Source organism: Dinoroseobacter sp. S124A, from assembly GCF_049801015.1.
Lineage (GTDB): Bacteria > Pseudomonadota > Alphaproteobacteria > Rhodobacterales > Rhodobacteraceae > Dinoroseobacter.
Map to the genome: position 1 here is coordinate 1 of NZ_JBNAGD010000012.1, position 57671 is coordinate 57671.

Sequence of the window (57671 nt, forward strand, 5' to 3'; positions counted from 1 at the left end):
GATGCCCGAGACCTGCTCGCCGGCCTGCCCGATCAGCGCGGTGAAATCCTGCCGGTGGGGGCTGAGGGTTCGCCCGAGATAGGCCTGCATCAGCCCGGCCAGTTCGGCCTGCTGAGCGCCGTCATAGCGGGTCACCACCGCGCGGACCGCATCCCATTCAAAGGCCAGCTCCTCGCGCCCCAGCGCCCGGGCGGCCATGTTCTCCCCCTCCTCGATGGAGTGAAAGGTCGAGTGCAGCATGTCAAAGAACCGCCCCGTGCTGTCAAACTCCAAAAAGGAGGCCCCCATGGGCACAAGCAGGATGTCCGAGGCCGCGAGCCCGTTGATCGTGAGATAGCCGAGCGCTGGGGGCGTATCGATGAAGACGAGGTCATAGGCGTCGAGGATCCCGTCCGCCTCAAGGCTTTCGGTGAGCGCATCCCAGAGCTTCCAGGAGCGCGCCTGCATCCGCCAGACGGGGATCTGGAACTCGGCCCAATAGAGGTTCAGCTGCGCGCCGATCAGGTCGATATTGGGCCAATGGGTGGGCTGGATCAGGCTCTGCGCCGTGACGTCCAGCGCGTCCCCGAGGGTCTCATCCAGCGGAATGGGCGCTTCGTTGCGGTCTAGCCGGCGCTGGTTCTCGGTCCGCAGATGCCGCGCATAATGGCGGGCGAGGAGGGGAAAGACCGTGGCCCATTCATCGGCCACCTGCCCGCCGAAGATCGATGTCATGGAGCCCTGGCTATCCAGATCGAGCACCAGCACCTTGTAGCCGTCCAGGGCGGCGGACATGGCCAGATGGGCACAGGTGGAGGTCTTGCCGACCCCGCCCTTGAAATTCGCCACCGCCACGAGTTTCGCAGGCAGGCCTTCGGGGCGGTAGGGGCGGTACTCCTTGGCCTTCGATCCCCCCTCGGCAAAGAACGCCCGCAGGCGCAGCACCTCATCGAGGGTGAACCATTTCGCGCCACCGGCCGTTTCGCTGCGCCCTTGGGGCAGGTCCGGGTTCTGTTTCAACACGCGCCGGAAATGGGCCTGGGCCACGGGGATCAGGTATTTGGTGATCTCCCAGGTGGAAAAGAGGCGCAGCTCTTTCTGGCCCGCCTCGTTGAGCCCGCGCGAGGCGAGATCCGACCGTCCGCGGGCGCAGGCCTCTGCGATGGCGGCAAAGCCCGCACTGTCTGTGGGCGGACCCAGATCCGACAAAGCCGCATCGGGGTCGATGTTGAAATAGGGGGGCTGCTGCTCTGCGAGGTCTTTGGCCATGAAAACCGCCTCATGTGTTGTGTTTTTCTAAATATACTCAAAAACACCGCACATGGAAGGAAAAGCGGAACCCCACCTTCATTTTCTTAGCAAATTCCGGGGTTTCCGGCCCGTACTAGCATGGGATCTCGGGGCGGAGAGATTTTTTCTGCTTGTTAGAGTAGTGTTATATATGTGTTAAGCGAATGGGCGATTTTCGGAAGCCCTTTTGTTTTCAGGCTTTTTTGCTCTTCATTTTGTCCCGCCCGACTCTGAACCCCCGATAAAGCGACTCTGATCCCACGCTCTTGCGACTCCGAACCCCCGATGCCAGCGGTTGCGCGGCGCTGTGGATAACCCTAGCGTGGTGTCAATAAAACCACGATAAATCTGAGTCGAGCAGTGACATCAGACCTGACAGCCTCACGCAGCCTCTCCCGGGGAGGGCTCGCGCCGGATCGATATTTGCAGGCGGATTTCTTCGTCTGCGATATCCTTGACGCGATCCCCAAGGATGATCTGGCGACCATGGAACATCCGGTCTTCTCGCTGGCCACCCGGCCGGACCGGCGGGTGCTCAGCTATGCCCATAACGGGGTCGAGATCGAGGTGACGCCGAGCGTCAAAGGGTTGGCCACGATCCATGACAAGGACATCCTGATCTTCTGCATCAGCCAGCTTATGGCGGCGCTGAATGCGGGGCAGGCGGTGAGCCGCACGCTCCAGATCAAGGCCCATGACCTGTTGGTGGCGACCAATCGCGAGACCTCGGGCGATGCCTATCGGCGCTTGCGCGAGGCGTTCGAGCGACTGGCGGGCACGCGGATCACCACCAATATGGCGACCGGCGGTCAGGAGATCACCCGGGGCTTCGGTCTGATCGAGAGCTGGGAGATCGTGCGCAAGGCCCGGGGTGGGCGCATGGTCTCGGTCAGCGTGACGCTGTCGGAGTGGCTCTTCAACGCGGTGGTCTCGAAATCGGTTCTGACGCTGAGCCGCGATTACTTTCGGCTCCGCAAACCGCTGGAGCGGCGGATCTATGAGCTGGCGCGCAAGCATTGCGGGCGGCAGGCGCGCTGGGTGGCCTCGGTGGATCTGCTCTTGAAGAAATCCGGCTCGGCCAGCCCGCGCCGGGTCTTTCGCAAGATGCTGCGGGACATGATCGCCGCCGATCACCTGCCCGACTACGAGATGGCCGAGCTGCCCGGGGACAAGATCGCCTTTTCCCTGCGCGGCGGGCTGGTGGAGGAGGCGGGCCCGACCCTGCCGCCCCTAGCCGCCGAGACCCTCGACGAGGCCCGCGCCCTGGCGCCGGGCTGGGATGTCTATGCGCTGGAGGCCGATTGGCGCGCCTATTGGGTTGGTTCGGGTCGCCCGCGCCTGCGCAGTGCCGACAAGGCATTCCTGGGCTTTGTGCGCGCGCGGATGGTCCAGGAGAGCTAGCCGGACCGGGCCGCAGGCCCCGGATCTGTTGTGCAACTGCGGCATATCGCGAGAACCGGGGCGTTTCGCGTGCGGTCGCAGTGACTCCCCTTGGGGCGATTGGTATATTCCGCGGCGACCGGAGGGTAAGCCTCTGTTTTAAATTCACTATTTTACGAGGTTCCCGGTGAAGATCGAAGACACCCCCTTGCCCGGTGTGAAAATCCTGACCCCGGCGCGGTTCGGGGACGACCGTGGGTTCTTTTCCGAAAGCTACTCTCGGCGGGTTCTGGCCGATCATGGCATCACGCTGGATTTCGTGCAGGACAACCACTCCATGTCCGCACAGGTCGGCACCGTGCGGGGCCTGCATTTCCAGTCGCCCCCCCATGCCCAGGACAAGCTGGTGCGCTGCGGGCGCGGGCGTCTGTTCGATGTGGCGGTGGATATCCGCAAGGGATCGCCCAGCTATGGCCAGTGGTTCGGCACCGAGCTGAGCTTTGACAATGGGCGGCAATTGCTGGTGCCGGCGGGCTTCCTGCATGGCTTTGTCACCCGCGAGCCCGATACAGAGATTGTTTACAAGTGTTCGGACTATTATGCGCCCGATTGCGATGGCGCGGTCCATTGGGACAGCTGCGGCATCGACTGGGCCTTTGACGGAGAGCCGGTCATCTCGCCCAAGGATGCGGCCGCCCCGGCGCTCGCCGATTTCGACAGCCCGTTTGAGTATGAGGGATAAGCGATGAAACTTCTGGTGACCGGGGGCGCGGGCTTCATTGGCTCGGCGGTGGTGCGGCAGGCGATCCGCGAGGGCCACAGCGTGGTCAATCTCGACGCGCTGACCTATGCGGCCTGTCTCGACAATGTAGCCTCTGTCTCGAACGCGCCGGGTTATGCGTTCGAGCAGGTGGATATCCGCGACCGGGCCGAGCTGGACCGGGTCTTTGCCACCCACAAGCCCGATGCGGTGATGCATCTGGCCGCGGAATCCCATGTGGACCGCTCGATCGACGGTCCGGGGGATTTCATCGAGACCAATATCACCGGCACCTACCAGCTGCTGGAGGCCGCGCGCAGCTATTGGACCGCCCAGGGCAAGCCCGAGGATTTCCGCTTTCACCATATCTCCACCGATGAGGTGTTCGGCTCCCTGGGGGCCACGGGACAGTTCACCGAAGAGACCCCTTACGATCCGCGCAGCCCCTATTCGGCCTCCAAGGCCGCGTCGGACCATCTGGTGCGCGCCTGGCACGAGACTTACGGCCTGCCCGTGGTCATGACCAACTGCTCGAACAATTACGGCCCCTTCCATTTCCCGGAAAAGCTGATCCCGGTGATCATCCTCAAGGCGCTGGCCGGTGAGCCCCTGCCGATCTATGGCGATGGCTCCAATGTGCGGGACTGGCTCTATGTCGAAGACCATGCCGATGCCCTGCTGACCGTGGTGCAGAAGGGCGAGCTGGGCCGGTCCTACAATATCGGCGGCGAGAACGAGCGCACCAATCTGGAGCTGGTGCAGACGCTCTGCGAGATCCTGGATGAGCTGCGCCCGGGGCCCAAGCCCTATGCCGAGCAGATCACCTTTGTCACCGACCGCCCGGGCCATGACGCGCGCTATGCGATCGACCCGACAAGGATCGCGACCGAGCTGGGCTGGCGGCCTTCGGTGACCGTGGAACAGGGCCTGCGCAAGACCGTGGAATGGTATCTCGACAACGAGGCCTGGTGGCGCGCCCTGCAGGATCGCGACGGTGTCGGCGCCCGGCTGGGTGTAAAGGCCTGAGGGGGCGGGGCGGTGCCGTTCTTCCGCCTGCGCCAGCAGCTGATCTATTTCGCCCATGTGCCGAAATGCGCGGGCACCTCGGTCGAGGCCTATCTGCAGCGCCGCTTCGGCGCGCTCGCCTTTCGCGATCAGCGCCATTACCGCGACCCCGGTCCGCGCTGGACCGTGACCTCGCCCCAGCATGTGACCGCCGCCGATCTGGAGCGGCTGATCCCGGTGAAATACTTTGCCGCGCGCTTCACGGTGCTGCGCCATCCGGTGCCCCGCCTGGTCAGCGTGTTCCGGTTCCAGCGCGACTGGGAGCAGCGGATCCCGCCCCGCACCCGGTTCAGCGCCTGGCTCGAGGATCTGCGCGCGGGGGGCGGACCGACCCTCCATGCCTTTGACAACCATACCTTGCCCATGAGCGCCTTTGTCCCCGAGGGCACGGATGTGTTCCGGCTCGAGGAGGGGCTGGCCCCCGTGGTGACCTGGCTCGACGGTCTGCAGGGGGAGGAACAGGCCCCCCGCGAGATGCCGGTGATCAACACCCATGGCGGGCTGATGGCCAAGCGCGGCAGCCGGCCGGCCCCGGTGGCGGTGTCCCCCGCGGATCGCGAGATGATCGCCGAGATCTATGCCGAGGATTTCACCCGCTTCGGCTATGACCCGGCGAGCCTGCCCCTGGAGCAGCCCCGGACCGAGCAGCCCCTGCCGCCCAAGCCCAAGCCTGCCGCGCCCCCAACCCAGGAGACGCTCTGATGATCGGTCTGCGCGATGCCCCCCGTCTTGAGACGCGGTCCCGGGGGCGGGACAACCATTTCAACCTGATCCGGATGTTCGCGGCCTCGGGTGTCCTGATCTCCCATGCCTATCCCATCGCCTGGGGCCCCGGCGCCGAGCAGCCGCTGTCCAGATGGTTGGACATGACCCTGGGCACTGTCTGCGTCTATATCTTCTTTGCGATCTCCGGGTTCTTCATCGCCAAGAGCTTTGACCGGGGGCAGAGCCGGGTGCGTTTTCTCGAGGCGCGGGCCCTGCGGCTCTTTCCGGCGCTGATCACCGTATTGGTGCTGACCGTGCTGGTGGCGGGTCTGTTTCTGACCACGGCCCCGGCGGGGGTCTATTGGGCCGATGTGCCGGGCTACCTGATCCGCAACCTGACCCTGGTGAGCCTGGATTACGACCTGCCGGGCGTGTTCGAAACCGTGCCTTACGGGCCGCCGATCAACGGTTCGCTCTGGACGCTGTTTTACGAGGTGGTCTGCTATGCCGGGGTGTTCCTGGCGGGTGTGCTGGGCGTGCTGAGGGCACCGCGGCTCTTTGCCGGGGCCTTTGCGCTGGTGGTGCTGGCCTGTGTCGCGGCGCCCTATCTGCCCTTGCACAGCAAGCTGGCCTCGCTGGCCAACCTGGCGCTGCCCTTTGCCATTGGCACGGCCATGTATGTCTGGCGGGCGCAGATCCCGATGCATTGGAGCGTCACGCTGGGTCTGGTGGTGCTGGCGGCTCTGGCCCATGGCAGCGCGGCCTTTGCGCCGCTCTTCGTGCTGGCCCTGTCCTATGGGGTGCTGTGGCTCGGACTGGCCGAGATGCCGGCGCTGCTGGCCTATAACCGGCTCGGGGATTATTCCTACGGTATCTATATCTATGCCTTCCCGCTGCAGCAGCTTGCGGCCTCCATGGGGGCGGTCACCCCGCTCGGCAACATGGCCGTGGCCTTCCCCCTGACCCTGATCTGCGCCGTGCTCTCGTGGCATCTGGTGGAAAAACCGGCCCTGCGGCTGGTGCGGCCGAGCCGGCCGGCGGATGCGGCTCTGAAAAAGGTGAACTCATGACGATACTTGTTTTCGGAGAGACCGGGCAGGTGGCCCGGGAATTGGCGGCCCGCGCGCCGCAGGCGGTCTGTCTCGGGCGCGAGGCAGCGGATCTGTCGGACCCGGCGGCCTGTGCGGCGGCCCTGCGTGCGGCCAATCCATCCGTGGTGATCAATGCCGCCGCCTATACGGCTGTGGACAAGGCCGAAGAGGAAGAGGATCTCGCCACCACCATCAATGGCGCGGCCCCCGGGGCCATGGCGGCGGCTGCGGCCGAGCTGGGCGTGCCCTTCGTGCATATCTCGACCGATTACGTATTCGATGGTGCGGGGACTGCGCCCTTTGCCCCCGACGCAGCCGTGGCCCCGCTCGGGGCCTATGGCCGCTCGAAACTGGCGGGCGAAGAGGCCGTGCGCGCCGCGGGCGGGACCCATGCGATCCTGCGCACCTCCTGGGTGGTCTCGGCCCATGGCAACAATTTCGTCAAGACCATGCTGCGGCTCGGGGCCGAGCGGGACGCGCTGACCATCGTCGCCGATCAGGTGGGCGGGCCCACTGCGGCGGGTGATATCGCGGCAGCCTGTCTGGCCATTGCCGAGCAGCTGATCGCCGATCCGGGCAAATCCGGGACCTATCATTTCTCCGGCGCGCCGGATGTGAGCTGGGCCGATTTCGCGCGCGAGATCTTTGGTCAGGCCGGACTGACCTGCGCGGTCACCGATATCCCCTCGGCGGCCTATCCGACCCCCGCCAAGCGGCCCTTCAACTCGCGCATGGACTGTTCCAGCCTCGAGACCACCTTCGGCATTGCCCGGCCCGACTGGGCCGAGAGCCTGAGCGGGATCCTCAGTGATCTCGGGGTGACGCCGCAGCCATGACGCCCCTGTCTCTGCACCGTCTGGCCCTGTTGGAGGCCCGCCCATGAGCGCCCCGACTGGCGATCCCGGGGCCTCGCCGCGCCTGTTGCGCCATGCCCGCGGCCAGCTTGTGACCCTGTCCAAGAACGGCCCCCATGTGACGGCGGCGACCCAGGCGCTGGTTCATTACCCCACGGGCGCTGTCTATAGCTTCATTCCCAAGAATGCCTGCTCGACCCTGCGCTACAGTCTGGCGCTGGCCAATGGCTGCATCGCGGGGCCCGAGGACTGGGCCTGGATCCATCCCAATAACGGCACCTTCCGGGCCTCCCTGCGGGAGCTGGTGACCGCGCCCTATACATTCGTGGTGCTGCGCTGCCCCTATGCCCGGCTGGCCTCGGTGTTTCTCGACAAGATCGTCGGACGCTACCCGGATTTCTGGGGGCTGCACCGGATCACCGGGGACAGGCTTGATCCGGAAAAGACCACCTTCCGGCAATTCGTCACCACCCTGGCCAAGTACAAGGCCCTGACCAAGAACATCCATTGGCAGCCCCAGAGCGATTTCCTGGTCTATGAGCGCTATGACGATGTCTTCGCGCTTGAGCAGTTCGCCTCGGCCATCGAGACATTGGCCGCCCGCGGCATCGCCGTGGCCGATGCCCGGCCCCTGACCAAGCATGGCACCAGCCATCTGACCCCCGAAGACGGCGCCTTTGCCGATGCGCCGATCCATCGGCTGGCCAGCCTGAAGCGGCAGGGCAAGGTGCCCGCCCATCGCGCGCTCTATGATGAGGCGCTGGTGGCGCGAGTGGCGCGGCTCTATGCCGAGGATATCGATCTCTATGCACGCTGGTGCCGGGCGGAGGATATGCTCTTCCTGCCGGCGGCGGGCTGATGTTTTCCCTTATGAAGAGGCTGTTTTTTCCATGACACAACGCAAAGGCATCATTCTGGCCGGGGGCTCTGGGACGCGGCTCTACCCGATCACGATCGGGGTGTCGAAGCAGCTTCTGCCGATCTATGACAAGCCGATGATCTATTACCCGATCAGCGTGCTGATGCTGGCCGGGATCCGCGAAATCGCGATCATCACCACCCCGCAGGATCAGGAGCAGTTCCAGCGCACCCTGGGCGATGGCAGCCAATGGGGCGTGAGCTTCACCTATATCGTGCAGCCTTCGCCCGATGGTCTGGCCCAGGCGTATATCCTGGCCGAGGAGTTTCTCGCCGGGGCACCCTCGGCCATGGTGCTGGGGGACAATATCTTCTTCGGGCATGGGTTGCCGGACCTGATGGCCAGCGCGTCCGATGAGGGTGGGACCGTCTTCGGCTATCACGTGGCCGATCCGGAACGCTACGGGGTTGTGGCCTTTGACGCGGCCGGATCCGTGAAAGAGATCATCGAGAAACCCGAGGTGCCGCCCTCGAATTACGCGGTGACGGGGCTCTATTTCCTCGATGGTTCCGCGCCGGAGCGCGCCCGGGCCGTCACGCCCAGCGACCGGGGCGAGCTGGAGATCACGACCTTGCTGGAGATGTATCTCGGCGAGGGGCTGTTGAACGTCAAACGCATGGGGCGGGGCTATGCCTGGCTCGATACCGGGACCCATGGCAGCCTGCTCGATGCCGGGAATTTCGTGCGCACCCTGGAGCGGCGGCAAGGCTTGCAGACCGGCAGCCCCGATGAGATCGCCTATGATCAGGGCTGGATCACGGCGGCCGAGCTGCAGGCAAGGGCCGACAAGTTCCGCAAGAACAATTACGGGGAATACCTCGCTGATCTGTTGAAATAGGCAGGCCTGTGGTGTGCGCCGGGCGGGGGTCTGGCCGCGCGCCCGTGGTGGGGGCGGGAGCCTCCGGCGGGGATATTTACAGACTTAAGTTTGGTCCGGGGGCGTCAGCGCCGCCGGGCAGAGCTGCGGGGGAGGGCGGATCATGGTGCGGGTGCTGGTTCTGGGCGCGACCGGGCGGCTGGGCGGTATGCTGCGCCGGTACTGGGTATCGCCTGAGATAGAGCCGCTTTGGCAGGCCCGGCAGGGGCGTGGTCCGGGCGCGGGCGACTGGGTTGTGTTTGATCCGCGCACGGATCCTCTGGCCCTGGCCGAGGCCTGCGCGGCGGTGGATGTGGTGCTGGATCTCGCCGGTCCGGTGCCGGGGCCTGGGCGCGCGGTCAGCAGCTTTGCGGCGATCCCGCCTCTGGTGCGGGCAGTGGCCCATGGGGTGCGGGTGGCCGGGGGCCGGCCGCTCCTCTGGGCCTCGTCGGCGGCTGTTTACGGGGCGCGGGCGCGATGTGGTGAGGATGATCCCCTGGCGCCCTTGAGCGATTATGGCCGGGCCAAGCAGGCAGGCGAGGCGGCCTTGGCCGGGGTGCCCGGGGCCTGTGCGTTGCGGATTGGCAATGTGGCCGGCGCCGATGCGCTCTTGTCCGGGGTCCATCCCGGGGTGGCGGTGACGCTGGACCGGTTTGCCGATGGCACGACCCCGCTGCGCAGTTATCTGGGGCCGAAAACCCTTGCAGAGACCCTGTTTCAGTTGGTGATCCGGGCGGCGGAGGCCCCTTTGCCACCGGTTTTGAACCTGAGCGGACCGGGGCCGGGCGTGGCCATGGGGGATCTGCTTGAGGCGGCGGGGATCTGGTGGCAGCCGCGCCCGGCGCCCGAAGCAGCCTTGCCCGAGGTGGTGCTGGACACCGCGCGCCTGACCGCGCTGGTGCCCCTGCCGCCCGAGGCCGGGACCGCGCGGCGGATCGTGGCGGAATGGCGGGCGGATCAGGCCGCCCTGGGGGAGGGCCGGCCATGACCCCGGGCAAGCGGATCCTTGATATCGGACTGGCGCTGATCCTCGTGCTGGTGCTGGGCCCGGTGATTGCGGGGCTGGCGCTCTGGCTGCGCCTCAGCCAGGGCGCGCCGGTCTTCTATGCCTCCGAACGGATGACCACGCCGGAGCGGGGGTTCACCCTGTGGAAGTTCCGCACCATGACCGTGGCGGCGCGCGACAGTGGGGTGTCCGGCGGGGACAAGGCCGCGCGGATCACCCCCGCCGGGCGCTGGTTGCGGCGCAGCCGGCTCGACGAGCTGCCCCAGCTCTGGAACATCCTGCGCGGAGATCTGAGCTTTGTCGGCCCGCGCCCGCCCCTGCGCGAATATGTTGAGCGGTTTCCCGAGACCTATGCCCGGGTCCTGCAAAGCCGCCCCGGGGTCACAGGGCTGGCGACGCTGGTCTACCACACCCATGAAGAGCGGCTGCTGGCGCGCTGTGCCGATGCGGCTGAGACCGATGCGGTCTATGCCCGGGCCTGCGTGCCGCGCAAGGCGCGCCTCGATCTGATCTATGCGGCCCATCGTTCGGTCTGTTTCGATCTGGTGCTGATCGGGCGGACGGCGGCGCGGGTGCTGGGCCGGGGCTAGGGGGCTGCGCATCATCCGGGGGGCGGGTTGAAAACAGGACACAGGCCAAAAAATGCCGCGTTGCGGCAGGCTCGCTCATGGACAGCTTGGACCCTGCCGGGTACACCGCATGGTGCGAGAGGGCCAGATCAGGACGCGGCGCTTTTTTCGATCACGAACAAGACGGGATTTTACCTGTGCTCAAGCGCCTCCAAGGCTTGTTTCATCGTTATGCTGACCGGCATCTGACCCTGGACTGTCCCGGCTTCGCGCTGGAGCCCGCCGGGGGTGAGATCCCGCTCGGACATGTGGACCGGGTCGAGGTCCGGGGCAATCGTGTGCATGTCCTGGGCTGGAGCACCGCGGACCGGGTCACCCTGTCCTGGGAGGGCGGGCAGGACAGCCGTCAGCCCCATATCCCGCGCGAAGATGTGGCCAATGCCCTGGGGTTGAACCGCTATACGGGCTTTGTGCTTGAGGCGCCGCTCCATGCCTTTCCCTTCACCCTGCAGCTCCATGCCCATGGCGCGGCCCAGACACCGCAGCCCGTGGCGACCCTGACCCTTGCGGCGCTGCGCGGGGCCCGGGCACGTCTGCGGCGGCAGTTCGTGTCGGTTCTGGCGCGGCTCAGCCCGACCATTCTGGGCTATGCCCTGCACCGCGATCCCGGACGGCGGGACCAGATCAAGCGCGGGCTCGGGCTTGAGGCCGTGCCCCAGGCCGGGCCCATGGAAACCGCGCTCTTCACCTTTGTCGAGGGCGACACGGTCAGCTATCCGACCGATGTCCCGATCACCGTCATCATGCCGGTCTATAACGCGTTCGAGCTGACCCAGGCGGCGCTGGAGCGGGTGGCGACCCATACGGATCTGCCCTGGCATGCGGTGGTGATCGAGGATTGCTCCACCGATCCGGCGGTCCGGCCCTGGCTGCGGGACTGGGCGGCCGCCCAGAACGCCGCCCATCCCGGGCGGGTCACCTTGCTCGAGAACGAGACCAATCGCGGCTTTATCGGCAGCGTGAACCGGGGCTTTGCCGCCGCCCTCGAGCGCGGGGATCATGTGGTCCTGCTCAATTCCGATGCGCTGGTGCCCGCGGGCTGGGCCAGTCGCCTGATCCGCCCGATGATCGTCCATGAGAACGTGGCCACGGTCACCCCCATGTCCAATGATGCCGAGATCTTCTCGGCGCCGGTGATGTGCGTGCGCAGTGTGCTCGCCCCGGGCGAGGCCGATGCGGTGGACCGCGTCGCCCAGAGTTTCCACCCGGAGGCGACCCTCTCGGTGGCACCCACGGGGGTCGGGTTCTGCATGGCCATGCATATCGACTGGCTGCGCAAGGTGCCCACGCTCGATCCGGTCTTTGGCCGTGGATATGGCGAAGAGGTCGACTGGTGCCAGAAGGTGCGCGCGCTGGGGGCGCGGCATCTGGGGCTGCCGGGGCTCTATGTGGAGCATCGCGGCGGCGAGAGCTTTGGCTCGGCCGAGAAGATCAAGCTGGTGCTGAACAACAACCAGATCGTCTCCCATCGCTATCCGACCTATGACCGCGAGGTGCAGAGCTTCATCGCGGCCGATCCGCTGATCACCCCGCGGGTGGCGCTGGCGGCGGCCCTTCTGGCGGAGCGGGCCCGGGAGGCCGGTGTCGCGGTGCCGATCTATCTCGCCCATTCCCTTGGCGGCGGGGCGGATGACTATCTCGAGATCCGGATCAAGGCCGCGCTGCCCGAGACCCGGGGCGCGGTGATCCTGCGCGTGGGCGGGCCGCAGCGCTGGCAGGTCGAGGTGATCACCGAAACCGGGCGGGTGTCCGGGGGCACCGATGACTTCGACTTCGTCAAGACCCTGCTGGCCCCGATCGGCGCGCGGCGGATCGTCTATTCCTGCGGGGTCGGGGACCCGGATCCGGCGGATCTGCCCGATTGCCTGCTGGCGCTGCGTCGCGACGCGCCCGGGGCGGACGGGCCCGCCGATGAGGTCGAGGTCCTGTTCCACGATTTCTTTGCGCTCAGCCCCTCCTATTGCCTGCTCGACACGGATGGGGCCTATCGCGGCCTGCCCGATGGCGAGACCGAGGATGAGGCCCATCAGTTCATCCGCCCCGATGGCAGCCGGATCCAGCTCTCGGGCTGGCGCGCGGCCTGGGGACCGCTGCTGGAGGCGGCGGACCAGGTGACGGTCTTCTCCGAGGACAGCCGGGATCATGTGCTGCAGGTCTATCCGTCCGTGGCCGAAAATCTGCGGATCCAGCCCCATGACTTGCTGACCGAGATGCCGGTGCTGCCACAGCCCGCCCCGGATGCCCGTCAGGTGATCGGGGTGCTGGGCAATATCGGGTTCCAGAAGGGCGCCCAGGTGGTGCAGGATCTCGCCCGGCATCTGGAGCGTGGTGGCGCGCATCCGGCGGGCAATGGCGCGGACGGCCCGGCGCCGGACAGTGCCGATCCCGCCCGGATCGGTCTGGTTCTGATCGGCAATATCGACCCGGCTTACGGCCTGCCCGCCTCGGCCCCGGTCCATGGCACCTACCGCATCGCCGAGCTCGACCAGCTGGCGGCGAAATACGGGATCACCTGCTGGCTGATCCCCTCGATCTGGCCCGAGACGTTTTCCTACACGACCCATGAGGCGCTCGCGACCGGCCTGCCGGTCTTTGCCTTCCATCTGGGAGCCCAGGGCACGGCGGTGGCCCGGGCCGAGAATGGCCATCTGATCCATTTCGACCCCGATGCCCCCCTGGCGGAGATCGTCCTCGACACGGTGCAGAGCGTGCTGATCCCGGGCGCCGATCCGGCAGAGACCGACGCGCCCGCACCCGCCGCGGAGGACGCGGCAGAAGATGGTGTCGCGATCTCCAGATGACGCTCAGCCCGGAACGTCCCCTGGTCTTTCTGCATATTCCCAAAACCGCGGGACAGACCATCCACGAGGCGCTGGCCTGTCTCCTGCCCCCCGAGGCGATCTCGCCCGTGCGTCTGCACAGCCAGGTCGCCCCGGGCGCGGCACAGATGCCGCCGGGCTACAGTCTCTATTCCGGGCATCTGGACTGGACGGGGCTCGAGACCCTGCCAGAGGGCCGCTTTGCTTTCACGGTGCTGCGCGATCCGTTCGAACGGCTGGCCTCCTACTACCTCTATGTCCTCAAGCGCGCCCAGGCCCGGGCCGATGAGGTGCTCGAACAGCCCAGCCCGCCGCATCTGCGCGGGTTGCGGCGGATCCTGACCGTCTCGGCGGAAGAGTATTTCTTTGGCGGGGATGCTGAGTGGCAGGCCTTCATCCGGGCCCATTACGACAATTTCTACACCAGCTATTTCGCCACGCGCCGGATGCTTGGCTGGGATGCGGTGCAGGCGATGGACGAAGACAGCGCCGTCGATGCGGCCCTGGCCAATGTGCCCCGGCTGAGCCGGATCTACTCGATCCGCGATCTCGGCGCGCTGGAGACGGATCTGGCGGAGCGCGGCCTGACGGTCTCGGTCACGGATAAGTTCCGCCGGGTCTCCGAAGGCGCGTTGGAGGATCGCCGCTGGCCGATCCTGACCGACCGCTTCGACAGCGATGCGGGGATCCGGCGGCTGGAGACCTTTGCCCTGCGCGACGAGCTCTTCCTGTCGGAACTGGGCCTGCGGGTCTGACCGGGCAGGGAGGCTAGCTGCCTTCGGTGATGAAGCGGCGCAACCGACCCACAAGGGCGACCTTTTCGGGGCTGTCCTGTGCGGCCTCGGGGGCAGGCAGGTCCTGGGCCAGAAGGGGCGCGATTTCCTTGGCGGTCCAGGCGATATGCACCCCGGAAAGACGCGCGACCTCCCGGGCGGTGGCCATCTGGTGGTCGTTGCGATGCTCGCCCAGCTCATGGCGCCGGGGCAGCAGGATCACCGGCTTGCCATGGCGGCGCGCCGAGAGAACCGTGCCCATCCCCGCATGGCCCACCACCACCCGCGCCTCGGCAAAGCAGCGGTCGAACTCGGCCGGGGCCAGATGGGTGCGGATGTCGAGACTGCCCCAATTGGCAGCCTCTTCTGGGGAATGGGGGCCGGCCTGGGCGATCACCGGCTCGGAGAGATCACCGGCCAGGGCGGCCATGGCATCGATGAGGCGCAGAAAGGGCAGCTGGGTCCCGACGGTCACAAAAATCACAGGATTGACCCCGCATGCTCGGCCCCGGCGGCCTCGGCCACATGGGGCCATTGGCTGAGCCAGAGATCGGCAAAGCGCCGGGCGACCTTGCCGGACATGGACATCTCTTCGGCATTGGCCACGCTGTCGAGCCAGATGGTGCGCGCGCCCACGAGCTTGCCGAGCGCCAGGGCGATCACCCCGGGCAGGGCCCCGGTGGACAGCACCACCTTGGGCCGGAACTTCAGCAACAGCCGCAACAGCGCCCAGGAACAGGCCAGGATCGCCCGCTTGTCATCGCGGTTGCAGTCCGGGACGATCTCGAACGGGGTCGCGTCGAACCGCTGGGGCAGGTCGTCCATGGTGGTCACATGGAGCACGTCCTGATCGGCCCAGGCCGCGCGCACCTCCATCAATTGCTGCCAATGCCCCCCACCGGAGGCGATCACCAGAATACGGGATGTCATGGAATGGCTCTCTTTCCGGGCAAACGAGGCGGAGACAAGGTGGTTCTATCGGAGCTGGCGGACAGGCGGTGCGCGCCTCGGCCGGAGCCGGGAGTGTGCGCGGAAACCCGCTCGGATCCCTCAGGCGGGTTTGTTAAAGGAAGTTCCCTGTGTCAGGTCAAGCCCTATCGGCGGGTTTCGGCCCCGCCTATCGCCTTTGCTGGCAAGGACATGCGCGAACGTGACCCTGCCTAAATTGGTGAATTGTGCGTTGCCTTGCGGACGGCGTACTGAGGAACGGACACGGCTTCGTCGCCCGAGGTGCAGGCGCGAAGATCGTGAAGTGAAAGGACACACGTGCACGATCCCCGACCCGGCCTCCCGCCGCAATTCAGACACATTATCGCTTCGCTCTGTACCGGACTGCCGCAAAGCTCCGATTGGATTTGTGTCGCAACTTGGCAGAAATCGGGCCGGGACAGTCATTTTGTCACACGGGTGCCCCCCCAGAAATTTGTTTCATATGCTGCAACTGCAGCACATGATGCTGCATGTGCAATACCGGCTTGGAACACCGCGTGCGCACCTGCTTTGTCCTTGAGAAGAAAGGAAGGATTTCCGATCTTCCCTGAAACTCTCGAACCCTGCCTGCCTACCTGCGAACCCTGAAAATCCCCCCCAAAAAAAGAAATGCGCATATACTATCAATTTACTTGAGAAGTACGAGTGTAATTGAGTGATAGGTCTTGATCGGACCGCTTTTCTGCCAAGAATGTGATACGATTAAAACCGAAAATGACTCCAGGAATTGATACATCATAAAGGGTGCTTCGTGCGCTCTGATGTTCCCATGCGCAATGGAGCCAAAAATGCCCACCTCAGTAATAACAGTAACAAACTCACAAGAATTGGCTGTTGCGATGAGCACCTTGGCCAAGGAAGGTGGCGGCATCATCCAAGTCGAAGCTTCGGACGATCCATATGCCATCAGTCGCTATAAAGGGGGCACGCCGGACGGCGAAATTGTCATCACAGCCGCGGACCCCGATAATCCCCCGGTTTTTGAGCAAGTCAAGCTCATCCAATCCCAGAACCTTACCTTTTCGGGACTGACCTTCAACAGCGTTGAGTCCGATCTGTCAGGCAAGGATCTGGAGATCCTGGACAGCTCGAACATCACTTTCGAGAACAACGTCTTCGTCAATTCCGCCAATGGCTATTACGACGGTTCAGACCCCAACATCTCGCAGGGGGAATCCTTTGCCCTGGTGCGGGACAGTGACGACTTTACCTTTGTTGGGAACCAAGTTTCCAACTACTATCAAGGCCTTGCCATCATCGACAGTGTGGGATCCGAGATCATCGGAAACACCTTCTCGGAACTCTCCGGGGATGGGGTGCGCCTGTCCGGCGTGCAGGATACCCTGATCGAGGGCAACACGTTCAACGCCTTTTACGGCACCAGCCAGGACATCAACCATTCGGACATGATTCAGGTCTGGTCCGCAGGTTATAACACCCTCAATACCGAAGATCTTGTCATTCGTGGCAATTTCCTCAATAGCGCTGGCGGCGCCGCAACCCAATCCATCCTCATCCTTAATGAGACCTTTCCAGATTCGGGCGTGAAATACAAGAACATTACTGTCGAAGATAATGTTATTTACAATGGCCATATCCATGGCGTGACCATTGAATATGCAGATGGCGTGAATGTAAGCAATAACACCCTCCTGTGGAATGCCGGGGCGGCCATGCTGTCCACGCCGACCGCGGAACCGGAATCAAATCCGCCGCAAATTCGGCTTTCCGGAGTTGAGAATGGCATTGTCAGCGAAAATATCACCCATGGGATCGTAAGTGGAAACAATATCGACTCTCGCAACGTGATTGTTGATTTTGAAAACCCCGCATTGGATAACTATGTCGGCCAGAACTTCGTAAACGCATTTGACGGCGGCGATGTCGATTTGCGCGATTTGGCCCTGCGCCCGACCAGTGAGTGGGCCGGGGAATACGGCGCTGCGGCAACGCAGCCAAATGTGCAGACCGGGCCGGTCACCGCGGTGATCTCGCAGGAGCATGCCACGGGGAATTTCGGCACCGTTCTCTACAGTGCCGCATTCTCCTTCGGGCCCGAGGGGCTGCTGCCCGAGGATGACACGGCCTATGTCTGGACCTTCTCGGACGGCACGATCCTGCAGGGTTTGGAAGTTGTTCACAGTTTTGACGATCCGGGGGTGCAGGAGGTCACATTGACCGTCTCCACGCCCTCCGGCTCCAACAGTGTGACACGCAGCACATTGGTCGAGGCGGACACGCTGGTCTCTCTCGATTTCGATGGGGCGATCGCGGATTCCAGCACCTATGGCACGACGATCACCGAGATCGGAGACACAGCCTCCGTTGCCGGGGTCGACGGGAATGGCTACCAGCTGACCGGGACCAACAAGCTGCAGCTCGACCGGGAGAACGAGCACCTGCACAGCATGGCGACCTTCACCATCGGGATCTCGCTGAAGCGCGATCCGGGTGGGGATGCCGGGACGTTCCTGCACATGCACAACACGTTGAATGCCAGCATCACCGACAAGGGGGCTGTCGCGCTGACCCTGCGCACGTCGGACGGCTCCTTCACGCTCGAGACCATTCCGGGCCTCGTGGAGCAGGGCACCTGGCATGACATCGTCTTCACCTTTGGCGAGAAGGATGGCGGTCTGCGGATCTATGTGGATGGCACGCTGGCCGCGCAGACCGATGCCACCGGGATCATCGCGCCGACCGGGACGTTGCATGACCTCGTGATCGGCAATTCCTGGAATGACAGTCTTCAGGGGACGGTGGACAATTTCAGCCTGACCAAGTCTGTCCGGACCGATTTCCCGGTGGTCGATCCCCCCGAAGGCGAAGAGACCGGTGGGGGCGGCAGCGGCAGTGGTAGTGGCGGCGGCGTGGACTGGCCCGAGCCGGACGGCAATACCCTGCTCGAGCTCAGCTTCGAGGACGGGATCATCGACGAGAGCGGCACCGACACGTCGCTGCGCACGGTCTCGAAGACCGGCGAGGTTCTGACCGACGGGCTGCGCGGCCAGGGTTTCGAACTCGACGGGTCCAACAAGCTGGTCATCAACCGCACGGAGACCCAGTTCCACGATCTCGAGGCCTATTCGATCGCCTTCTCCCTGCAGACCCCCGAGAATGGGGATGATGGTGTGTTCCTGCATATGCATGGCGGTCTCAGCCTGCAGGTGCTCGAGTCCGGCGCTCTGGTGCTCAACATGAATACCACCGATGGCAAATACGCCATCACCACGGAGCCCGGTGTGCTCAACGATATGGACTGGCAGCGGATCGTCATTGTCTATGACGGGACGCCGGGCGGGCAGGGGCTCGAGCTGCATGTGGACGGGTTCCTCGTCGGGCAGGCCAGCGCCACGGGCGCGCTTCTGTCCACGGGCCGGCACAGCCTGCTGTTCGGCAATACCTGGAAAGACAGCGCCGAAGCATTGGTCGACGATATCCTCATCCTGGATGAGGCCATGACCCGGAGCGAAGTCGCGGTGGATTACATCATCATGGCGGAAACCGAGGCGGCGATGCTGGCGGCCGGTGGCGAGGCCGAGGACGCGCAGCCCCTGACGCTCATCTCCGATGATCTGGTGTCCCCGGACGTGAATGTGGATGTGGACATGGAGTCAGATACAGACCTGGCTGTCGATGCCGCCATGAGTGCGCGCATGGTCTCCGAGGAAGAGCCTGCGAATACGGATCTGATGATGGCACTGGCCCTGAAACTCCTGCAGAATCGCCTGTCGGACGCGCAAGAGGATCAGCCGGCCCAGACCGCAGAGCCGGATCCGGCGGACGATCTGTTTTCAACCCTGCCTGTGGATAGCATGATCTTTGATATCTGACGCGGAACATGGACGGCCGGGTGTTTGCGCGACGCCCAGAATTTCAGCTTTGTGCCGGCCCGTACTGTCCCCAGCATTGCCTTGGGGCAGGCGGGCCGGTCCTGCGTCACACTGGAGTGTTGCAGGACCGCAAGGCCATGTCTTAGACCGCAAGCAGACTGCCCGGTCACAGGAGACCGCCTGATGCTGCTCGCCTCCCCCGATCTTGAGACCCTCACCGCGACCGCCTGGGATGTCACGGTGATCGGCGCCGGACCCGTGGGGCTGAACCTGGCCTGCGCGCTGGCGGATAAGGGCCAGCGGGTGCTCGTGCTGGAAAGCGGCGAGAAGGGCCCGACCGACGCGGCGCAGGATCTGGCCGCCGATGCGCTGCATACGCCGGACACCCATTACACCCCCGAGATCACCGTGGCCCGGCGTCTGGGCGGGGCGTCGAACCTCTGGGGGGGGCGCTGCGTGCCCTTTGACGGGATCGATTTCGCGCCGCGCCCCTGGATCGAGGATCTGCCGGACTGGCCTGTCACCGAGACCGATCTGGCCCCCTATCTCGCCCCGGCCTGCGCGGCCCTGGGTGCGGGAGAGGCGGTGTTCCACGATCCGGTGCCGGGTCTGGACGCCAACCCGCCGGGGTTCGAGACCGACCGGCTGGAGCGCTGGACCAATCAACCCCGGGCCCAGGTCGTGCATCAGGACCGGATCGAGACCGACCCGAACCTCGTGGTGGCCCTGGGTGTCACCGTGACCGGGATGGATCACGGCGCCGAGGAGGGGGTCACGGCCCTGCATCTGTGGAGCCCGGGCTGGCCTGCCCGGTCCGAGACCCCGACACTGCCCGTGCGCCAGGTGGTGCTGGCGGCGGGGGGCAATGCCTCGACCCGGTTGCTGCTCGCCCTGCAGGCGGAGACCCCGGCGCTCTTTGGCGGCCCCGATGGCCCGCTGGGGCGCTATTACATGGGGCATGTGAACGGTCAGATCGCGGATATCGTCTTCGAGAATGATGCGCTCCATGACGCGATGAATTTCTACGTGGATGCCCATGGCTCCTATGTGCGCCGCCGCATCACCCCCACCGAGACCACCCAGAAGGACCATGCCCTGGCCAATGTGGCCTTCTGGCCCGTGGTGCCCGAGATCTCCCAGGCCGAGCATCGCTCGGGGCCCTTGTCGGCCGTGTTCCTGGCGCTCAGCCTGCCCGGGCTCGGCTCCCGGCTGATCGCCGAGCCGATCCGGCTCAAGCATATGGGGCCCAAGCCCTGGACGCGCGGACCCCATCTGCGCAACGTGCTGGGCGATCTGCTGCGCACGGCAAGCTTCGTGCCCTGGTTCCTGTGGAACCGCCATGTGGCGCGGCACCGGATCCCCGGGTTCTTTCTGGAGAACCCCGGCAAGCGCTATGGGCTGGAATTCCATTCCGAGCATCTGCCCGGCGCCGAGAGCCGCCTGACCCTGTCGGAGGCCCGGGATGCCAGCGGTCTGCGGCGGCTGGAGATCGATTTCCGCTTCTCCGAGCGGGATGTGGAGACTGTGCTGCGGGCCCATGATGCGCTGGACGCGGCATTGACCGCCTCCGGGCTCGGACGGCTGGTCTATCGCTATGAAGGGGCTGCACGGGCCGAGGGTGTGCTGGTCGAGGCGCGCCATGGCAACCATCAGGTGGGCACGATCCGCATGGGATCCGATCCCCGCCATGCCGTGGTCGATGGCTGGGGCACGAGTTTCGATCTGCCGAACCTGCATGTGGCCTCCACCGCGATCCTGCCGACCTCGTCCCAGGCGAATCCGACCCTTGCGGCCCTGCAGTTGGGCCTGCGCCTGGTGGACAAGCTGACCGGGCAGACCCCGGCAGTGGGGGCCCCGGGGACGGGAACGGCGCGGGAGGCACGCCCCGAGGCAGCCCCCGAAACGGCACCCGAGACGGCACCGGAGACATCCCATGCGTGACGTGACCCTGCCCGGGCTGGGGGCATCGACCAGCTGTCTCGGATTTGGCTGTGCCTCGCTCGGCTCCCGGGTCTCGCCCGCCCAGTCGGCCAGGGCTCTGGCCCGCGCCCGCGACGCGGGCATCCGCTGGTTCGATATCGCCCCCGCCTATGGGGCGGGGGAGGCCGAGAGCCTGCTGGGCCGGTTCCTGCGCGAGAGCGGCGGGCGCGAGACGGTTCAGATCTGCACCAAGGTTGGCCTCGTCCCACCGGCCCAGAGCCCGGCCAAACGCCTGATCCGCAGCGCCCTGCGCCCGGTGGTGGCGGTGGCGCGTCCCTTGCGGGCCGCGATCCGGCGCAGCGGGGCCACCTCGAACAGATCCATCCCCCTGACGCCCGAGCTGCTGCAAAGCTCGCTGGAGCGCAGTCTGACCCGGCTCGGCACGGACCGGGTCGAGGTCTATGCCCTGCATAACGCCGATCCGGCGGATCTGGCCCGGGACGAGATCCTGCGCGCGCTCGAGGATCTGCTGGCCAGCGGCAAGGCCCGCGCCATTGCCGTGGCCGGGCAGGAAGAGGCCGCCCGTGCCGCCCTCGCCCAGGGCGCCCCGTTCGGGGTGATCCAGCTCGCCCAGCCCCTCGGCGCTGGTGCCGCGGATCTGGCTCGGCAGGCCGCCGATCAGGGCATGGGCAGCGTGACCCATTCGGTCTTTGGCGTGGCCGGTCAACTGGCCGCCCTGACCGGGCGGCTGAAATCCGACCGGGCCCTGCAAACCCGTCTGGCCGAGGCCGGCTATGACGGCGCGCCCGAGGATGCGGCCTCGGCCCTGTTGATGGCGCGGGCCCTTGCGGCCAATGCCGAGGGCGTTGTGCTGGCTTCCATGGCGTCCGAGCGCAGCCTGAGCCGCAATCTCTCCGCCGCCGCCCGGCCGCTCGATCCCGCAGCTATCGCGCTTTGCGCCGAGATCGGCGTGTGATGTGATGGGACGCGCGCAGCCCGCCTTCCCCTTTCCTCCGGCCTTCAGGAGCGTTTCATGGTGACAGCAGCCCCCCCCAGCCCGGATCTGGCCGCAGAGGCGCCCGCGCCCTTGGCCGCCGCAGAGCCCGCAGAAGCCGAGCTCACGATCATCGTGGTCAGCTACAACACCCGTGAGCTGACCCTGGCCTGTCTCGAGACGCTTTATGCCAACACGAAGGACACCCGGTTTCACACGGTGGTCTATGACAATGCCTCCTCCGATGGCTCTGCCGAGGCGGTGGCCGAACACTTTCCGCAGGTGGAGCTGATCGCCTCGCAGGACAATCTCGGCTTTGCCAAGGCCAATAACGTGGTTGCGGCCACGGCCCGGACCGAGTGGCTCTTGCTGCTCAACCCCGATACCGAGGTCCATCCCGGGGCGATCGATGCGCTTTTGGCCTTTGCCAAGGCCAACCCCGGCGCGGGGATCACCGGCGGGCGCACGGTCTTTCCCGATGGCAGCCTGAACATCGCGTCCTGCTGGATGCGCATCACCCCCTGGTCGGCCTTCTGCATGGCGGTGGGGCTGACGGCGGCCTTCCGCGGCTCGGCCCTGTTCAACCCCGAAGGTATGGGCAGCTGGCAGCGCGACAGCGTGCGCGAGGTCGATATCGTGGTGGGCTGCCTGCTGATGATCCGCCGGGAGCTCTGGGAAGAGCTGGGCGGGTTCGACCTGAAGTATTTCATGTATGGCGAAGAGGCCGATCTCTGCCTGCGCGCGGCCAAGAAGGGTTATCAGCCGATGATCACCCCCGATGCGCAGATCATGCATCTGGTGGGCGCCTCCTCGGGCCGGGTGGCCGACAAGGTGGTGATGGTCGCGAAATCCCGGGTCAGCCTGATCCGCGATCACTGGTCCCCGGGCATGGTGCCCCTGGGCATCGGGCTGATGTGGCTCTGGGGGGCGGTGCGGGTCAGCGCCGCGCAGATCATCGCCCTGACCGGCAAGACCGGCCCGCGCGAGAAATGGCGCAGCATCTGGGCCCGGCGCAAGGAATGGCTGGCGGGGTATGCCGCATGAGCCCCGAGACACCGCCGCCCGCTGGCTCCGTTCCGGCCCCCGCCCACAAGGAACGGCTGACCAAACCGCAAAAGCTGATGCGGCTGCTGGGCGGTGTGCTCGACCCGCGGGCCTGGGCGCATCTGCTGAAGATCGTGAATTACTACAACTACACCCATGTGCAGCCCCTGCGGAAAGTCACCCGGGGGCCGGGGGTGAATATCAGCCCCACGGCAGCCTTTTCGAACCCCGAGCGGATCGAGATCGGGGCCCGGGTCAATATCGGCGCGGGCTGCGTGATCTGGGCGGGCCCGAGCAGCGGGCGGATCCGGATCGGCGATGACGTGCTGTTCGGGCCCGAGGTGATGCTGACGGCGGCGAGCTATCGCTATGAGGATGGCCATCCGGTGACCCAGCAGGCCATGGATGAGGCCGATATCGAGATCGGGCGCGATGTCTGGATCGGCACACGGGCGGTGATCCTGCCCGGCGCGCGGATCGGCGATGGGGCGATCATCGGGGCCCATGCGGTGGTGCGCGGCGAGGTTCCGGCCATGGGCATCGCCGTGGGCAGCCCGGCCCGGGTGGTGTCCTCGCGCAAGATGAACCCGGACGCCGCGCCGCTCGACTGAGCGCGCGCCCGTGGCGGCTCATGCGCCGCCGGGCCAGCGGATCCGGGCCAGCAGCCCGCGATGGTTCGAGCCGAGCCCCGCGCCCCAGGGCCTGACCGGGCCCAGCACCGCCCCGTCCCGCACCAGCAGATGATCGATCGGCAGGCCAAGGCCGCCCGCCCCGGCGGGCCATGTGGCCACGGGCCAACCCGGCGCGCGCGCGCCGGTCTCGGCGCGGATGCGCTGCATCGGACGGCTCCAGGGGGTGGCGTTGAAATCCCCCATCACCAGAAGCGGGCCCTCCGCCGCGGCGGAGCGGTCCAGCAGGTACCACAGATCCACATCGAAGAAGCCGTGATACCAGGGCTTGGTCAGATGGGCGGCCACCACCGAGAGGGGCGCGCCCTTTGCGGGCTGGATCGCAAAAGCCGCAAGCCGCCCCTTGCGCGCGCCATCGATCATCTCGGCCCGGTCCGGCACGAAGGGATGCCGCGACAGCACGAGGGTCGCGCAGACCCGCCCGCGACAGCCGAGCTGGTGGGGATAGGTCCCGGCCAGCTTCTCCAGCACCGGGCGCAGGGGGCTGGCCTCGGCGAGCACCACCAGATCGGCACCGCTCCCGATCAGGGCCTCGGCCAGTGTCTCGGGCGGGGTCGCGTTGTCTTGATAGAGATTGAACCACAGCACCTGCAGCCCGGATCCCGTGGAAACCGCATCCTCTGCCGGGGCCGGAGCGGTGCGCAGGGGCCAGAGCAACAGCCCCGCCGCCAGCAGCGCCATACCCCCCAGCGCGACCCCACTGCGCCGGGCCCCCAGCCCGGCCAGGCAGAGGCCCAGGCAGGCCCCGAACCCCAGCATATGCAGGGAGAGACTGTCGAAAATCCGCCCGAACGTGCCGAGGATCCCGGTCTCGGGCCAGACCAGGGCCGTCGCGCCGATCCCGATCGATCCGACCGCCAGGGCCCCCAGGATTCCGGTCATTGCGCCGCGGGCAAAGGGGCTCATGGGCGGATCTCTTCCGATCGGGCGGAAACCGGGCCGCCCCGCGACTGCGCCGCATGGGATTGACAGGGCGGATCTGTTAGCCAGTTAACCTTAGAAACCTTGTTTGTAACGGTCTGTTTTGCTAACACGTCTTCAGTATTATCGCCTGGATCGACGGGGCTATCGGCTTGACCGATCCCTTGTGACGATCGCGCCGCTCCATGAACAGACCGAGGAAGATCTGTGACAGCGCTGGACACACGGATTCCAGATGCGTCTCGCCTCCGCTTGCAGGGCGATGCGACCCGGGCCCAATCCTCCGGTCCCTTGCTGGTGCTGTTCATCATCACCATCCTGACGCCCGCATCCTTTGAACTGGCTGGTTTCCTGTTGTCGCCAACCCGGCTCTTCCTGCTGGTGGCGACGGTTCCCTTTGCCCTGAAGGTCATGTCCGGACAGGCGGGTCGCTTCACGATAGTCGACCTGTTCTTCCTGCTCCACGGGGTCTGGATCATTATTTCGCTGACCGTGATCGAGGGGCCGTCGCGTATTCCCTTTGCCGGGATCACGGCGGTGGAACTGACGGGCGGGTATTTCGTCGGCCGGGTGCTGGTCCAGGATGCCATTGGCTATCGGCGCCTGTTCCGGATCATCCTGATCGCGCTGCTGGTGCTGATGCCTTTCGTGCTCATCGAGCTGATCACCGGGAAACTGGTGATCCCGGACCTGCTGCGTCCGTATTTCGAGACCCCCTTCCGGGGGCGCAGCGCCTATGGGCGCCTGGGGATGGAACGGGTCTATGGCGTGTTCGATCACCCCATCCTGTGGGGGCTGTTCTGCTCGCTGACCCTGGCCAATTTCGTCGCCCTGGCGCGGGGGAACCTGGTCAAGATCGGGATCGGAGTGGGCCTGTCGCTCTTCACGACGATGATGGCGCTGTCTTCGGCCCCCCTGCTGGCCTGCCTGCTGCAGCTTGGGTTGCTGGGCTGGGCCTGGATCAGCCGGGGGCGGTGGAAGGCCCTGATCATCATCACGGCCGTGCTCTATGTGGGGGTCGACCTGCTATCGGCCCGGACGCCGGTGACGATCCTGATCGACTCGCTCACCTTCAACCCGCTTACCGGCTATACCCGGATCGCGATCTTCGATGCGGGCTGGGCCGCCGTGCAGAGCAGCCCGATCTTCGGCATCGGCTTCAATGACTGGCCACGGCCCCATTGGCTGACCTCCTCGGTGGACAATTTCTGGCTGCTCACCTCCATGCGCTACGGCATCGTGGGGGCGGTGCTGTTGCTCGTGGCCTTCGTGGCCCATATCTGGTTGCTCTCACGGGCCACTCTGGCCGACCCGGAGGTTGCCGCCATTCGCATCGGCCATGCGGTGGCCCTGATCGGGATCAGCCTGACGATCGTGACCGTGCATATCTGGGGCAACATGTCGGTCTTCACGATGTTCTATCTGGGGGCAGGGGCGTGGATGTATGCCTCTCCGCAGGCCGCGACCGCCCCGGATGCGGCGGGGGAGGCCGGGGGCGGCCCGGCCGCGCAGCCACAAGCCGCGCGCTATTCGCGTTTCGCCCCGAACGCCAGAGAGCCACAGACCGGCGGCCCCGCCTCTGCCGGGACAGAGCCCGAGAGCCCGGAGCCGCAAGTGACCCGTGCAGGGTCCCTCCGGCGATCCCGTTTCACCGATACGACTCCGCGAAAGGACAGCACAGCATGAGTGCCCCACAGGTCAGTGTGATCATTCCCTGCCACAACCGAGAGGACACGGTGGCCGAGGCCGTCCAGAGTGTTCTGGACCAGGATTTCACCGATCTGGATGTGATCGTGGTCGATGACGCCTCGACGGATGCCACCATGGATGTGGTGCGCGCGATGACCGATCCCCGGGTGCGGGTGTCGAGCAATCCCGGCCCGCGCGGCCCCTCGGCGGCCCGCAATCACGGGGTGGCCCTGACCGAGGCCCCCTGGATCGCCTTTCAGGACAGTGATGACGTCTGGATGCAGGACAAGCTGCGCCAGCAGATGGCCCGGCTTGAGAACAGTGACTTCGTGGCCGCCTATTGCGGTATGCTGGTCAAGGCCGATGCCCGCCCCGAAACGGCGGTGCAGGCGCGGTTTCCCGATCCGGCCACTGCGCCGCTGGAGGGGGATATCCTGCCCAGCCTGACCCGGGGCAGCTATATCTCGACCCAGATGCTGATCATCCGCCGGGATGTGTTCCAGGCCGTGGGCGGGTTCGACGAGGACCTGCGCGCCCTGGTCGATTGGGAACTGATGCTGCGCGTGGCCCAGCAGGGGCCCGTGGCCTTCGTGGATGAGGATCTGGTCGTGCAGCGCATGTCGGACAACTCGATCACACGATCCAGCCAGAAACGCCTGGCCGCGCAGGAATATGTCCTGTCCAAGCATGAAGCGCTTCTGGCCCGGTATCCCGATGCCCTCGCCCGGCACCATCATCGCATTGCCGGCGGGCATCGCATGTTCCGGAACTGGAAGGCCGCCGCGCGTCATGCGGCCCTGGCCGTGCGGGCCACGCCGACCAATCCGCGCTATCTGGCCTATGCGGGATACCTGCGGTGCCGGGCGCTTCTGGCGTGACAGGCGGGGCTGTCTCGCGCGCCGGCCTGGTGCTCGCCGCGATCTGCGCCTTGACCAGTGCTGTGCTGGCCCGGGATGTCCATGTGGCCCCCGGGGCGGATGAGGCGCAGGCCGATGGCAGTGTCGAGGCGCCGTTCCCCACCGTGCACAAGGCCCTGCGCAGCGGCGTGGTCGCCGGGGGAGACCGGGTGGTCCTGCGCGATGGGGCCTATGGACAGATCAAGATCGCCAAGGCCGATTACGACCCCCCCGTGGAGATCGTCGCCCAGACTCCGGGGCAGGTCCATGCCGAGCAATTGCTGGTGCGGGACAGCCACGGGCTGCGGTTTCACGACCTGTCGGTCTGGCCCCTGCGCCCGGCCACCAAGCCCGGCAATCTCGTGGAGGTGGATCGGACCTCCAGCGATGTCGCCATCATCGGCTTTGATGTGCGCGGCAACGCCACAGCGCCCGAGGATTATCTGAACTGGAGCGCCGAGCAGTGGCTGGTGGACTGGCGCGCCAACGGCATCCGGGTCGATGGCGATGACAGTGTCGTGCGCGACAGCGTGGTCACCGCCGTGACCTTTGGCATCACGACCACAGGTGCCCGGGCCGAGGTTCGGGACAATCGGGTGGACGGGTTCAGTGGCGATGGGCTGCGCGGCCTGGGCAATGGCTCGGTGTTCGCGGGCAACCATGTTCAGAACGCGGTGTCCGTGGATGACAACCATGATGATGGCTTTCAGACCTGGGCCACCCATGAGGATCCCGATGGGCGCAAGAGCGTCTCGGATATCCTTGTCGAGAACAACACCATCCTGGAATGGGTCGGTCCCGCAGATCACCCCCTGCGCAGCAAGCTGCAGGGGATCAGCCTGTTCGACGGCATCTATCGCAACATTGTCATCCGCAACAATCTGGTCGCGGTCGATGCGTTTCACGGGATCTCGGTCTATGCCGGGACCGACAGCCTGATTGCCAATAACACGGTGGTCAATATCAGTGGCACGCCCGCGGACCACCCCTGGATCCTGCTGCGCGACAATCGCAATGGCTGGAAATCCGGGAATGTGGAGGTGCGCAACAATGTGGCCATGGCCTTTCAGGGGGTCGCCAACTGGCAGGAGAGCAATCTGGGGATCCGGGTGCCAAGCGTCTTTTTCGCGGCTCCTCTGGATCGGGATTTCCGCCCCAAGCCCGGGGGGCCGTTGATCGGGGCCGGAAGCCGGGACGCCGCCGTGCCCACGGATCTGCAAGGCACCCCGCGCGCCGACCCGCCGACGCTCGGCGCCTTCGAGGCCGGTGCCAGATAGCCGCGCCACCCTCCGGAACGGCAGACAGGGCGGTCCCGCAGGGCCAGTGCAAGGCCGGTACACGGGCAGTGCTTGGGCCGATGCAAGGGGCGGGCGGGGCCCAGTTCTGATCCCAGTCCGGATCCCCTTTGTCTCTCGTAGGGGCGATCCCGCCAGCATCCGCCCCCTTGTCGGGCACAGCCACGCGGGAGGCGGTGTCAGATCGTCGCGCGTTGCGTGATGATTTTGTAACCCCTTGCAGATTACACGACTATGCGAAGGTCCGCATAGACAGGACAGCAACGCCCCGGGAATGCGGTCATGACGAGTTCTTCTTCTCCAGATACCGACCAGGATCGGGCCGATCCCCGTGACCAGGTCTTTGATGTCACCGGCGTGACCAAGGGGCTGGGCTCGCGCACCGGGCGATCCGCCATCACGGTGCTGCTCTTTGCGGCGGCCAAGATCATCGTGGCGCTGGGATCGACCGCGGTGCTGGCCCGTCTGGTCCCGCCCGAACAGCAGGCGGTGATCGCCATGGCCATGCCCGCCATCCTGATTGCCACGGGATTGTCGGAATTCGGGCTGGCGCAGGCGGTGGTCCAACGCCCCCATGTGACCCATCAGCTGGCCTCGACCCTGCTCTGGACCAATGTGGCGCTTGGGGCGACCCTGTCCATCGCGGTGGCGCTTCTGGGCGGCCCTGCGGCAGTGTTCTACGACGTGCCGGAGGCCGCGCAGGTCTTTGTCTGGATGTCGCCCTATATCTTCCTGTCCGTGCTGACCGCGCAATATGTGGCCATCCTGCGCCGCCAGATGCGGATCCGGCAGATCGAGATCGGCGGCTTCGGCGCAGCCTGCCTCGCCGCAGTCATGGCAATCGGGGCGGCTCTGGCGGGGGCGGGATACTGGGCGCTGGTGATCCAGCTGGTCATGACCGAAGTGCTGAACCTGCTCTATCTGCTGGTGCTGATCCGCTGGCTGCCCTCCAGCCCACTGAAATACAAGTTTCAGGAGGCGCGCAGCGCCCTGAGCTTCGGCGGCTATCTCGCCGCGGAGCGCCTGCTCGGAGAGTTCGCGCGCTCCATACAGCTGGTGGTGATCGGGCGGCTTTTCGCCCCGACCGATGCCGCCCTGTTCTACCGGGCCCAGACCATTGCCCAGATGCCCCAGCGGCGGATCATTTCGCCCCTGTCCGGGGCGTTCATCCCCTCGCTCAGCCGTTTGCAGGATGACCGGGCCGAGTTCCAGAGCATGTATATGCGCCAGGTGACCCGCGCCAATCTGGTGATGGTGCCGATCGGCCTTCTGGTCTGTTCCTGTGCGGATGTCCTTGTGCGGATCCTGCTGGGGCCGGACTGGACCGGGGTGGTGCCATTGCTGGCATGGCTTGGCCTGCTGCCGATGACCGCCCTGACCCTGAGCAGTTTCCTCTGGACGCTGGTGGCCTGTGGACGCAGCAAGCAGCTGTTTCTAGCCCGGCTGGCCGGAACCGGCCTGTTGCTCGCAGCCCTGTTCACCGGGGCCCAGTTCGGCGTGGTCGGGCTGGTGGCGGGTTATATGCTGGCGCTGGTCTTCGGGATGGTGCCTTTGATGGCGGTCGTGTCCCTGCGCTACACCCCGCTGACGCTGGACACCGTGCGACGGACCTTTCTTGGCGAGGCGGTCTTCGCGGCAGGGTCCCTGGCGCTCCTGCTGGGATTGCGGGACTGGCTGCAGCTGGAGACGATGTTCTTCGAGCTGCTGATCACCGGGGCGGTTCTGGCCGCGCTGGTCGGTCTGCGTCTGGCCTTCAACGTCGAGATGCGCCGGGATGTGATGAAGGCGTTGAAAGTGCCCACGATGCGCAAGTAGCGCCGCCCGGACCGGCCCGGATCACCACCGGGCAGAGCCCCGGCACCGCGCGCGCCCAGGGCACCGTACGGTGACTTCAGCACTTGTTCATGGCGGCCCTCTAGCTTGAGGGCATGCGTTCCGGAGACCTGGGTGTCACCTCCCCGCGGTCCCGCACGCGCATGCAACGCGCCCCTTGGCCGGTTCCGGCAGGGCTTACTTTCCGAGTCTGACAGATCGCGACCACCTGGCCCTGGCCCGGAGTGTCAGGCTGTCGCCATCGCCATGTCCGGACCGTTCAGGTCTTTTCGCACTCAAAGGGATCCAGCATGCCCGTTTCCTCTCCTCTCTCCGCCCGACACAGAATGGCCCGCCAGATTGTGCCCGCCTCTTCCCTGATGGAGCAGATCGGATGATCGGATTCGCAATTTCTGTCGTACCGGCCCAATTGGCGGGGGAGGCTCCGGTCCTTGTCATCACGGCGCAGGGCTCTCTTGATCTCACGCCGGTGACGGAGGGGCAGACCGCGCAGGAGGCTGTGCCGGCAGCCCTGCTCTCGCCCGGCAATTTTGCCAGTTCAGAGGGTCAGATCACCTCGGTGACAGCGCTCTATCAAAGCGATGGCGCGGCGGTTCCGGCCTCTCACATCCTGCAGGAAGGGAGCGTTCTGGATCTCACGCTGACCGTCTCGGATGACGCCGGCAACCAGCGCCTGTTCAGCACATCCGTGACCGTGGCGGCGCGTCCCGTGGATTCCTCCCCCCTGAGCATGGTGTCCGGGGATGGCTGGCAGGCGGTATGGCCCGCACCACCCGCCGACGTCACTGGCAGTCAGGCGCTTGTGACCCGTACAGGCTTTGACACGAGCGGCGCCGAGACGACCTTTGACGAGGTCATCGCCATCACCGCGCGGGTCCGCGAGCCCGGCGAGGCCACCCCCACGGCGGACATGGTCGCCCTGAGCGATTATGTCTATGCGAGCGATACGCTTGGCGGGGCCACAAACAGCTCCGGCCGGATGCCGCCCCATGCGCAATTCGCTTGGCTGGTCCCGGATCGTCAGGAGGTCGGCGCCGGACAGAACAGCGTCTCGCTCCGGATCGCCGTGGCGCATCGCCATGCGCGCAAGGGCCAGCCCGTGGCCGGCGTGCGGTTCATCGTGCGGGATCATCTGGGGGCCGAGGCCAGTCTTCTGGTCACGGATTGCCTGCCGGTGCCATATGCCAGCAGCGGCTATACGGCCTGCGCCTATGAAGGCACCGTGGATATCTCCTCCCTGTCCTCGGCCGGGGCAAGGGGGAATACCTTCACCATCGACGCCGAATTCCTGCCCTGGGTCGGGAGCATGCATCGGGTCAGCGACATCACCGCCGGCAAGCCCGCATCCGAAAACAGCGTGCTGACCTTCGGCAACAACCGCAACAACTGGCGCCAGACCCTCTATGCCTATGTGGATCCGGCCGCGGGGGGCGGCGCAGCGGTCTCGACGGATCCGGTAGCCGCGGCGGCCACCCCTTTTGCAACGACCGCCCTTGCCTCGGCGGCGCTGCGCAACTGGCATGACGCCAATACCGGACGGGGTGCGATTGATGGCTCGGTGATGCGGCTTGTCGAGGCCGTCCATACCCATTCGGTGATGCCGAACCGGGTCTGCGACGACTATTGCATGACCATTGAGGGCGTGCCGGGCAGCACACCGGCCAATGTGATCTATCAGGATGCCGGGTCCAGCACCAATACCAGCTTCCCCGAGAAGGTGCGCGTGCGGAACCTCACAATCCGGCGCAGGACCGCCTCGGCCATTCGCATGATCGACGCGGGCACCAGCGCGCGGGCCACCTATCTCGCGATGCAGAATGTCACGATTGATGATGGTGGCTTTGCCCCGACAGCCAATTTCTTCTGGCGCTATGACGCCTCCTATTTCGAGGACTGCACCCAGGAGAGCGGCCAGGTCGGCGCCCAGAAGATCATCGGCTGCGCCGGCAATTTCCTGGCCCCGTCCACCGTGGCCTGCGTGGCCAGCCGGATCCCGAATGGCCAGATTTCCCCGAACACGGCCGGCCGGGCAGATGGTCTTTTCGTGGGCTGGAGCTTCATCTCCGCGCATCGCAGCGATTACCTGCAGGCCCTGGCCATCAACCATACCACGACCACGCTCGGCATCGGGTTGATCGGCAATGTCTTCGAGGTGTTCGGCAATGGCGGCTCGGGGCCGGGGTTCCTGATCAATGGCGATGGCAACACGGATAGCAGCGAAAACATCACCCTGATCGGGAACACCTTCCTCGGGGGGCGCGCGAATATCAGTTACACCGATGCAGGCGGCGCGACCCGGCGCGACCACCTGACGGTCATGCGCTTCAATATCTTCTACGAGCGCAACACGAAGGCAGGCGATTTCTTCGGCTACCAGAGCGGGGGCACGGACCCGGCCCGGGTGGGCAACTGGAACATCCGCTACGAGGTCGGCGCCCATGGCAACACCATCCTCAAGGGGGAAAGCCGGGACAATGGCGACAGGGCCTTCTATCCGCTCTCGTGGATTGGCGACATCGCGTCCGACGGCACGCAGGCGGGCACCACCATCGCCCCGCTCGAGGTCGCGTTTGCCAATGACCAGAGTGGGACCAATGGCCAGGGCAACGGGGATTACACCCCCTCTGTCACAACCCAGTTGGCCCAGATCCCCGAGGACCTGCGGCCCTATGGCTCTGACATGATGGGTCGGGCCCTGCCTGCGGATGGCAGTGCGGTGGCCGGGGCCCTGCAGCGGGCCTGAGACCAGGGCCGGGATCCGGATCGCCCGGTTCCCGGTCTTGTGGCCCATCGGGGCGCATCGGGCTGTCGCGGCAAGCCCCCGGACGTCTCAGGTATTGAGCGGCCGCTCTCCGAAAACGGCCTGGCGCAGCATCCAGCCTGCGCGCAGGACACGCAGCCGGATCAGCACACCGATGCACGGCCCGCGTTCGCCTGCGGCCAGGGCCGGATGGCGCAGCACCCGCGGGATATGCAGCGGTGCCGAGGCCAGTACGGCCCCCGCGCGCAAGGCCCAGCGGAGGCGCGAGACCAGATCCGTGCCACCGGCAAAGTAATTCTCCGCCGTGGTCCGCTTCCATTTGCGGCGCAGGGCCGACCAGTCATTGCGGGTCGGGTGGCCGACCCCCAGCTCCGGGTGATAGGCGATGGGCCAGCCCCGGGCCACGGCGCGCTGACACCAGTCGCTATCCTCCACCACGGTGCCGTCGAACGGCCCGGTATCCTCAAAGACCTTGCGGGTGGTCAGCAGATTGGCCGTCACCGAGAAGTTCTTGCGGGTGACATACTGCTCCTGGGGGAAGGCGAAGACCGTCTCGAAGGCTTCGGCCCCCGAGCGGGGCGGCGGGGTCTCGTCAAAGACATCGACCCGCCCGCCGATGATCCCGTCCCAACCGCTCAGATCCAGCGCCGTTTTCAGCCAGTCGGGATCGGGCACGCAATCGGCATCGATGAAGAACAGGCAAGGCGCCGTGCTCTCGCGCACGCCGGTATTGCGGGCCGGGGCCGCGCCCTTTTGCGGCTCGCTCAGAAACCGGGCCTGGGGAAAATCGGCCCGGATCGGGTCCAGGTCCTGGGTCGAGCCATTGTCGATCACCACAAGGTCCACGGGCCCCGGCCCGTCCCCTTGGGTCAGGGCCGCGATCTGGGGCACAAGCGCCGCAAGACAGGTGCGCAGCCGCACCACGTCATTGTAATGGGGAATGATGATCGCCGCCTGCTGGCCCTGGGTGGGCGGGGTAGAACCGGGATCGGAGGACGGGGTGGACATGGGGATGTGCTCCACGGCTGGTCACGGGGGCTGGTCACAGGCCGCGACTCGATGCCGGGCCGGGGCAGTTTTCGCTCTTGTCCCCCATGGCAGGCGGGCAGGCAACTCGGACCGGTGCCGCAGGTGCGAAAGGAACAGGATCAGACAGGGTTTGCCGCCTCTCGTGGCGCTATTCCGCGCAGGCCCGGGCATAAAGGTCCTCGTGGCGAATGATGTCATCCTCGCCGAGATAGGTGCCGGTCTGCACCTCGATCAGCACAACGGGCACCTTGCCCGGGTTCTCGAGCCGGTGCCGCGCCCCCAGAGGGATGTGGATCGACTGGCTCTCGGCCACGAGCCGGGCCTCGTTGCCCACGGTGACCTGGGCCGTGCCCTCGACGACGATCCAGTGCTCGGCCCGGTGCAGATGGGATTGCAGCGAGAGCGCACCGCCCGGCTTGACCACGATCCGCTTGACCTGAAACCGCTCGGACAGGGCGAGGGTCTCGAACCAGCCCCAGGGACGGTAATCCCGGGCAAAGGTCTCGGCCTGACGGGCGCGCTTGACCTTGAGCGTGTCGACCACGTCGCGCACCTCCTGCGTGCGGGAGGCATCGGCCACCAGCACCGCATCGGGCAGGGCCACGACCACCGTATCCTTGAGGCCAAGCCCCACCACCTCGAGCCCGTCCGCCCCGGAATGCAGCAGGGTGGTGTCGCAATCCAGCGCCGTGGCCGGGCCTTCGGTGACCACGCCGCGGGCATCGGGACCGGCCTGACGCCAGACCGCCTCCCAGTCGCCCAGATCGGACCAGGCCCCGTCATAGGGCGCCACGCTGAGGTTTTCGGCCCGCTCCATCACCCCGTGATCGATCGAGATCTCGGGCACCCGGGCCCAGGGCACCGGGTCGAGCCGGTAGAAGTTCAGATCCGCCCGCGCCCCCGCAACCGCCTCGGCCACCGGGTCGAGCAGGGCGGGCAGATGGGCGGCCACCGCGGCGCGCAGGGTCGCCACCGAGAAGAGGAAGATGCCCGCATTCCACAGATACCCGCCCGCATCGAGCATGGCCTCCGCACGGGCGGTATCGGGTTTTTCCACGAAGCCCCGCAGGGGGCGCACGCTCTGGTCGGTCTCGCCGGGGGCGGGCGGGACCGGGTCGAGCCAGCCATAGCCCGTCTCCGCCCGGTGCGGGGCGATGCCGAAGGTGACGATGCGGCCCGCCCGGACAGCGGGGACCGCCCCGGCCACGGTCTCGGCAAAGCCGGCCGCATCGGGGATCACATGATCCGAAGGCATCACCAGCATCAGCGCCTCGGGATCCGCCGCCTCCAGCCAGAGGGCGGCGGCCAGCACCGCGGGGCCAGTATTGCGCGCGGCGGGCTCGATCAGGAGGGTCGCCTCCTCTTGCCCGATCCCGGCCAGCTGCTCGGCGGCGATGAAGCGGAAGTCTTCGCCCGTGACGACGACCGGCGGGGCGATCTGCCCGTCTGCGGCCCCCGCGAGCCGCCCTGCCGCGGCCTGAAACAGGCTGTGATCCGCCCCGGCCAGGGGGGCGAATTGCTTGGGGTAGCTCTTGCGCGAGAGGGGCCAGAGCCGGGTGCCCGACCCGCCGCACAGGATGACAGGGGTGATCATGGTCGTGTCGGCTCCTCGCCGGAAGACAGTCGTTAAGATCTCGATAACGGCTCGAAGTTAACCAATCATTAGCCAGTCCCGGCAAGCCCGTCCTGCCCCCATGGATCCAGGCGCGCAAACCCGCTCAGGGGGCGGCTCCGGGCGCCCGATCAAAGGCCCCCAGTCAAAGTCCCAGTCAAAGCCCCGATCAGACCCGCCAGTCAGAGGCCCCAGTTACAGTCCCGGTTAGAGGCCCGATCAGATCCGGCCGGTCAGGGCCAGAAGGGTCAGCGCCGCGCGCCCCGCCGGGCTGTCACGCCGAATGCCCGCCTCGCGCAAGGCCCGCACCCGGCGCGGGCCCGCCCGGCCCATATCCGCCCGCAGCCGCGCCACCTGTGCCCGGTGGTCCGGGGTCAGATGCTCGGCCACGGCCCAGAGGGCGGCGAGATTGTCCTGCACCCAGCCGCGATAGGTGCCGTTCACGCTCAGCCAGATCCGGCGCAGCCCGGCCCGCGCCCCGCGATGGGCGCCCAGCACATTGCCCTCATGCTGACGGTAATAGAGCCGCTGGCCCCGGTCATAGACCACGGTTCCGCCCGCGCCGGTGATCAGCAGATAGAGCCACCAGTCGTGATAGGGCACCGGGCCCGGGGGCGTGGCGCGGCGCACCAGATCCGCCGCGGCCGGGCTGAGCGCCACGGTATTGCCCGCGATGATGTTCTGCACCAGCGCGTTCTCGAACCCCGGATCCGCGCCACGGCTGCGGATCTGGCGGATCGGGGTGAGGGCCGGGTCGGTCAGCACCGTATTGGCCGCATAGAGCACGCAGGCCTCCGCCGGATGGCGCGCCAGATGGGCCTGCGCCTGGGCCAGCCGGTCGGGCATCCAGACGTCATCCTGATCCGAAAGCGCGATCACCGCCCCGTCCCGGGGCAGCTCCGGATGGCACAGGAGCGACAGGAAATTCGCCGCAGCCCCCTGGCCCGGCCCCTCCAGCAGGCGGATCTGCCGGGTCGGGTGATCGGCGGCAAAACCGGCCAGCACCGCGCGCGTGTCATCCTGCGAGCCGTCATCGGAAACCCAGAGCGACCAGTCCCCATGGGTCTGGTCGGCGAAGCTGTCGAGCTGGGCCCGCAGATGCCGCCCGCCATTATAGGTGCCCATGAGAATGCGGATATGCGCGCCGCCCTGCGGGGCGGGCTCAGGCATTGTTCAGGACTTCGCGGTGATAGCGGCGCAGGAAGACGAGACCCGTCACCATCAACACCCCGCTGACCACGAAGACATAGGTCGGGCTGACATAGGAGGCGTCATAGCCGACATAGAAGGCGCTGCGCATGATCCCGGTCAGATGCACCGTGGGCAGATACCACAGGTAGTCGCGTACGAGATCCGGGACCGACTCGTACAGAAAGAAGATACAGGACAGGATGAAGAGCGGACGCGTGAGGATCGACCAGACCCGCTGCCAGACCGGGAACATGGAAAACAGAAAGCAGTTCATCGTCCCGACACCCAGCGCGAGCGCCATGGTCATGGCAAAACCGAGGGCGATCCGGTCAAGCTCCAGCGTGGTTCGCGTGTCGAAGAACAGCAGGATCCCGGTGAAGATGATATAGGCCACCATCAGCTGGGTCAGCGTGTTCAGGATGAACCGCGCGATCAGCGCATCGATATAGGTGACGCCCGGATAGGCCAGCAATTGTCGCGAGAACAGGATCGACAGGGCCAGCTTGCCGCTCACATCCAGAAACATCAGGAAGGGGATCAGGCCCGTGGCATAGAAGATCACGAACACGGTCCCCATGGGCGGCGACTTGAAGCCCGCCGAGAAGACCAGGGTCAGCAGGGCAATCCCGCCCACGGGCTCCAGCACGGCCCAGATATACCCCCCCGGCGACCGGCCATAGGTGGTCGCCATCTCGCGCAGCATCAGGGCAATGATGGTGCGCAGGGTGGCAAAGGGCCGTCGCCCCACCGGACGCAGCTTCGGTGTCAACGGCGGGGCCGTGGCAACGGGGGTGTCTGAGGCGGGTGGGGGGCTCATGACGGGCCGGACCGATTGGGACAAACTGGCTCTTGGTATGGCCCAAGCCCGGCACAATTACAATTTGCACGGCGGGCGGCGGTCCGGACCAAACGCCACGCGGGGCCGGGCAGGGGCGCTGGGTCACAGGACAGCCCGGGGCCCGGCGCTGGCAAAGGTCGAAGTTTTTCTGTAGCACGGAGAAGAGGCGCCCGCGCAGGCCTGCCCTCCCTTCGTTTCAGAGGACGACGTCCCGTGACCCAACCGAAAGCGTCCCCGCCCGTGCCGTCAGATCCCGTCAAACCCGCCCCTGCCGGCCCGAAGGGCGAGGCCGCGCCACAGCAGCCTGCGGCCCCCCAGCCCGGACCCGAACCTGTGGCCGCAGGGCAGGGGCGTCCGGCACAGCAGGCCCAGCCGCCGCAGCCCGCCCCCAAGCAGAAATCCAAGCCGCCCAAGGCTCAGCCGCCGGGCGCCGCCGCACAGCCCGGCGCCAAAGGTCCCGCGCAGGCCCCCGGCAAAGGTCCCGCGCAGGCCCCCGGCAAAGGTCCCGCGCAGAGCAAGTCCCCGGACAGACCCCAGGCAAAGCCCCAAGCCAAACCCGGGGGTCAACCGGGCGCAGCGCAGGGCCAGACCCCGCCCCCTGCCAAGGCAGGGCCGCACCCCGGGGCCAAACCGGGTCCGAGACAGGGACAGGCCCGGCCAGGCCAGGCGCCGGGACCGCGTCCGGGTCAGCCCGCCGCCCAGGGCGGCGCGGCTCCGGCCCGCGCGCAACAGGCTCCGGCCCCGGCCCAGGCGGCGGCCCCGGCACCTGTCCCGCCCCCGGCACAACCGGCCCGGGGCGCGCGGCGGCATGTGCTGCTTCTGGCGAGCTTTGTGGCCATGGTCCTGCTGCCCATGGGGATCTCGGCGGGCTATCTCTGGACCCGGGCCGTGGACCAATACGCCTCTTATGTGGGGTTTTCCGTGCGCACCGAAGAGATCGGCTCGGCGATCGAGTTGTTGGGCGGGGTGACGGAACTGTCGGGCTCGTCCAGCTCGGATACGGATATCCTCTACAAGTTCCTGCAAGGCCAGGAGCTGGTCGCCAATATCGATGCCGAGCTCGACCTGCGCGAGATGTGGAGCCGGGCAGACCCGGCCGTGGATCCGATCTTTGCCTATGAGGCTCCGGGCACAATCGAGGATCTGGTGGCCCATTGGGAACGCAAGGTGGCGATCTATTACGACAGTGGCTCGGGGCTTCTGGATCTGCGGGTGCTGGCCTTTGCGCCCCGGGATGCGCAGGCCATCGCCGAGGCGATCTTCGACAAGAGCAGCGCGATGATCAACGAGCTCTCGACGCTCGCCCGGGAGGATGCCATCCGCTATGCCCGCGACGAGCTCGATCAGGCGGTGGTCCGGCTGCGCGAGGCGCGGGTCGCGCTGAATGCGTTCCGCAACCGCACCCAGATCGTCGATCCGACCATCGACACCCAGAGCCAGATGGGGCTTCTGACCAATCTGGAGGCCCAGCTGGCCGATGCGCTGATCGAGGTGGATCTGCTGCGTGAAACCACGCGGCCCGGCGATCCGCGGATCACCCAGGGTGAGCTGCGCGTGGAAGTGATCGAGCGCCGTATCGACGAAGAGCGCCGCAAGATGGGCCTGGGCGGAGGCAGTTCCGATGAGCGCTCGGTCTTTGCCGATCTGGTGGGCGAGTACGAGACCCTGGCCGTGGATCTGGAATTTGCCCAGCAGAGCTATGTGGCCGCCCTCGCGGCCTTTGACGCGGCCCGCAACGAGGCCCGCCGCCAGAGCCGCTATCTCGCCGCCCATATCCGCCCGACCCTAGCGGAACGTGCGGAATATCCCGAGCGCGGCTTCCTGCTGGGGCTGATCACGCTCTTTTCCTTCCTGGCCTGGTCGATCACGGCGCTGGTGGCCTATTCCCTGCGGGACCGGCGCTGAGCCAGACGCGGCGGAGCAGGGACGAGACGCGATGATCCGGTTCGAGAACCTCACCAAACGCTTCGTGCTGCATGGTCAGTCCAAGATGATCATGCAGAACGTCAACCTGACGATCCCCTCGCGCACCTCCGTCGCCCTGCTGGGGCGTAACGGGGCAGGGAAATCGACCCTGCTGCGGATGATCGCGGGAACCATGGATGCCACATCCGGACGGATCCTGTCCACGGGCTCGATCTCCTGGCCCGTGGGGTTTGCCGGATCCTTTCATCCGGACCTGTCAGGTGCCCAGAACACTAAGTTCATCGCCCGGGTCTATGGGGTGGATACCAATGCGCTGAGCGATTTCGTCGAGGATTTCGCCGAGCTCGGCAAACACTTCCGGCTCCCCTTGCGCAGCTATTCCTCGGGGATGAGATCCCGGCTGGCCTTCGGGGTTTCCATGGGGATCGGCTTTGACACCTATCTTGTGGATGAGGTCACCTCGGTGGGGGATGCGGCGTTCCGGTCAAAAGCAACCGAACTCTTCAATGCCCGCATGGCCGAATCCGGGGCCATCGTGGTCAGCCATTCCATGCCGCAGATCCGGCAGATGTGCGACTCTGCCCTCGTGTTAGAACATGGAAAAGCCCACTATTTCGAGAACCTCGAGGAGGCCATAGCCCTGCATGAAAGCAATATGCAGGGGCCAAGGATGGCCTAACCCTGAGGGACGTCCGCAGTCTTACCCCCGTCAGTCCGGCTGCAGAGCGCCCCGCGCATAGTTCAGGTATTCTTGCCGAAACTGCTCGTTCAAAGAGGATGTCTGCTTAGAGATCTTCGGGGCTTTCGGCTTCCACTTCGACAAATCTTGCTCGGTGAACGGGGCGAGTTCGCGGATCACTTTCCCAGGCTCCGCGACAAGGTTTTCATAGGAGACCGTAACCCGCGGCAAATCGAGAATGGTGCAAACCTGCGCGATGAGATGGTTCCCGTCGATGACACTGCCGATGATCTGGGAAATCTGATCAGCATCAAAGCGGCAGTCTTGCGTGCCCGTTGCCTTGTGCTCGCTGGTCCATTGCTTGGTCTGCAAGGCAATCTGATAGGACACCGCCTGGCCTAGAATGTCCTCCCGCTGAATATGTATGACGCGCACAGCAGGGTACATATTGAAGACCCCAAACCTGTAGAGCATCAAGATCTGATCCCAAGACGCTTTGAGCCCATAGGCCTGTCCCATATCCTGCGCAGCCTTGCTGATCGCGTGGAGATAACTGGGGAAATCCGAGATACTGTTGTTTGTGCAGAACTGCTTGACCGTCGAGAAGATCAACTGTTCCCGAAACCCGCGCAGATGCGGAGTCATCCGCAGGTACTCGGCCAGCAGGTTGGACCCACTTCGATTCACGAAGGCCAATAGATAGAGAGGTTTCTCAAAAACAGGGGCGTCACCCGTATACAAGGCGTTCTCTTTGAAATGGGCACGAATTTCAACTTCATGAACACCTGGCGTGCACAAAGTAGATAGATATCGCATGTAGACCGATCCGATCTCGTTCACTTGGCTTGACCATTTGGGCCTACAGAAGCGCAGATTAGTTGCCAAGAGCGTTCCAGTGGAACTGGGTCAACACATGCAGGCTTACAACAAGCTGATGGAACCCAGGATGTCTTCCGGCACGTGTATATTCACCAGTAGAAGACTGTTTCCCGAACCGAAATCGAGGAGAAGTCCCGCAGCTTGCGCCGTGACAAAAGGATCAAGCGTTTCGGCAGTTATCGGCTGACCATCGAACAGCTCCGAGGACAGGCGCAACTGATCCTCGCCAAGAGTCAGATCCTCGATCACATCATGGCCGGCTTCGAAGACGAAGGTATCTGCCCCCGCACCCCCATTGAGCCGGTCATTCCCGGCGCCTCCGACCATGTAGTCCCGACCGTTCTGACCGAAGAGACGATCATCGCCGGCGCGGCCATGGAGGGTGTCATGCCCGTCGCCACCCCAGAGGCTGTTGGCCCCGGCATCGCCCCGCAACCGGTCCTCGAACCGGGACCCCTGCAGGTCCTCCACACTGGTATAGCTATCCCCGGCAGCCTCGCCCGTATTGAGATGGGTATAGGCGAGATCCGCCAGAACGCCGCTACTGGCCGTCCAATAGGCTGCACGATCCGTGCCAGCCCCACCGTCGAGCCGGTCCGCGCCTGCGCCGCCGAGCAGGACGTCCTCTCCATCACCGCCAACAAGCTGATCATGGCCGCCCCGCCCGTGAAGCGTATCGTCACCCGCCCCGCCCCAGAGACTGTTGGCCCCGTTCGTACCCCGCAGATCGTCGTGATACTTGCTGCCCTGCAGGTCCTCGATACCGGCATAGCTGTCTCCGGCAGCCTCGCCCGTATTGGAGGCGGCAAATTGCAGGTCCACCAGGAGCCCCACGCTCGAAGCCCAATAGGCCGCGCGATCCGTGCCTGCGCCGCCGACCAACTGGTCCGCACCCGCCCCGCCGAGCAGCACATCATCCCCCGCATCCCCGACAAGCCGGTCATGGCCCCCGCGCCCGTGGAGCGTGTCATTGCCCGACCCGCCCCAGAGCGTGTTGGCCGCCCCGTCGCCGCGCAGGTCGTCCCGGTACTGGCTGCCCTGCAGATCCTCGATACCGGCATAGGTATCGCCCGCCGCCTCACCCGTATTGGCCCCGGCAAATTGCAGATCCGCGAGGATCCCAGCACTGGCGGTCCAATAGGCGGCCCGGTCCGTGCCGGACCCACCGATCAGGTCGTCAGCACCCGCCCCCCCCAGAAGGAGGTCGTTGCCCGCATCCCCGACCAGCCGGTCATGGCCCCCGCGCCCGTGGAGCGTGTCATTGCCGGCCCCACCCCAGAGCGTGTTGGCCGCCCCGTCACCGCGCAGATCGTCATTGCTCTCGCCGCCCTGAAGATCCTCGATACTGTCATAGCTGTCGCCCGCCGCGTCCCCCTGATTGACATGGACAAATTCCAGATCCGCGATGATCTGCCCATTGGAGGCGTAATAGGCGGCCCGGTCCGTGCCCGCGCCACCAACCAGCTGGTCCGCGCCCGCGCCCCCCTGCAGCAGGTCATTCCCGGCCCCACCGATGAGGTGATCATCTCCGTTGCGACCATGGAGGCTGTCGTCCCCCTCATTGCCCTGCAGGATGTTGTCGCCGCCATCCCCGCGCAGATCATCATGGTGTTTGCTGCCGATCAGGGCCTCGATGCTGTCGAAACTGTCGCCTGCCGCATCCCCGGTATTGAGCTGGGCAAATTGCAGATCCACCAGAAGCCCGGCGCTCGCGGCCCAATAGGCGGCCCGGTCGAGCCCCGCCCCACCCTCGAGCCGATCCGCCCCGGTCCCCCCCAGCAGGATGTCATCGCCATCGGCCCCAACCAGCCGGTCATGGCCGCCGCGCCCATGGAGCGTATCATCCCCGGCATTGCCCCAGATCGTGTTCGCCGCCCCGTCGCCGCGCAGATCGTCCTGGTGATTGGTGCCCTGCAGGTTTTCGATGCTGATATAGGTATCGCCTGCCGCCTCGCCGGTATTGGCATGGGCGAATTGCAGATCCGCCAGGATCCCGGCGCTCGCGGTCCAATAGGCCGCCCGATCCGTGCCCGCCCCGCCATCGAGCGTATCCGCCCCGGCCCGGCCCAGCAGGATGTCATTGCCCCCCAGGCCCAGCAGGGTGTTGTCCGCCGCGTTGCCATGGATCGTCTCGCCCGCCGCGCTGCCTTCGAACAGGATCTGCACCGGGTCCGGGGTCAGGCCGTCGAACATGGTCAGATGCACCCGGCTGAGATTGAGCACATCGAGCCCGGCCAGCAGGCTCGGGTCATAGGCCCCGCCCTCCGGGTTGTGCAGGATCAGCACCTCCTCGCCAAAGCTGAGGCGGGCGCCATCGCTGGTCTGGGTGATGGCAATCTGATCCATGCTGCGCAGCATGGTCCAGGCCGAGAGATCCAGCACATCCTCGCGCGGATCGAAATCGAGGATGTGATCCACCGCGCCATCGGCATCCAGCAGGAAGAGATCCGCGCCGGCACCGCCCTGCATCCGGTCCTCTCCGCCGCCATCGAGCAGCAGATCCGCGCCCGCGCCACCTTTCAGCAGGTCGGCCCCGGCACCGCCCACCAGCAGGTCCGCCCCCGCCGTGCCCGTCAGGGTCGCCCCGCCATCCCAGGCGAGCTGCGCCGCCCCGGTCGTGCCCAGCGAAACCTGCAGCTGGGTCACCCCGGGCTCCCGCTCGGATCCGGCGAAGATCTGCAGGCCGTTTCCCGTCTCCTGGGCGGCCAGGGTCACCACATTCACCAGGGACATCTCGGCACTGTCGGCCACCGTATCGAGATGGACGAGCCGCCCCCCCGGCAAAAGCTCGAACAGGGACAGGCCGTCATCGGCCCCGCCCGCAATCACATAGCTGCGCCCGTCGACCTGCAGCGTCTCGAGGCTGGTAACCCGGGAGAACCGGGTCTCCATATCGTCGATGACATGGTCCCGGGGGATCAGCTCCCCCGTGGCGGTCACCTCCAGAACACTGAGGGAGGAGGACCCGGCCCCGCCGATGATGGCATAGGCCGTGCCTGCGATCTCCAGCACCTCAAGCTGCGTGGGGGTCGACAGGCCCAGACCCTGCTCCGCCCCCATGGTCGCGACCAGATCGGACCCGCCCGTGGGGTTCAGGCGAAAAAGCTGCACCGCGTGATCCGGATGGTCGAGCACCACCCGGTATATCTGCCCGTTCAGGGTGACCACGGCCTCCGGCGCGTCCGCACCCCCGCCCCCGGCAGAAGGCGGATCGGTCAGCGCCTGCTGATCGACCAGGGTCGCCGACCCACTGCCCGAGAGCGCATAGGCCGTGACCACGCCCCCCGCAGGGCTGCTCGCATAGAGCAGCGCCCCGCTGGCGGTCTGGCCGATCTCCAACGCGGTGACCGGCGCAGCGGGCTGGTCCACTGCGACCGGATCGGTCAGTGTCGTGACATGAACAATCTGCGCCACCTTGGCCCCCCTTGGACAATCTGCGCTTCGTGCGCGGACAACATCCCCCCCCGCGACGTCACGGGCCGGGCGAGGGGCAGGGCAAAAGGGTGGCGTTTCGCGCGAATTTTAAGGGGCGCGGGACGTCCGCATCCCGGGCCCCGGATGCGGGCCGGGATCGCCAACCTGCTGGGCGCCCTCCTGCTCGGCGGGGGAGTCGGGTTGGGCGGGAGCCTCGGCTTGGGCCCGGGACCGGGGCTGGCCCAGACCCCCGATGCCGGAACCCTGCACAACCAGATCTATCGCCCGGAGCTCAGCGGGATTTGCGGCGCCGGGCGGCAGGGGGAGGCGGGCTGTGCCGCGATCCGGGGGCGCGAGATCCTCGATGCCGGGACCGCGCCCTGGCGGGCCATCGGGCGGGTGAATTTCGCCAGCCTGCAGATCCGCAGTCATTGCACCGGCACGCTGGTGGCCGAGGCGGTGGTGCTGACCGCGGCCCATTGCCTTTATAACTACGCCCGCAAGGCCTGGATCCCGGCCCAGAGCCTGCGCTTTGTGGCAGGCTACCAGCGCGGCACGGGGCTCGGAGTGGCGGGGGTGCGCCGCTATGTGCTGGACCCGGTACAGGATCCGGCAAGCCGGGATTTCCGCGGCGGGATTGCCCGGGATTGGGCCCTGCTGGTGCTCGACACCCCCTTGGGGGCAAGCGCTGGGATCCTGCCCATGGCCCGCTCCGGGACCGGAGACAGCGCGACGGCGCTGGCGGGCTATGCGGGGCTGCGGCCCCATGTCCTGTCCATGGCCCGGGCCTGCGGGCCCGGCCAATTGCGCGCCGGGGGCGCCATCCTCGAGACCCCGTGCCCCGCCATGCAGGGCGATAGCGGCGCGCCGCTTCTGGCCCTGACCGAGGCGGGACCGGTGATCCACGGGGTGCTCTCGGCGGTGGCCAGCACCGAAGGCGGGCTGCGCAGCCTGAGCATTCCGGCGGCGCAGATCCCCGATCCGGCGACACTGACCCCATAGCGCCGGAGACCGCAGGACAGGAGGGCAGGGGCACCTCCCCCTCGGGCGCAATCGGCGCTAGACAGGCATGAACGGGCCTGAACGGGCCCCGCGCGGGTCCTGTGCGGGGCGTCACAAGGCCCCTCCTCAGGCTCTTCAAAAGGCGGATACACGGTGCAGACCCCCTATATCTCGGCGATCTATCCGCTGCCCGGGCCCGATGAGACCCGTCCGGTGGCGCAGTTTCTCAGCGAGACGGGGCAGAATACCGGCAACCTGATCTTCTCGGCGGCGGTGCTGCGGCTGGTGCGCGGGCTGGCCCGGCCGCCGCGCGAGATCACCGATCTGGGCGAGATCGCCGAGGCCTGCGACGGGGTGGTACTGGCGGCGGCCAACTGGCTGCAACCGGCCCGCGATCTGGGCGAGATGGCCGCCCTGATCGAGCAAATGGACAAGCCCACCGTGGTGCTGGGGCTCGGCGCGCAGGCCCAGGAGGACCGGATCCCCGAGCTGCCCAGGGGCAGTTTGCGGTTTCTCAGCGCAGTGTCCGAGCGCAGCGCCTCGATCTCGGTGCGCGGCACCTTCAGCGCCGAGGTGCTGGACCATTACGGGATCCACAATGTGACCGTGACCGGCTGCCCCTCGCTGCTCTATCACCTGGACCGCCCGGCGCAGATCGCGCCCCTCGCGCGGCCGGATCCCGACCGGCCCCTGCGGCTGGGCCTGAATGGCGGGCTGCCCGGGGACCGGATCCCGGCCCGGGACAGCCCGCGCCATGTGCTGGGCCGGTTCATGCTGGGCGAGGCCCGGCGGCTGGGGGCCGATTACACGGCCCAGACCGAGCTGCCGCTGATGCGGCTGGCGCGGGGCGCGCTGCCACCGGAGGATCCGGCCTGGCCGCTCCTGTCCCAGGCCCTGGGGGAGGCCGATCGCGCCCGGCTGGCGGGCTGGGCGGCGGCCCATGTGAAGCTGTTTGGACAGGCCGAGAACTGGATCGCGTGGGCCGCCAGCCGCGATCTGGTCATCGGCACGCGGCTCCATGGGGTGATCGCCGCCCTTCTGGCCGGGCGGCCCGCGATCCTGCTGACTCATGACAGCCGCACCGCCGAGATGGCCCGGCAGGCGGGCATCCCGGCCCGGCCGGCCGCGCAGGCACTCGACGCCGGAGCCCTGGATCCCGCGCGCCTTCTGGCCGAGTACGACCCGGCCCCGTTCAACGCGCGCCAGCCTGCCTATCTCGCGGGGTTTGCAGCGTTTCTCGACCGCAATGGCGTGCCACACAGGCTCACCCCGCCCGCCGGGCCGCGCCATTGACAGGCTCCGAACCGCCCGTCAGAACACCGACAGTTTCGTGTTGACAGCGTAAAGGCCCCCCATGACTGAAACGATCCTTCTGACCGGTGGTGCGGGCTATATCGGATCCCATACCTATGTCGCCCTGAAGTCTGCGGGCTACGAGGTGGTGATCCTCGACAATTTCTCCAACGCGGCCGATGACGTGCCCGACCGGCTGGAACTGATCACCGGCGGCCCGGTGCGGCTCTACAGGGGGTCGGTGCTGGACCGGGCCCTGCTGGCGCGGATCTTCACCGAGACCAGGATCGACGCGGTCGTCCATTTCGCCGCCCGCAAGGCCGTGGGCGAGAGCGTGGCGATGCCGCTGAACTATTTCGAGACAAACTGTTCCGGGCTGGTCGGACTGCTTCAGGAAATGGACGTGGCGGGCGTGCACCGGCTGGTGTTTTCCTCCTCGGCCACGGTCTATGGCATCCCCGATGAGACGCCGACCCCGGAGACCGCCCCGCACCGGCATACCAACCCCTATGGGCTGACCAAGATCACCGGCGAGCTGGTGCTGGACGCCCTGGCGCAATCCGATCCCAAATGGGCCTTCGGCATCCTGCGCTATTTCAATCCCGCGGGCGCCCATAGCTCGACCCTGATCGGCGAGGATCCGTCCGACATTCCCAACAACCTGATGCCCTATATCGCCCAGGTGGCCATGGGCCAGCGGCCCCATCTGCAGGTCTTTGGCAATGATTACCCGACCCCGGACGGGACCGGGCTGCGGGATTACATCCATGTGGAGGATCTCGCCGAAGGGCATGTGCTGTCCCTGCAGGCGCTGCTCAGCACCCAGAAGGGCCATCTCGTCAATCTGGGCACCGGACAGGGGCACTCGGTCCTCGACATGATCGCGGCCTATTCCAAGGCCTGCGGGCGGGATCTGCCCTATGAGATCGTGGCGCGCCGGCCCGGGGATGTGCCGGTCTATTGCGCGCAAGTGGACAAGGCGCGCGCAGTTCTGGGGTTTGAAACCAAGCGGGATCTGGAGGCCATGTGCGCCTCGAGCTGGGCCTGGGTGCAGGCCCGGGCGCGCGGCAACACCCCCTGAGGCCAGGACCCGCGCCGGGGTCACCCTTTGGGGGGGCGTTCACAACATAACAAAGCTTATGCCGCAAGCCTGACCCCGGGGGCAGGCTTCCCGATCCGGCGGCGCGCAAGGAAGACGGCAAGGCCCGGAGGGCACCCGCTCGGCGCCGGTGAGACCGGGACCGATGCGGACGCGCGGGGCGCAGAGTGCCGACCGGCTGTCGACAGCAACTCGGCACGACCTGCGCGCCGAGACCGGCCGGTGACGTGTTCGGAGCGCACGACACTCGGGCCGCCCGCAGATTACGCACAGGGACCTGCCCGGCCCGGCAGCGGGCCCGCCGGGCTCGTCAATGCGTCGGCAGATCCGGAGCTCAGGCGGCGAACTGCCCGGTGAACTGGTCGATCCGGTCCCCGGGCAGGGTCAGCTCGGTTTTCCAGCCCCCATCGATGAGCTTGGCAAACTCGCCGGGCACCTTGTCCCGGGCCAGCACCGGCAGGTTCGTCTCGGCCCCGATATCCCGGGCCCGGTTGTCGATCGACACGGCGAGGATCCGGCGGCCATGCTTGAGCCCGCGGATCGAGCCATGCAGCCGCGTCCCGGTCACATCGATCGGACCGGAGGCCAGCAGCGCATCATAGGCGGCCAGATTGGGGGCCAGCACGGTGATCCCCTCGAGGCCCGCGATCTCCTGCAGATAGGGCAGATCCCGGGGCTGCTGCGGCCAGAAATAGACCTCGTCATATTTCTGCTTGAGGATCTCGATCATCTGCGCGTCTTCGGCGGCGGGCTTGTGCTTGGTCAGGGTGAAGACCACCCGGTCCGCCTTGCCCTCGGGCACGACGGGCGGGGTCTTGGCATAGCCCCAGAGCGTCGGGCAGCTGGTATTGGTCACCTTGAAATCGAGCATCTCCATGAGCTTCTGGCCCTGGGCGTCGCGCACCGAATGGGTGTGGCGCGAGGACAGGATCGTGGAGAGCAGCCGCTTCTGGCGCCAGTTGATCTTGTCGAAATCCCGGTTGGCCCCGACCCCGAACAGCACGACCTTGTCGCGCAGGGCCTCGACATCCTTGCCGCGCACGGTCCAGACGAAGTTGAACCGGCGCTGGTCGGCCGGTGTTAGCCCGTTGGTGCCGATCAACAGGGCGACATCCGCATCCGCAACCAGTTCACGCCCGAAATGGCCCAGGCCGTCATGGCTGGCCGAGCGCGAGATATAGGCATCCGGAAAGGTCTGGGCGATGATCGCCTTGGAGGCATCGACGATGATCTCATCACCCACATTGTCGGTCGCAACCGACGTATCAAGAAGATGTACGTGACGTACCATAAACGCTCCTTGCGATTGCGCCCGCAGACGCCTCGCCCATTTTGGAAGAAAAGAAATTGTCGGGGCACAATTCCCTGATGCCCGAGAGATGATCCAGATCCAGTCTTGAGGTCAAGAGACTCTCACTCCGCAAGAAAAACACCCTCTTAACGCGCTCAAACGGTCACGGTTGCCCGGTTGCGCGCGGGCAGGACACAGGGCCTCGGGCCCCTGTGGTCCCGGCGCCAGCCCCCCGGGCCCAGCGATGCGCCCGGGCCCAGCAAAGGCCCCGCCGCGCCCGAATCACAGGCGGCTATACGCCGCGGAACCTGCGGCTTGTTGGCCCCCGGGGCGGTTCGTAGTGTATCGGCACCTGCCGCCCCAGGGCGCCGTTAGATGTGTTCCATGTCATGTTTGCTCTTGCTTCACGCTATTTCGGACTGGTGTCCGAAACGTTCGTCACCGCCCATGCCATGCGTCTGGCCCCGGGACGCTCTGCCTTCGTCACCCATACGGAAGCCCCGATCCCGGAATTCAACGGCCCCTTCCTGTGCGATATCGGCCAACGCCCGCGCAGCTATGGCACGGGCGGCACCCCGACCAGCGCCCGCCCCGCCCTGCCCCTGGGCCGGATCAAGCCCCTGCGGGACCGGGCCGTAGCCGGGTTCCTGCGCCAGACCGGCACCGAGGTGATGATGACCGAATTCGGCGGGATGGGGGTCGAGATGGCCGCCCCGGCCGCCGCCGCCGGGGTCAAACTGCATGTGCATTTCCACGGCTATGACGCGTCCAGCCATTTGCGCTTTCCCAAGATCGTCAAAGCCTATCAGACCCTGTTCACCCAGGCAGAGGGCTTCATCACCCCGTCGCGCTTCATCGCTGACAACCTGGTCGGGATCGGCTGCCCCGCCGACCGGATCACCGTGGTGCCCTGCGGTGTCGAGGCCGAGAATTTCCCCCCCTCCAGCCGCAGCCCGGGCCTGTGCATGGCCGTGGGCCGCTTTGTCGAAAAGAAGGCCCCGCTGACCACGATCGGCGCCTTTGCAAAGATCGCCGAGGCACATCCCGAGGCCCGGCTCGACTATATCGGCGATGGCCCCCTCTGGGAGGAGGCCAAGGCCGCGGTGGCCCAGGCCGGGCTGGAGGGCCGGATCCGGCTGCTCGGCAGCCAGCCCCATGACGTGGTGCGCAAGACCATGGGGGAGGCGTCGTTCTTCCTGCAGCATTCCGTGACCTCCTCCAATGGCGACACCGAGGGCCTGCCCGTGGCCATCATGGAGGCCATGTCCGCCGGGCTGACCATCGTCTCCACCCGCCATAGTGGCATCCCCGAAGCCGTGATCGAGGGCGAGAGCGGCGCGCTGGTGGACGAGCATGACCTGGACGCCATGGCCCGGGAGCTTGACCGGCTGCTGGCCGATCCGGACATGGCCGCCGCCTATGGCGCGGCCGCCCGACAGCGCCTGCTGGAGAAATTCACCCTGAACCACGCCATCGACAAGCTGCAGCACGCGATGGGGCTGGCCTGATCCCCCGACCCTCTGCCCGATCCCAGGGCAGCGGGGGACAAGCGGGCCGCGAGAGGAGATTGCCTCGCCCTGCCCCGCGCTCCATACTGGCAAGACTGCATCACCAAGGCCGCATCTGCGCGCATAGGGGCGGCGCATGGAACAGAAATGGGCGACGGTCTTGCCAGGATGCCGATGCATTTGCATGACACCCCCTGTTGAACCTCGGGGGCGGCAGCCTTCGGGACCTTTTCCTTACGGCAACGCGGGATTAGCCTGCCAAGCCAGATCGAATAGCGCCGCAAGACGGCATGACGCGCCGTGCTCCGGCGCTTTTTTCAAAGGGTGAGCATGTCCGAAATTCGCGCGACGCCAGCTCAGGACAGTGCTTTGCCGGACGACCTGCAGGCTTTGAAGACCCGGCTCCGGGACGTGACCGACCGATGCGCGGTGCAGGATGGCGAGCTGGCCACGCTGGACGCGGCTCTCAAGGACGCTCGGCTGACCGCCCATGACCGCGAGACCCGGATCCTGGAGGCCCAGGTCGAGATCCGGATCCTCGAAGACGCCCGGGACGCGGCCCATGCCCGGCTCGAGACCGCCCGGGCCGAGGTGCTGACCCTGACCCGTCTGCTGGCCCAGAGCGAGCCGCGCGCCGGGGGCGATCTGGCCCCCGAGACCTTCGCCCGCACCCTCGACCGGCAGGCCCAGCAGCTGGAGGCCCAGACCCGCGAGATGGCCGAGCTGACCCGGCTTCTGGCCGCCAGCGAACATCAGACACGGGCCCTGCGAAAGGCCAAGGACCGGATGATCGCATGGCTGCCCGAGCTGATGGAGGCCCTGTTGCAGGGGGCCGGTGCTGCGGATCCTGCCGCGGAGGGGGCCCGGCTGGAGGATGCGGATTATGCCGACTGCGCCCGGCGGCTAATCGCCACCGGCGCGTTTGATCCGGAGCACTATCTGACCACCAACCCGGATGTGGCCGAGAGCGGCACCGATCCGGCCTGGCATTTCGTGAAATACGGGCTGACCGAGGGCCGTGCGCCCCGCGACCTGACCCAGCCGCGCACCCCGCCCACACCTCCGGCGCCGGAAGCGGCCACCGGGGAGGCGCGCGAGGATTTGGATTTGAGCAGGGACGGGGACGCAGCGGCGGCACCCGACGCAGACGCACAGACCGGGATCGGGACAGAGGCAGAGATCGGGGCAAAGGCCGAATCCGAAGCCGACACTGGCGAGACGGTGATGGATGGGATCCCCCCAGCTGCAGAGACCGGGGCGGAGACCCGCACAGAGGCCCCTCCGGCAGAGATCGCGCCCGCATCGGATGGGGACCCGTCCGCAGAGACCGATACAGCACCCCCGGCACCGGACCCCGCCCCGGATCATGGCCCAGATCATGTCCAGAACCATGACCCGGAGGACCCTGCCCAGGCCCCCGAGACGCCCCCTGTTCCCGCAGCCCTCGACGATCCGGCAGGATCGGACGGGCCCCGCCCCACGCCCGCGGCAGAGGCAGAGGCAGAGGCAGAAGCCCCCTCCTCCGAGCCCCGCCAATCCGAGAGCGGCCATGGCCCGTCCTGAGACCAGAGCCCCGGCATGACCTCCGACGACCCGAATTCCGACCGCGCCGATCTCGAGGCATCGGGCCTCTTTGATGCCCTGTGGTACCGCAACACCTATCCGGATGTGGCGGCTCTGGGCATGGATCCGATGGAGCATTTCCTCTGGCTCGGGGCGCGGCTGCTGCGCAATCCGGGGCCGAAATTCGATGCCATGGCCTATCGCAGCGATTATGCGGATGTGGCCGAGGCGGATTACAATCCGGTGCTCCATTATATCCGCTATGGCCAGCCCGAGGGCCGTGTGGCCCGGCCCCCGACCCGCCCGGTCCTGCCGCCGGCGCGCAGTGCGGGGCTGCGGGCGGAGATCACCCGCCTGCCCGGCCACCGGGAGCGGCAGCCCATGCGGCCCACGGTGCTGCTGGTGGCCCATACGGTGGGCGATCAGCTCTATGGCTCCGAACGCAGCCTGCTGGACATGCTCGATGCGCTGACGGCCATGGAGATCAACGTGATCGTGGCCGTGCCCGGGGATGGCAACAGGGCCTATATCGAGCTGTTGCGCAGCCGGGCCTGTGCCCTGGCCGTGCTGGCCTATGAGTGGTGGCAGCTGGACAGCCCGGTGGATGAGGCAGCGGTGACCAGCTTTGCCCAGCTGATCGCCGAAGAGCGGATCGATATCGTCCATGCCAATACGATCACCCTGCGCGAGCCGCTGATCGCGGCCCGGCGCATGGGGCGGCCCGGCGTGGTGCAGGCGCGCGAACTGATCACCCATGACACCTCCCTGCAGGAGATGCTGGGCGCGGATGCCGACCGGATCATCGCCGCGCTATGGGGCCATTGCGACCGGATCATCGCCAATTCCCGGGCCACGGCCGCCTGTTTCGACCGGCCCGGGCGCCGCGCCGCGGTGGTCTATAACACCGCCGATATGAGCGCGCTGCAGAGCCTGCCGCCGCCACCCGTGGACGGCCCCCTGCGGATTGGCATGATCAGCTCGAACATGCCCAAGAAGGGCATTGCCGATTTCGCCGAGATCGCCCGACAGGTCGCCCCAGACCTGCCCGACGCGGAATTCCTGCTGATCGGGCCCGAGCATAGCCATACGGCGGCGCTGCAGGCGCGGATCGATGCCGGGGAGCTGCCCCGCAGCCTGCGCATCGCGGGCTATCGCGACACCCCCGCCGAGGCCATGGCCGAGCTCGACCTCGTGCTCAGCCTGTCCCAGTTTCAGGAAAGCTTCGGGCGCACAGTGCTCGAGGGGATGGCCGCCGGGCGTCCGGCGATCGTCTATGACCATGGCGGGCCGCCCGAACTGCTGATCCCGGGTGAGACGGGCCATGTGGTGCCTGCGGGCGATACCGAGGCCGTGGCCGCCCGGATCCGGGCCTACGGCGCGGACCGCAAGCAGCTGCTGGTGGACGGGCTGCGCGCCGCGGCCCATGCAGAGACCGCCTTTGGCCGGGCGGCCTATAACGCGGCCATGGCCGAGGCCTATGCGCCGCTGCTGGCGGATCTGGCCGCCGGGAGGGCCCCTGCCCCCATGGTGCTGCCGGCCCGCGCCCTGCCCCGGCAGATCCCGCGCGCGGATCTGAAACTGGCCTATTACTGCACCCATTTCCCGGTCCCCTCCGAGACCTTCGTGCTCAATGAGCTGCGCCTTCTGAAGGATCAGGGCATCGATGTGCAGGTCTTCTGCCGGGCCTCGCCCTTTCCCGATTTCGCCCCGGATTTCGACATCACCTGGGAACAGGTGCAGGATGCCGACCATCTGGCCGCGCGTCTGACCGAGACCGGGCGCACCATGGTCCATGGCCATTTCATCTATCCCACGGTGACCGACATGGTCTGGCCCGCCGCGCGCAAGGCCGCCATCCCCTTCACCTGCATCGCCCATGCCCAGGATATCTTCCGCTACAAGAACGTGGTGGCCAACCGGCTCGACGAGATCAGCGCCGACCCGCTGTGTTTGCAGATCTTCACCCTGTCGCGCTTTCACCGGGACTATCTGGTGGACCGGGGCGTGCGGGCCGAGAAAATCACGATCAACTCCAACTGCATCGACCCGGATCTCTTTGCCGGCGGCAAGACCCCGGATCGCCCCGCGCGCCGCCACAAGGCCGTGGCCGCCGTGTCGCGCTTTGCCGAGAAGAAGGGGCTGGATGTGCTGGTCCGGGCGGGCAAGCTGCTGGAGCGCGACGGGATCACAATCAACATCCATGGCTATGGCCCGCTGGAGGATCTCTATCGCCAGATCATCGAGGACCTCGAGATCACCAATGTCACCCTCCATGGCCCGGTGAAAGGCCGCGAGGCCCTGATGGAGGTGTTCCGGGCCCATGACCTGTTTGCCGTGCCCTCGGTGCGCGCGGCGGATGGGGATATGGACGGCATCCCCACCACCCTGATGGAGGCCATGGCCGCCGGGCTGCCGGTGCTGACCACCCCCATCGCGGGGATCCCGGATCTGGTCCATGACGGGATCACGGGCATGCTGTCGGAGGATGTCACGCCCGAGGCGCTGGCCGAGAAGATCCGCGCCTATTACGCCCTGCCCGAGATCGCGGTCGCGACCATGATCGAGGATGCCGAGGCCCATCTGCGGCGCAACCATAACGGGGCGGATCTGGTCAACACGCTGCTGCGCTTCTGGGCGGGCGAGACGCTCGACCTGATGGTGGTGTCCTGGAACAACCTCGCCCAGACCCGCGAGGTGATCCGGCGGCTCTATGCCAATACGGATCTGCCCTTCCATCTGGTGGTCTGCGACAATGGCTCGGACGCCCCGGCCCTGGCCCATCTGCTGTCGGTCTATGGGGCGCGGGACAACATGACCCTGATCCTGAACCGCGCGAATGCGCTGGTGGGGCCCGGCACCAATCTGTGCATGGCCCACGGGTCGTCGGATTACATGATCTATGTCTGCGGCAAGGAAGGCATGACCTCCCGCCAGGGCTGGGAACGGCCCTTTGTCACCTATCTCGACGCGCATCCGGAGGTCGGGCTGGCGGGGACCTTGTGCTATTCGCCGAGCTATCTGCATGGCCGGGACTACCCGTCGCGGATCGCGCTCTTTGACGATTTCCGCAATCCCGCATTCGCCACCGACAATCCAGACCGGGCCTTTTCCCATGTGCAGGGCGGGTTCTTCGCCCTGCGCCGGGCCATGTACGAGACGATCGGCGGGTTCTCCGAGGCGGTGCCCCATGCCTATACGGATGTGGAATACTCCTTCTACGTGGAGAGCTGCGGCTGGAAACTGGGCGAGGTGCCCGGGCTGATCTCCCTGTTCAACAGGACCCGGCCCGGGCTGGCTGCCCGGGTGGATGAACATCACGGCGCGCTGCATCCGCCGAACCTGGTGGATCTGGGCTGGCTCGACCGGATCGCCCGGCGCGAGGGGCGCCATTGCAATATCTGCGGCCATCAGGCCCCGGATTTCGAGGGCGGCGATGTGGCGGCGCGCTGTGGCCAATGCGGCTCGGACCGCCGGGCGCGCAGCCTGCACCGGGTGCTGGCCGAGACGATCCTGCTCTATCGGCGCCTGCCGGGGCTGGGGGTGAACATCCCCGCCGCCCTGCAGGGCTTCTGGGACGCGCAGTTCCGCGGCCCCATGCTGCCCCCCGAGGGCCTTGCCGAGGCGCTTGGCAGCGCCGAAGGGCGGCTTGCCCATGAGGGCGGCGCCTTGCAGCTGGCCTGCCTGAACGAAACGCTCGACGATCCAGGGCTGCGGGGCCCCGCCCTGGCCGAGGTGGCGCGGCTGCTGGCCCCCGGCGCGCCGCTCTTCGTGGTGGGGGACACCCCGCTCGCAGCACTGATCCCCGAGATCACCGCCGCCGGCTTTGCCCTGGAGGCGCGCAAGCGGCCCTCCTCGGCGGTGCTGCGCTTTGACTGGGCCGAGATCGGGGTGTTTCACCGGGTCTGACCCCCGCGTCCCCCGCTGCGGCCCCGCGCCCGCAGCTTGCCTTCCCGGGGCGGCCCTGTAGAACTGGAGGCCATGCGATCCCGCCCCGTTTCCCCCACGGCACCCTGCCCCGGGTCCCGCCCTTCTGTCCGGCCCTGTCTCGGCGCAGCGCGCGTCCCGGCCCCCTAGCCCGGAGGCGGCGGTGACATCCCTGATCCTCCATGCGGGCTTCCCGAAATGCGGCAGCACCTCGATCTTCAATGCGATGGTGGCCCAGCTTCCGGCCCTGCGGGCCCGCGGGGTGCGGGTCTTCAACCGCGATCTCGACCTGCCCGAGGATCCAGCGCAGCTGCAACCGCCGCTCTGGCCCCTGCAACAGGCCATGGAGAGCCCCGAGGCCGGGGTCGCCTTTCAGGCCCGCCTGCGCGGCCAGATCACCGCCGCAGGCCCCGACGAGACGCTGATCCTGTCCTCGGAAAACCTGGCCGATCTGCGCGCGCCCGCCCGGCTCTTTGCCGGGCTCGACCGGGCCTGCGACGTGACCGTGGTGGCCTATATCCGGCCCCAGATCGACTGGATCCCCTCGGCGTGGAAGCAATGGGATCTCAAGGACGGGCTGACGCTGGAGGCCAGCGTGCAGCGGCATCTGCGGGTCAACCAGCCCAATTACCTGCGCATCATGCGGGCCTGGCGCGCCGCCCTGCCCGGCGCGCGGATCCGGCTGCGGCCCTTCCTGCCGCGCCGGATGATGCGCGGCCAGCCGGCTTATGACTTCTTCGCGCTGTTTGACTGGCCCGCCGGGGCCGCGGCGGTCTTTACCGAGGCCAGCAATCCCAGCGTCGATTTCGCCCTGATGCATTTCATGATGCGCCACCATGACGTGTTCTTCGACAGCCGCCATGACGCGCGCTTTGCCCATCGGCTGACCCGGGCCCTGCCCCCGGCCTATCAGCGGCCCAATGCCCGGATGCTGTCGGCGGATCAGGCGCGGCGGATCCGGGATCACTTCCTGAACGAGAATTTCGCCCTGGCCAGCGGGTTTCTGGACGATGAGGACCCCGAGCACTTCGTGATGGCGGAGTTCGGACAGATCCCGGAGGGGCTCGCCTATGGCGAGATGTCCGAGGCGCAGATCCTGCGCCGCGCCCATCGCATCCTGAGCGAAGTCTTTGATCTACCCGGGCAGGACCGGCCTCTTGCCTTGGCCCTCCGGGCCCGGCTGATGGACGACGCGATCGCCTGAAGGCGGTGTATAACCCTTGAAAAGAGCCTGTTTCAGAGCCGTTCCAGGGCGCTCACAGCTGTTGGCTGCGCCCGGGCAGCCTCTGCAGGTCGATCCCCGCGAGACGCGCAGTCCCCGCCGCCCGCGCGGCCGGCAGACGGGTGGGAGCGGGCGGGGTACAAGACGAGATCTGCAGGGTTTCGAACCGGGCGCGGGTCGCAGCCCGGGCCAAGCGCGGCATCATCTGGT

General features: G+C 66.6%; 43 protein-coding genes. 31 read left to right on the forward strand and 12 right to left on the reverse strand.

Features of this window, described 5'->3' with window-relative positions; translation table 11 throughout:
* A partial coding sequence (locus tag ACP15I_RS20825; protein ID WP_424976525.1) for an AAA family ATPase occupies positions 1–1248 on the reverse strand: 1248 nt, incomplete at its 3' end.
* Positions 1249–1692: 444 nt separating this feature from the next.
* Here ACP15I_RS20825 and ACP15I_RS20830 point away from each other — a divergent pair.
* The 12 genes from ACP15I_RS20830 to ACP15I_RS20885 all read left to right on the forward strand — a co-directional run bounded on the left by ACP15I_RS20830 (position 1693) and on the right by ACP15I_RS20885 (position 14108).
* Complete coding sequence (locus ACP15I_RS20830; RefSeq protein WP_424976526.1) at positions 1693–2670, forward strand: replication initiator protein A; 978 nt, start codon at positions 1693–1695, stop codon at positions 2668–2670.
* Positions 2671–2836: 166 nt separating this feature from the next.
* Positions 2837–3391, forward strand: coding sequence for a dTDP-4-dehydrorhamnose 3,5-epimerase (gene rfbC, locus ACP15I_RS20835; RefSeq protein WP_424968590.1), 555 nt, complete (start codon positions 2837–2839; stop codon positions 3389–3391).
* Positions 3392–3394: 3 nt separating this feature from the next.
* Complete coding sequence (gene rfbB / locus ACP15I_RS20840; RefSeq protein WP_424976527.1) at positions 3395–4435, forward strand: dTDP-glucose 4,6-dehydratase; 1041 nt, start codon at positions 3395–3397, stop codon at positions 4433–4435.
* 12 nt (positions 4436–4447) lie between these two features.
* The gene (locus tag ACP15I_RS20845; protein WP_424968588.1) at positions 4448–5176 is read left to right on the forward strand and encodes a sulfotransferase family 2 domain-containing protein; all 729 of its coding nucleotides are present in this window, start codon (positions 4448–4450) and stop codon (positions 5174–5176) included.
* Positions 5176–6249, forward strand: coding sequence for an acyltransferase family protein (locus ACP15I_RS20850; protein ID WP_424968587.1), 1074 nt, complete (start codon positions 5176–5178; stop codon positions 6247–6249). Before ACP15I_RS20845 ends, ACP15I_RS20850 begins: the two co-directional genes overlap by 1 nt.
* Positions 6246–7106, forward strand: a complete 861-nt coding sequence (gene rfbD / locus ACP15I_RS20855) for a dTDP-4-dehydrorhamnose reductase (RefSeq protein WP_424976528.1) — start codon at positions 6246–6248, stop codon at positions 7104–7106. Before ACP15I_RS20850 ends, rfbD begins: the two co-directional genes overlap by 4 nt.
* A 43-nt stretch (positions 7107–7149) precedes the next feature.
* Positions 7150–7983: a sulfotransferase family 2 domain-containing protein gene (locus ACP15I_RS20860; RefSeq protein WP_424976529.1), complete on the forward strand. Its 834-nt coding sequence runs from the start codon at positions 7150–7152 to the stop codon at positions 7981–7983.
* A 31-nt stretch (positions 7984–8014) separates the two neighbouring features.
* Entirely contained in the window at positions 8015–8881 is an 867-nt protein-coding gene (gene rfbA, locus ACP15I_RS20865; protein ID WP_424968584.1) for a glucose-1-phosphate thymidylyltransferase RfbA, read from the forward strand.
* A gap of 142 nt (positions 8882–9023) precedes the next feature.
* Positions 9024–9887: an NAD-dependent epimerase/dehydratase family protein gene (locus ACP15I_RS20870; protein WP_424976531.1), complete on the forward strand. Its 864-nt coding sequence runs from the start codon at positions 9024–9026 to the stop codon at positions 9885–9887.
* Positions 9884–10495 (forward strand): sugar transferase, encoded by a 612-nt coding sequence (locus ACP15I_RS20875; RefSeq protein WP_424976532.1) that lies wholly within the window; start codon positions 9884–9886, stop codon positions 10493–10495. The genes ACP15I_RS20870 and ACP15I_RS20875 overlap by 4 nt, the downstream gene beginning before the upstream one ends.
* A gap of 197 nt (positions 10496–10692) precedes the next feature.
* Positions 10693–13335, forward strand: coding sequence for a glycosyltransferase (locus ACP15I_RS20880; RefSeq protein WP_424976533.1), 2643 nt, complete (start codon positions 10693–10695; stop codon positions 13333–13335).
* Complete coding sequence (locus ACP15I_RS20885) at positions 13332–14108, forward strand: sulfotransferase family 2 domain-containing protein (RefSeq protein WP_424968579.1); 777 nt, start codon at positions 13332–13334, stop codon at positions 14106–14108. The genes ACP15I_RS20880 and ACP15I_RS20885 overlap by 4 nt, the downstream gene beginning before the upstream one ends.
* Before the next feature lie 13 nt (positions 14109–14121).
* On the opposite strand, the gene ACP15I_RS20890 is transcribed toward ACP15I_RS20885, so the two are convergent.
* Both ACP15I_RS20890 and ACP15I_RS20895 read right to left on the reverse strand, forming a co-directional pair.
* On the reverse strand, positions 14122–14610 hold the full coding sequence (locus tag ACP15I_RS20890; protein WP_424976534.1) for a glycosyltransferase: 489 nt from the start codon (positions 14608–14610) through the stop codon (positions 14122–14124).
* Positions 14607–15056: a UDP-N-acetylglucosamine--LPS N-acetylglucosamine transferase gene (locus tag ACP15I_RS20895; protein ID WP_424976535.1), complete on the reverse strand. Its 450-nt coding sequence runs from the start codon at positions 15054–15056 to the stop codon at positions 14607–14609. Before ACP15I_RS20895 ends, ACP15I_RS20890 begins: the two co-directional genes overlap by 4 nt.
* 899 nt (positions 15057–15955) lie before the next feature.
* Between ACP15I_RS20895 and ACP15I_RS20900 the strand changes: the two genes are divergently transcribed.
* From ACP15I_RS20900 to ACP15I_RS20920, 5 genes are all read left to right on the forward strand, one after another.
* Positions 15956–18949 (forward strand): LamG-like jellyroll fold domain-containing protein, encoded by a 2994-nt coding sequence (locus ACP15I_RS20900; protein WP_424976536.1) that lies wholly within the window; start codon positions 15956–15958, stop codon positions 18947–18949.
* A gap of 183 nt (positions 18950–19132) precedes the next feature.
* Positions 19133–20890, forward strand: a complete 1758-nt coding sequence (locus ACP15I_RS20905; RefSeq protein WP_424976537.1) for a GMC oxidoreductase — start codon at positions 19133–19135, stop codon at positions 20888–20890.
* Positions 20883–21845: an aldo/keto reductase gene (locus ACP15I_RS20910; protein WP_424976538.1), complete on the forward strand. Its 963-nt coding sequence runs from the start codon at positions 20883–20885 to the stop codon at positions 21843–21845. The genes ACP15I_RS20905 and ACP15I_RS20910 overlap by 8 nt, the downstream gene beginning before the upstream one ends.
* Before the next feature lie 57 nt (positions 21846–21902).
* Positions 21903–22907, forward strand: a complete 1005-nt coding sequence (locus tag ACP15I_RS20915; RefSeq protein WP_424976539.1) for a glycosyltransferase family 2 protein — start codon at positions 21903–21905, stop codon at positions 22905–22907.
* Entirely contained in the window at positions 22904–23518 is a 615-nt protein-coding gene (locus ACP15I_RS20920) for an acyltransferase (protein ID WP_424976540.1), read from the forward strand. Before ACP15I_RS20915 ends, ACP15I_RS20920 begins: the two co-directional genes overlap by 4 nt.
* Positions 23519–23536: 18 nt before the next feature.
* On the opposite strand, the gene ACP15I_RS20925 is transcribed toward ACP15I_RS20920, so the two are convergent.
* Positions 23537–24478, reverse strand: a complete 942-nt coding sequence (locus ACP15I_RS20925) for an endonuclease/exonuclease/phosphatase family protein (RefSeq protein ID WP_424976541.1) — start codon at positions 24476–24478, stop codon at positions 23537–23539.
* Positions 24479–24769: 291 nt separating this feature from the next.
* Between ACP15I_RS20925 and ACP15I_RS20930 the strand changes: the two genes are divergently transcribed.
* From ACP15I_RS20930 to ACP15I_RS20950, 5 genes are all read left to right on the forward strand, one after another.
* Positions 24770–26203, forward strand: coding sequence for an O-antigen ligase family protein (locus ACP15I_RS20930; protein ID WP_424976542.1), 1434 nt, complete (start codon positions 24770–24772; stop codon positions 26201–26203).
* On the forward strand, positions 26200–27084 hold the full coding sequence (locus tag ACP15I_RS20935) for a glycosyltransferase family 2 protein (RefSeq protein WP_424976543.1): 885 nt from the start codon (positions 26200–26202) through the stop codon (positions 27082–27084). The genes ACP15I_RS20930 and ACP15I_RS20935 overlap by 4 nt, the downstream gene beginning before the upstream one ends.
* Positions 27063–28379 (forward strand): right-handed parallel beta-helix repeat-containing protein, encoded by a 1317-nt coding sequence (locus tag ACP15I_RS20940; RefSeq protein ID WP_424976544.1) that lies wholly within the window; start codon positions 27063–27065, stop codon positions 28377–28379. Before ACP15I_RS20935 ends, ACP15I_RS20940 begins: the two co-directional genes overlap by 22 nt.
* A 300-nt stretch (positions 28380–28679) precedes the next feature.
* Complete coding sequence (locus tag ACP15I_RS20945) at positions 28680–30212, forward strand: oligosaccharide flippase family protein (RefSeq protein WP_424968565.1); 1533 nt, start codon at positions 28680–28682, stop codon at positions 30210–30212.
* 391 nt (positions 30213–30603) lie between these two features.
* Positions 30604–32973, forward strand: a complete 2370-nt coding sequence (locus ACP15I_RS20950) for a hypothetical protein (protein ID WP_424976545.1) — start codon at positions 30604–30606, stop codon at positions 32971–32973.
* Between the two features lie 87 nt (positions 32974–33060).
* Here ACP15I_RS20950 and ACP15I_RS20955 read toward each other — a convergent pair whose 3' ends face one another.
* From ACP15I_RS20955 to ACP15I_RS20975, 5 genes are all read right to left on the reverse strand, one after another.
* Complete coding sequence (locus tag ACP15I_RS20955; protein ID WP_424976546.1) at positions 33061–33999, reverse strand: glycosyltransferase family 2 protein; 939 nt, start codon at positions 33997–33999, stop codon at positions 33061–33063.
* Between the two features lie 169 nt (positions 34000–34168).
* The gene (locus ACP15I_RS20960; protein ID WP_424976547.1) at positions 34169–35614 is read right to left on the reverse strand and encodes a mannose-1-phosphate guanylyltransferase/mannose-6-phosphate isomerase; all 1446 of its coding nucleotides are present in this window, start codon (positions 35612–35614) and stop codon (positions 34169–34171) included.
* A gap of 237 nt (positions 35615–35851) precedes the next feature.
* Positions 35852–36802 carry a glycosyltransferase family 2 protein gene (locus ACP15I_RS20965; RefSeq protein ID WP_424976548.1) on the reverse strand — a complete coding sequence of 317 codons (951 nt, stop codon included), beginning with the start codon at positions 36800–36802 and terminating at the stop codon, positions 35852–35854.
* Positions 36795–37592: an ABC transporter permease gene (locus ACP15I_RS20970; RefSeq protein ID WP_424976549.1), complete on the reverse strand. Its 798-nt coding sequence runs from the start codon at positions 37590–37592 to the stop codon at positions 36795–36797. Before ACP15I_RS20970 ends, ACP15I_RS20965 begins: the two co-directional genes overlap by 8 nt.
* A gap of 315 nt (positions 37593–37907) precedes the next feature.
* Positions 37908–38210, reverse strand: coding sequence for a hypothetical protein (locus ACP15I_RS20975; protein ID WP_424976550.1), 303 nt, complete (start codon positions 38208–38210; stop codon positions 37908–37910).
* A 261-nt stretch (positions 38211–38471) separates the two neighbouring features.
* Here ACP15I_RS20975 and ACP15I_RS20980 point away from each other — a divergent pair, with 261 nt between their 5' ends.
* Both ACP15I_RS20980 and ACP15I_RS20985 read left to right on the forward strand, forming a co-directional pair.
* Positions 38472–39566 (forward strand): capsule biosynthesis protein, encoded by a 1095-nt coding sequence (locus ACP15I_RS20980; protein ID WP_424976551.1) that lies wholly within the window; start codon positions 38472–38474, stop codon positions 39564–39566.
* Positions 39567–39597: 31 nt separating this feature from the next.
* Entirely contained in the window at positions 39598–40266 is a 669-nt protein-coding gene (locus ACP15I_RS20985) for an ABC transporter ATP-binding protein (RefSeq protein ID WP_424976552.1), read from the forward strand.
* A 30-nt stretch (positions 40267–40296) separates the two neighbouring features.
* Here ACP15I_RS20985 and ACP15I_RS20990 read toward each other — a convergent pair whose 3' ends face one another.
* Complete coding sequence (locus ACP15I_RS20990) at positions 40297–41082, reverse strand: Stf0 family sulfotransferase (RefSeq protein WP_424976553.1); 786 nt, start codon at positions 41080–41082, stop codon at positions 40297–40299.
* A gap of 105 nt (positions 41083–41187) precedes the next feature.
* Entirely contained in the window at positions 41188–44559 is a 3372-nt protein-coding gene (locus ACP15I_RS20995) for a calcium-binding protein (protein WP_424976554.1), read from the reverse strand.
* A gap of 219 nt (positions 44560–44778) precedes the next feature.
* Here ACP15I_RS20995 and ACP15I_RS21000 point away from each other — a divergent pair, with 219 nt between their 5' ends.
* From ACP15I_RS21000 to galE, 3 genes are all read left to right on the forward strand, one after another.
* Positions 44779–45561: a trypsin-like serine peptidase gene (locus tag ACP15I_RS21000; RefSeq protein WP_424976555.1), complete on the forward strand. Its 783-nt coding sequence runs from the start codon at positions 44779–44781 to the stop codon at positions 45559–45561.
* Between the two features lie 153 nt (positions 45562–45714).
* Positions 45715–46854, forward strand: a complete 1140-nt coding sequence (locus ACP15I_RS21005) for a polysaccharide pyruvyl transferase family protein (RefSeq protein ID WP_424976556.1) — start codon at positions 45715–45717, stop codon at positions 46852–46854.
* A 61-nt stretch (positions 46855–46915) separates the two neighbouring features.
* Positions 46916–47935, forward strand: coding sequence for a UDP-glucose 4-epimerase GalE (gene galE / locus ACP15I_RS21010; protein ID WP_424968604.1), 1020 nt, complete (start codon positions 46916–46918; stop codon positions 47933–47935).
* A gap of 352 nt (positions 47936–48287) precedes the next feature.
* Here the strand turns inward: galE and ACP15I_RS21015 are convergent, their stop codons facing one another.
* Positions 48288–49244, reverse strand: coding sequence for a polysaccharide pyruvyl transferase family protein (locus ACP15I_RS21015; RefSeq protein ID WP_424968603.1), 957 nt, complete (start codon positions 49242–49244; stop codon positions 48288–48290).
* A 422-nt stretch (positions 49245–49666) separates the two neighbouring features.
* On the opposite strand from ACP15I_RS21015, the gene ACP15I_RS21020 reads away from it, so the two are divergent.
* From ACP15I_RS21020 to ACP15I_RS21035, 4 genes are all read left to right on the forward strand, one after another.
* Positions 49667–50752 carry a glycosyltransferase gene (locus tag ACP15I_RS21020; protein ID WP_424976557.1) on the forward strand — a complete coding sequence of 362 codons (1086 nt, stop codon included), beginning with the start codon at positions 49667–49669 and terminating at the stop codon, positions 50750–50752.
* Between the two features lie 330 nt (positions 50753–51082).
* Positions 51083–52315, forward strand: coding sequence for a hypothetical protein (locus ACP15I_RS21025; RefSeq protein ID WP_424976558.1), 1233 nt, complete (start codon positions 51083–51085; stop codon positions 52313–52315).
* 15 nt (positions 52316–52330) lie between these two features.
* Positions 52331–56221, forward strand: coding sequence for a glycosyltransferase (locus ACP15I_RS21030; protein ID WP_424976559.1), 3891 nt, complete (start codon positions 52331–52333; stop codon positions 56219–56221).
* A 181-nt stretch (positions 56222–56402) separates the two neighbouring features.
* The gene (locus ACP15I_RS21035; protein ID WP_424976560.1) at positions 56403–57443 is read left to right on the forward strand and encodes a hypothetical protein; all 1041 of its coding nucleotides are present in this window, start codon (positions 56403–56405) and stop codon (positions 57441–57443) included.
* Positions 57444–57671 lie beyond the last annotated feature (228 nt).

Coding starts and splice junctions, on each gene's coding strand:
- ACP15I_RS20900 (WP_424976536.1), top strand. CDS start 15,956: ATGAGCACCTTGGCCAAGGAAGGTGGCGGCATCATCCAAGTCGAAGCT.
- galE (WP_424968604.1), top strand. CDS start 46,916: ATGACTGAAACGATCCTTCTGACCGGTGGTGCGGGCTATATCGGATCC.
- ACP15I_RS20965 (WP_424976548.1), bottom strand. CDS start 36,802: ATGCCTGAGCCCGCCCCGCAGGGCGGCGCGCATATCCGCATTCTCATG.
- ACP15I_RS20985 (WP_424976552.1), top strand. CDS start 39,598: ATGATCCGGTTCGAGAACCTCACCAAACGCTTCGTGCTGCATGGTCAG.
- rfbD (WP_424976528.1), top strand. CDS start 6,246: ATGACGATACTTGTTTTCGGAGAGACCGGGCAGGTGGCCCGGGAATTG.
- ACP15I_RS20935 (WP_424976543.1), top strand. CDS start 26,200: ATGAGTGCCCCACAGGTCAGTGTGATCATTCCCTGCCACAACCGAGAG.
- ACP15I_RS20955 (WP_424976546.1), bottom strand. CDS start 33,999: ATGTCCACCCCGTCCTCCGATCCCGGTTCTACCCCGCCCACCCAGGGC.
- ACP15I_RS20990 (WP_424976553.1), bottom strand. CDS start 41,082: ATGCGATATCTATCTACTTTGTGCACGCCAGGTGTTCATGAAGTTGAA.
- ACP15I_RS20895 (WP_424976535.1), bottom strand. CDS start 15,056: ATGACATCCCGTATTCTGGTGATCGCCTCCGGTGGGGGGCATTGGCAG.
- ACP15I_RS21025 (WP_424976558.1), top strand. CDS start 51,083: ATGTCCGAAATTCGCGCGACGCCAGCTCAGGACAGTGCTTTGCCGGAC.
- ACP15I_RS20850 (WP_424968587.1), top strand. CDS start 5,176: ATGATCGGTCTGCGCGATGCCCCCCGTCTTGAGACGCGGTCCCGGGGG.
- ACP15I_RS20860 (WP_424976529.1), top strand. CDS start 7,150: ATGAGCGCCCCGACTGGCGATCCCGGGGCCTCGCCGCGCCTGTTGCGC.
- rfbB (WP_424976527.1), top strand. CDS start 3,395: ATGAAACTTCTGGTGACCGGGGGCGCGGGCTTCATTGGCTCGGCGGTG.
- ACP15I_RS20875 (WP_424976532.1), top strand. CDS start 9,884: ATGACCCCGGGCAAGCGGATCCTTGATATCGGACTGGCGCTGATCCTC.
- ACP15I_RS20915 (WP_424976539.1), top strand. CDS start 21,903: ATGGTGACAGCAGCCCCCCCCAGCCCGGATCTGGCCGCAGAGGCGCCC.
- ACP15I_RS20910 (WP_424976538.1), top strand. CDS start 20,883: ATGCGTGACGTGACCCTGCCCGGGCTGGGGGCATCGACCAGCTGTCTC.
- ACP15I_RS20920 (WP_424976540.1), top strand. CDS start 22,904: ATGAGCCCCGAGACACCGCCGCCCGCTGGCTCCGTTCCGGCCCCCGCC.
- ACP15I_RS20950 (WP_424976545.1), top strand. CDS start 30,604: ATGATCGGATTCGCAATTTCTGTCGTACCGGCCCAATTGGCGGGGGAG.
- ACP15I_RS20885 (WP_424968579.1), top strand. CDS start 13,332: ATGACGCTCAGCCCGGAACGTCCCCTGGTCTTTCTGCATATTCCCAAA.
- ACP15I_RS20945 (WP_424968565.1), top strand. CDS start 28,680: ATGACGAGTTCTTCTTCTCCAGATACCGACCAGGATCGGGCCGATCCC.
- ACP15I_RS20905 (WP_424976537.1), top strand. CDS start 19,133: ATGCTGCTCGCCTCCCCCGATCTTGAGACCCTCACCGCGACCGCCTGG.
- ACP15I_RS21030 (WP_424976559.1), top strand. CDS start 52,331: ATGACCTCCGACGACCCGAATTCCGACCGCGCCGATCTCGAGGCATCG.
- ACP15I_RS20925 (WP_424976541.1), bottom strand. CDS start 24,478: ATGACCGGAATCCTGGGGGCCCTGGCGGTCGGATCGATCGGGATCGGC.
- rfbA (WP_424968584.1), top strand. CDS start 8,015: ATGACACAACGCAAAGGCATCATTCTGGCCGGGGGCTCTGGGACGCGG.
- ACP15I_RS20960 (WP_424976547.1), bottom strand. CDS start 35,614: ATGATCACCCCTGTCATCCTGTGCGGCGGGTCGGGCACCCGGCTCTGG.
- ACP15I_RS21015 (WP_424968603.1), bottom strand. CDS start 49,244: ATGGTACGTCACGTACATCTTCTTGATACGTCGGTTGCGACCGACAAT.
- ACP15I_RS20870 (WP_424976531.1), top strand. CDS start 9,024: ATGGTGCGGGTGCTGGTTCTGGGCGCGACCGGGCGGCTGGGCGGTATG.